Below are 53,764 nucleotides of genomic sequence, written 5' to 3'. Positions count from 1 at the left end.
GCGCTTTCCACCCGCCGCGACCCCTGGGTCTTTCTCAAGCGTTTCACCGACGCGCGCATCGCGCTGGGTCACGCCGGCGGCAGCCTGCCCACCGACGCCGTGCTGGAGTTCCGCCTCGCACACGCCAAGGCGCGCGATGCCGTGCATCGTCCGCTGGACGTCGAAGGCCTGCTGACGCAGCTCGAACCGCTTGGCCTGCCGGTGCACCGCGTGCACAGTCAGGCGCCGGACCGCGCCATCTATCTGCAGCGTCCGGATCTGGGGCGACTGTTGAATGAGGGCGATCAGGCTCGCCTGCAAACTGACCCGGCCTCGGCCGTGGGCTGCGACGTGGCCTTCGTGATCGGCGACGGTCTGTCGGCCCTGTCGGTGGAACGGCACGCCGGCGACCTGCTTGCCACCGTCGTCCCCGAACTGCAGCAACGCGACATCAGCATCGGTCCGCTGGTGGTGGCCGAGCAGGCGCGTGTGGCGCTGGGCGATGAAATCGGCCAGGCGCTGAACGCCGAGCTGCTGGTCCTGTTGATCGGCGAACGCCCCGGTCTCAGTTCGCCGGACAGCCTGGGGGTGTACATGACCTGGGAGCCCAAAACCGGGCGCATGGATTCGGAACGCAACTGCATCAGCAACGTGCGGCCCGAGGGACTGCCCATCAGGGCGGCCGCACACAAGCTGCTTTATCTGATCACGGCCGCACGCCAGAAAGGCCTGACCGGCGTAAACCTCAAGGACGAATCCACCACCCTGCCCGACGACGCCGAGGCGCCCGTCATCCTGCCGCCGTTTTAAGGCGCCGATCAGTACCAGGTGGACAGCGAAACCCCCAGGCCGACGTACAGGGCGCGGTGGTTGTAGTCGATCAGACTCTCGCCGTAACCGTTGAAGACCTGTAAATACCCCTTGAGACTGTTCCTGATCGGAAAGGCCCAGTTGAACTCCATGGCTCCGTGGTTCTTGTCACCGCCACGCAGCGAGTGGCGCAGCATCAGCGAATATTCGTTGCCGTCTGATTCATGCACCAGCAATAGATCACCGCGCCCCATGTAATCGCTGATACCGGGGTTGTCGTCGTCGCTCTTGTCCTGGGGAATCCGCACCCAGGGACGCAGCGTGAGGGTCCAGTCGTTGCGCTCCAGGCCCACGGCGAAGGTCACCCGGTTCCAGCTACGCGAGAACGGATCTGAACGGCCGTTGGACTGGTGCAGGATGCCGACGCTCATCAAACGGCTGCGCCAGCCGAAAATGGGATAGTCGGTGGCGAAGACCATCATCACCTCCGGCGCGTAGTCGGTCTCCCGGAAGGGCCGCGAGGTGGCGCCATTATAGAACTGCCAATGGGAGACCTGGGTATAGCCGAACCAGAGATCGCCGTAACGACCGAACACGTTCTGCCAGAGCTTGTCCTTGAAGCTGAGCTGGAATTTCACCTCCACCGGCTGGATATTCAGCGGGCTGGTCACCGTGCGGTCAGGGTTCGGGGAGGAAGGGGTCTTGTTGACGTTGTCGCTGTAGAACAAAGGCAGGATATAGAGCGGCTTGTAGGCCCGGATATTGAAAATCCCCAGCTTGCTTTGCTGGCTCAGCTCCCAGCGGCTGTCGAGCAGGGACCCGGACATGTCCGCCGCCTGCCCCTCTTCCGTGGGCTCGAAAGGAAACAGGTTGTCGGTGTCGGGTTCGCTTTGCGTCTCCGTCTCCGTCTGTTTCCGGCCGAACACGCGGTCGTAGCACTGGAGCCGTGCCGCCGCACCTTCGATGTGAACACAGGCCCTGGGATGGGGATGATGGTGCGTGCCTTCATCCGTCCGCGCTACCTGCGCCGCCGGTGACGGCGGCTCCTGAGCGGCTACCATCAGTGGCAAGCACGAAAGCAGGGCCAGGGACAGAAGCAGCCAGCGTTGCATGAACATCATGACTCCAGTCGACGATGGGTGCGCATCATACCGGGCAATTCACACGATGTCCCTGTATGAAGTCGACACCATTTATTTGGTCGCGTGTTTTTGAATATGCGCGGGATCCCGGCTAGTTTTGAAACTCATCGGCGAAGCGGCTGAGGCTTCCGCCTCACGGTTTGTTTCCCTTAATTTATCTCTTATTTAACATAAAGTTAAATAACTTAGTTAAAGTTATTTTTATGCGAATGGCACGGATGAAGTGAACGCCGTTTCATCACTCGATATCCCGAGCCGGATCGCATTCGCCTTCATGGTCCTGTTCCGGCAGGATCCGACGGTGGACAGCGCGGTCTACTGGTTCATGATGCAAATCGCCATGGTGGTCGGCTTTGCCACCACCTATCCCGCCAACAGGCGGTCGGGGAAGGCGGACATCAAACATGGCATGTAAACTGGGTCGGGACATGCGACACTGATCGACCGATGCCGCCGTGTTTCGGAAAATCGGCCCGGCCATCTGAAATTCAAGGAAACAATTGTTTAATAACAAGCAGTTAAAAAGACTTATTAAAGCAACTAGTCAGGCAAGGATATGGCTCAGCGACCTACCGGAAACCCTTCTCCCGACCTGCGCATCCAGCGCGTGCTGCAAGGCCTGGATCGCATCATCCTCGGCAAGCACCACCAGCTGAAGCTTGCCTTCGCCTGCCTGCTGGGGCGCGGACACCTGCTGATCGAGGACCTGCCGGGGGTAGGCAAGACCACGCTCGCCCATGCCTTCGCCAAGGTGCTGGGGCTGCAGTTCCAGCGCATCCAGTTCACCAGCGACCTGCTCCCCGCGGACATCCTCGGCGTGTCGGTGTTCGACCGCGAAACGGGCGGCTTTCAGTTTCATCCCGGGCCGATCTTCGCCCAGCTGATCCTGGCCGACGAGGTGAACCGTGCCACCCCCAAGACCCAGAGCGCCCTGCTCGAGGCCATGGAGGAACATCAGGTGACCGTGGAGGGCATGACCCGCCCCTTGCCGGAACCGTTTTTCGTCATCGCCACGCAGAACCCACGCCATCAGATCGGCACCTTCCCGCTGCCCGAATCCCAGCTCGACCGCTTCCTGATGCGCATCGAACTGGGCTTTCCCAATCAGCATGCCGAGCGCGCCCTGCTGATGGGACAGGACCGGCGCGACCTGATCGAGTCCATGGAACCGGCCATGAGCGAGGCCGACCTGCTCGGCCTGCAGGCCCGAGTCCGGCAGATCCACGTGGCGGAACCCATCGTCGACTACGTGCAGGCCCTGCTCGCCGCCTCGCGCGAACCGGGACGCTACCGCGAGGGCCTCTCGCCCCGCGCCGGTCTCGCCCTGCTGCATGGCGCCCAGGCCTGGGCGCTGATCGAAGGTCGCGATTTCGTCCAACCGGAAGACGTGCAGGTCATCCTGCCGGCCGTGGCGGGCCACCGTCTACGCCCGGTCGACGACAGTCAGCCCGTGGAAGCCCTCACCCGCCACCTGATCGAGTCCGTCGCCGTCGCCTGACAATGGCATTAAGCGCCCTGCTCTCCCCGCTGCAGGAGCGGTTCGTCCGCTGGATCACCCGTCACGAACGGACGGCCAGCCAGGCGATCCGCCTGCACCGCCGGCGCATCTACATCCTGCCGACCCGCCACGGGCTGTACTACGGCCTGCTGGTATTCGTCATGCTGCTGGGCTCGATCAACTACAGCAACAGCATGGCCTTCATCCTGACCTTTCTGCTGGCCAGCCTGGGCGCCAACGCGATGTGGCAGACCCATCGCAACCTGCTGGGTTTGAATATCCGCTTCAACGGCGTGGCGCCGGTGTTCGCGGGACAGGAAGCGGTGTTTCACTACCAGATCGAAAACCCCACACGCCGAGTCCGCTACGCACTCGCCCTGCAATGGCAGGAGGGCCCGCTCAGCGTGTTCGACGTGCCGGCAGAAGATAATGAAACCGCCGTGCTGCGTGTCCCCGCGACCCGCCGCGGCCGGCTGGAACCCGGCCGGTTCCGCATCCTGAGCCGCTATCCGCTCGGCCTGTTCCAGGCCTGGAGCTGGCTGAGCTACGACAGCGCCTGCCTGGTCTACCCGCGCCCCATCACCACCGACCGCCCTCTGCCGCGCGCCGCCGGCAGCAAGCCGGGTGAAGGCCAGGCCGGCCAGGGCAGCGAGGATTTCAGCGGCCTGCGCGATTACGCCGAAGGCGACCCGCTGCGCCACGTGGCCTGGAAGGCGGCGGCGCGCAGCGACGACCTGCTGACCAAGCAGTTTCACGGCGCGGGGCGCGAGGAGGTCTGGCTGGACTGGGGCGTGCTGCACGGCATCGAACCCGAGCTGCGCCTGTCCATCCTGTGCCGCTGGGTGCTGGATGCCGAGGCGGAGGGGCTGCGCTACGGCCTGCGCCTGCCCGGTATCGAATACGTACCGGACCACGGCGAGGTGCACCGCGACCACTGCCTGCGTGCCCTGGCATTGCACGACCTCCCACGCGGCAACGCGGCATGAGTCAGGCCGCCGCCAAACCGAGCCTGGAGCTGCGTCCGCTGCCGCCACGCGCGCTGCAGTGGCTCATGCTGGCCGTGGCACTGGCCGTGGTACCGCATTTGTTCTTCACCGCACCGGTATTCGCGATCGGCGCCCTGCTCGGCCTGGGACTGCGCGCGTGGCTGGCCGGCACGCAGCGCGGCCTGCCCGGGCGGGGCCTGCTGATCCTGCTCGGGCTGCTCGCCCTGTTCGGCGTGGTCGCCTATTTCCACAAGCTCACCGGGCGCGATCCCGGCGTTGCGCTGCTGTTGCTGATGGTGGGATTGAAGGCGCTGGAAACCCGCAACCTGCGCGACTGCATGCTGGTCGCCTTTCTCGGCTATTTCATCGTCATCACCGGCTTTTTCTACAGCCAGTCGATCCCCGCCGCCCTGTACATGACACTGGTGGTGGTGGCGCAGACCGCCGCGCTGATCGGCCTGACCCAGAGTGAAAGCGGCAGTCCGAAGGAACGCCTGCGCACCGCGCTGTGGCTGCTGGTGCAGTCCATCCCCATGATGATCGTGCTGTTCCTGCTGTTTCCGCGTCTGCCATCCCCGCTGGCCGGTCTGCAGCAGAACGAGCAGATCGCCAGGACCGGGCTTTCGGACACCATGACGCCGGGCGCCTTCGCACAGCTGGTGCAATCCAATGCGGTGGCATTCCGCGCCACGTTCCGGGGAAACCCGCCGCCCGAAGCGGCACGCTACTGGCGCGGGCCCGTGCTGTGGTTCTACGACGGGCGCACCTGGCACATGACCCACGAGCGCGGCATGACGCCCGAGCGGCTGCAACGCACCGCCGATGCGATCCATTACACGGTGATGATGCAGCCCACGAACAAGCACTGGGTGCTGGCGCTGGACATGCCGGGCGCGACCTCGGACGCGCAGATGACCGCGGACCACATGCTGCTGACGCAGCATCCCATCACCGACGTGCACCAGTACACGGTGACCTCTTATCTCAAATACACCCTCGACCCCAAGCTGACAAAGTATGAACAGCGCCTCGCCCTGCAGCTGCCGCGCAATGCCGCGCCCAGGGCCCGCGCCCTGGCCGGACGCTGGCGTGCGGCCGCGTCCGACGACGCGGCGGTGGTGCGCGATGCACTGAACTACTTCCACACCCAGGGTTTCAGCTACACGCTTTCTCCGCCGCCGCTGCAGGGCGATCCGATAGACGACTTCCTGTTCGGCACCCGCAGCGGGTTCTGCGAATACTATGCCGGCAGTTTCGTGGTGCTGATGCGCGCCGCGGGCATTCCGGCGCGGGTGGTCACCGGCTACCTGGGCGGTGAGTACAATCCGTTGGGCAATTACCTGCTGGTGCGCCAGTCGGATGCGCACGCCTGGGCGGAGGTCTGGCTTAAAGGACGCGGCTGGGTGCGGGTCGATCCGACCGCCGCGGTATCGCCGGAACGCGTTTCGGAAGGCATCGGCGGCGCGCTCGGCAATGCGGCCAACGTGCCCTCTTTCCTGCGTCAGGACTACCGCACCTCGCTGATGAACCGGCTCAGCATGGTGTGGGACAGCGTCAATTTCTACTGGAACGACTGGGTGGTCGCCTTCGGTCCGGAAAAGCAGCGCGAGCTGCTCGAGCGGCTCGGCCTGGCCGGCTACGGCCCGGCCGCGCTGATCGGCGGCATGGTGGCAGGACTCGCGTTGCTGCTAACCCTCTACGCCGGCATCTTCGCCTGGCGCAACCGGCCCGCGCGCCGCACACCACTTGAGCGAGTCTACGCCGGTTTGCTGCAGCGCCTGGCCCGACTGGACATCCAGCGCCAGCCTTACGAGGGCCCGACCGATTTCATCCGGCGGGCCAGCCGGCAACTGCCCGCATCGGCACAGGCGCTGCGTGCCATCAACGACCTGTACGTCCAGGCCCGCTACGGCCATGCCGCCAATGACACGGCCATCGCGGAACTCAAGCGGCGCATCGCCGCCCTGCGGCTCGAGCATTAAGCCGGCCATAAAAAAAGGCGGCCCGATGGCTGGGCCGCCCCCACTGACTCCGGCAGAGACCTGATCCGTCAGGCCGTTTTCTGCTCGGGAGTTGCCTCGTGTTTGCTCTGGTAGTCGTGGATGGCCGCCTTGATGGCGTCCTCCGCCAGTACCGAGCAGTGGATCTTCACCGGCGGCAGCGCCAGCTCTTCCGCGATCTGCGTGTTCTTGATCTCCCCCGCTTCCGTCAGGGTCTTGCCCTTCACCCATTCGGTCAGCAGGGAGCTGGAGGCGCTGCCCACGTTGCGCGGGTTTTCGTAGTGGTCGATGACTTTGTCGCTATAGGCCATGGGGTCCTCCGTTGTTCAGTTGGGGCGGCAGCTCAGTGCGCCACCCATTCGACGCTTTTCAGTCCGTTCGTCCACCGGCGTATCGCCGCATAGTCCAATAAATCATCAGATTGAGGTCACTACCGCTCATAGCCACCTCACGCGGCTGTGCTGTTGAACATCATATAGTGGCGATGGGAATCGTAATCCTGCCGCTCGGCGATCTCACGCACCTCGGGACGGTCCATGAATTCAGCCAGCGTGATGCCGTCGAGGAAGTCGTACAGACGCTGGCTCAGATCGTTCCAGAGCTCGTGCGTCAGGCAACGCTCGCCTTCCTGGCAGTCCTCATTGCCGCCGCAGCGGGTGACGTCCACCTTTTCATCCACGGCATCGATGATCTGGGCGATGGTGATCTGATCGGCAGGTCGGGCCAGCCGGTAGCCGCCGCCAGGACCACGCACGCCCTCGACGAGCTTGTCACGGCGCAGCTTGGCGAACAGCTGCTCCAGATAGGACAGCGAGATGCCCTGGCACTGTGAGATGTCGGCCAGCGTTACCGGCCCGATCCGGTCATGAATCGCCAGATCCAGCATTGCGGTAACGGCATAACGGCCTTTGGTCGATAACTTCATGTCTCTCACCCCGACTTTGACGGTGTACCAAATTACGAGTTGGGTAGATGCTTTATACAATTGTTGACCAAACTAGTCAAGAATAGTTCCAGCCGTAAGACCTACACCGAATACAGGTATTTTTCATTTAATAACAGGTAGTTAAACGATATTCCTGAGAAGGAATATCAGGCTAACTGAGGGAGAAATTGAGAATAATAGTCAGAATTACCAGGCTTCAGGGCGAAGCCGTGATTCTGGCGCAGGCAATAGGACAACCACTTGTAGAGAAAGCGGTTCAGGCGCCATTTGCACAACAGGGCGCTTTGCTCGGGATGGCGGAGCACGTCCTCGGTCGAAACCACCCCGCCCTTGTCATTGCAGTAGCGGCTCATGACTTCAACCTGACGGGCGTCGTGGTAGACCCGCAGGGTCAGGTCCGGGCGGGGCGTGAGCTCGCCCGCCTCCTGAAAGTAATAGGTCAGGTTGAGCGTGGTGGTGTACTTGCAGCGCTCGAGAACGTGCAAGTACAGTGGCAATGCATCCGGCACCGCCGAAACTGACTCGTCCGGCAGGGCATGGATATCGCCGCAGAGACAGCGCAGACGAATATAATTCGCCTCATACATCTCCATGAGCGCCGCGAAACTCTGGGGTCTCGGACTCTCGCAGCTTCGGCAATTGAGTGTAATCTGCATGGCAGAATCTTAGCACGGCCCATTCACAGCCAACATTCATCCAACATGAACATCGTCACCCGCCAGACCACTCCGTTTACAGACCAGCGTCCGGGGACTTCCGGACTGCGCAAATCCGTCACCACCTTCAAACGCACCCACTATCTGGAGAACTTCGTCCAGTCCCTGTTCGATACCCAGACCGGGCTCCGGGGCGGCCTGCTGGTGCTCGGCGGCGATGGCCGATACTACAACCGCGAGGCCATCCAGACCATTTTGCGCATGGCCGCCGCCAACGGCATAGGGCGGGTCATGGTCGGCCAGAGTGGCCTGCTTTCGACGCCGGCCGTCTCGGCATTGATCCGCAAATACCGCGCCCAGGGTGGCATAGTCCTCTCGGCCAGCCACAACCCCGGCGGTCCCCAGGGCGACTTCGGAATCAAGTACAACGTGGCCAACGGCGGCCCGGCACCCGAAGCCGTCACCGAGGCCCTGTACGAATACAGCAAGGGCATCAGCGTCTACCAGACCCTGGACAGCGGCCATATCGACATCGACCACCCCGGGCAGCACCAGTTGGGCGACATGGCGGTCGAGGTGATCGATCCGGTGAACGATTACGCGGAGCTGATGCAGGAACTGTTCGACTTCGACCAGATCCACCAGCTGTTCAACTCGGGACTGTTCGGCATGCGCTACGACGCCATGCACGCCGTCACGGGGCCGTATGCGTTACGGATCATCGAGCAGATCCTGGGTGCCCAGCCGGGAACCGTTCTGCGCGGCCAGCCCCTGCCCGACTTCGGCGGCGGCCACCCCGATCCGAACCTGACCTACGCCAAGGAGCTGGTGGAGATCCTGTTCGGCCGCGATGCCCCGGATTTCGGCGCCGCCTCGGACGGGGACGGGGATCGCAACATGATCCTGGGCCGGCATTTTTTCGTTACCCCCAGCGACAGCCTGGCAATACTGGCCGCCAACGCCCACCTGGTGCCCGGTTACCGCAACGGCATCGCCGGCATCGCCCGCTCCATGCCAACCAGCCAGGCGGCGGATCGGGTCGCCGACAGCCTGGGCATCGAATGCTTCGAAACCCCGACCGGCTGGAAATTCTTCGGCAACCTGCTCGATGCCGGCCGTGTCACGCTGTGCGGCGAGGAAAGCTTCGGCACCAGCTCCAACCACGTGCGCGAAAAGGACGGCCTGTGGGCCGTGCTGTTCTGGCTCAACCTGCTGGCGGTGAAGCAGGAACCGGTGGAAAAGATCGTGCGCGACCACTGGCGGCGCTTCGGCCGAAACTACTACACCCGACACGATTACGAAGGCGTGGAAACGGACGGCGCCAACGCGCTGGTCGAACACGTACGCGCCCAGTTCGGCGAATTGCAGGGCAAACGCTTCGGCGATTACAGCGTGGCCTACGCAGACGACTTCGCCTACACCGACCCCATCGACGGCAGCACCAGCGAACACCAGGGCCTGCGCATCGGTTTCGAGAACGGAGCACGCATCGTCTACCGCCTTTCCGGCACGGGTACCAAGGGCGCAACCCTGCGGGTTTACATCGAGGAATACGAACCGGATGTGGAAAAGCAGAGCCGCGATACCCAGAAGGCATTGGCGGAGCTTATCCACCTGGCAGACCACATCGCCGGTATTCAGCATCATACTGGGCGGGAACATCCGACGGTGATTACCTAACGTGAGGAGTGAAGCGTATGGCGTCAGGAGGGAACGTGAACGACCGTCAGGGATGAGGTGAATAGATACACCTCACGCCTTACCCCTTTACGCCTCACCCTCTAAAACGTATTCACCACCTCGGCCACACCGGGCACCTTGGAGCGGATCAGGCGCTCGACCACATTGCGCAGATCCAGCGTCGCACGCGGACAGCCGACGCAGGCACCCTTGAGGCGCACGTGCACGGTGCGATCGACGATGTCGACGAATTCGATGTCGCCGCCGTCCTGCATGAGGATGCGGCGCGCCTCTTCCACGGCCGCCCTCACCTTCTCCTCGTCGATCGGCTCTTCGGCGGGTGCCTCCCCGGCCTCGCGCGCCGCCAGGGTCTGCGCACGGTCGATACGCAGGGCGAGCTCGACGTCGAGTTCTTCGATGGCGTCGAGTTCGTCTTCCGTATAGAAGTGATCGGGATCCTGGCTGAGAAGCTGATCCAGCTGTTCCTGAACGGTCGGCATGTCGGTATTCACGGGGCAACAACGAACAAGAGCCGATTATACCGCGGGCTCGTAGGTGGCCGCGTTATCCCTCAGGCTGCATGGGGTCTCGCACGGGGCGCCCGGCTTCGCGGCGCAGCCGGATGCGCAGGCGGCGCATGATATCCGCGTCCACCGCATCGCGGAACAGCGGCAGGGTGATGTGCCGCCGTTTGTCACCGAACCTGAAATTCAGGATGACCAGCCATGGGCCCACCCAGGTATCGTCGCACAGGGTTGCCGGCTGCCATGGCAAACCGGGACCCGCAACTTTCCATTGCCCGTCCGCATCCCATGCCGCTTGCGTGATCACGGTCTGGCGGCGACGTCCGACAGTGGCGTACAAGGAGCCGAGCACCAGGCATTCCAGCGGCAGCGTGAGGTAAAGCGTGAATCCGGCAAGCAAGACGGCGAGCGCGGCAAGCAGGTGCAGGCCCAGCGTCCAGCCCAGCAGCCAGCGGGACGGGCGGGGTTCAATGCGCAGCGTGGGCGCGGATGGCCTCAACGACATGTCTCAATACCGGATCGGCCGTCTGCATGCGGCCCATGAGGATTTCCAGCAACGTCTGGTCGGGATAGTCGAGCAGGCGCAGAAAACCGGCCTGCCCCGTTTCGTCGAGTTGATCGTAGCCGCGCTCCAGAAACCCCCGCAGCATCAGATCCAGCTCCAGCATGCCCCGCCGGCAGCGCCAGGCGAGTCGTTCGCGCTCGCCCATTACACCGACTTTTTCAGCATCCGCTTGCGGATATCGCCGATCGCCTTGGTCGGATTGAGGTGCTTGGGGCAGACCTGGGTGCAATTCATGATGGTGTGGCAGCGGTACAGCTTGTAGGCGTCGTCGAGCTGTTCCAGGCGTGCGTCCGTTTGCTGGTCCCTGCTGTCCTTGATAAAGCGTGCCGCCTGCAGCAGCGCCGCCGGGCCGAGGAACTTCTCCGGATTCCACCAGTAGGACGGGCATGCTGCGCTGCAGCAGCCACACAGGATGCACTCGTACAGACCGTCCAGTTCGGCACGATCCTCCGGCGACTGCAGGCGCTCCACCTCGGGTTCCGGGTCTTCGTTGATCAGGTAGGGCTGGGTCGAGCGGTACTGATGGAAGAAATTCTCCATGTCCACCACCAGGTCACGCACCACCGGCATGCCCGGGAACGGACGGATCTCGACCGGTTCCTTGAGCGAGGCGAGCGGCGTGATGCAGGCCAGGCCGTTGCGACCGTTGATGTTCATGCCGTCTGAGCCACACACGCCTTCCTGGCAGGAACGGCGGAAGCTGAGGGTCTCGTCCTGCTCCTTCAGCTTGATCAGGGCGGCCAGCAGCATCATGCCCGGTTTGATTTCCGCGTCCGGCAGCTCGAAGTCCTGCATGTAGGGCTGCGAATCCTTTTCGGGGTCGAATCGGTAAATCGAAAAGCGCATCAGTACACCCTCTCCTTCGGCGGGAAGCTGTCCACGGTAAGCGGCTTGGTCCGCACCGGCTTGTAATCCAGCGAGTCGGTCTGCAGGTTGTAGAGGCTGTGGCGCATCCAGTGGGCGTCGTCGCGCTCCGGATAGTCGATGCGCGAATGGGCACCGCGGCTTTCCTGGCGCGCCAGCGCCGAGGTCGCCGTGGCCAGCGCGCAGTCCATCAGGTTCTCGGTTTCCAGCGCCTCGACCCGGGCGGTGTTGAACACCCGGCTGTGGTCCTGCAGCCGCGCGTCCTTGAGGCGTTCGGCCAGTACCTTCACCTTGTCCAGCCCCTCGTGCATGACATCCTCGCGGCGGAACACGCCGAAGTGTTCCTCCATGGCGGTCTGCAGTTCTCGGCGGATCGCCTCCGGCGCTTCACCCTCGCCCTTGGCGTCCCAGCGCGTCAGGCGCGCCATCGCCCGTTCCACGCCCGCTTCGTTCAGCGGACGGTGATAGCGGTTTTCCGCCAGGTGCTCGATGATGTGATTGGCCGCGGCCCGCCCGAACACCAGGATGTCGAGCAGGGAGTTGCCGCCCAGGCGGTTGGCGCCGTGCACGGACACGCAGGCGCACTCGCCCGCGCCGTACAGTCCGAACACCGGCTCCTCGGGGGTGTCCTTGACCGGCACCACCACCTGCCCATGGCGGTTGGTGGGAATGCCGCCCATGGTGTAGTGGTTGGTCGGATAAACCGGGATCGGCGCATCGATCGGGTCGATGTGCAGGAAGGTCTGGCACATGTCGCGGATGCCGGGCAGGCGCTGCTTGATGACGTCGGCGCCGAGATGGTCGAGCTTGAGCAGGCAATGATCCTTGCGCGGTCCGCAGCCGCGGCCTTCCTTGACCTCCAGATAGATGGCGCGGCTGACCACGTCGCGGCTGGCGAGATCCTTCACGTGCGGAGCGTAGCGTTCCATGAAACGCTCGCCCTCGCCGTTGACCAGATAACCGCCCTCGCCGCGCGCGCCCTCGGTGATCAGCATGCCGCGCCCGGCGATGCCGGTGGGGTGGAACTGGAAGAACTCCATGTCCTGCAGGGGTACGCCGGCCCGCAGCGCCATGCCCATGCCGTCGCCGGTGTTGATCACTGTGCAGGATGGCGTGACCGGTGCGGTCGGCCGCGGCGCAGGTGCGCACGGCCTGGTCGCCGCCGAAGTTCTGGCTCTGGCCGCCGAAGGCGCGCTGGTAGATCTTGCCGTCGTCGAGACGGGAAAACGGCACGCCCGAATGCTCGAGCTCGTAGACGACCTTGGAGGCGGCGCGGCACATGTACTCGATCGCGTCCTGATCACCCAGCCAGTCGCTGCCCTTCACCGTGTCGTACATGTGCCAGTGCCAGTTGTCCGGCAGCACATTGGCCAGGGCGGCATTGACGCCGCCCTGGGCGGCGACGGTATGCGAGCGTGTCGGGAAGACCTTGGAGACGACCGCAACGTTGGCCTCCGCGTGGGCGAGCTGAAGCGCGGCGCGCAGACCGCCGCCGCCGGCACCGATGATCAGGGCGTCGAATTTTCTGCGGGTGATATTCATACGAGCACGACCTTGAGCAAGACGAGTCCGGCCCAGAGTCCGCAGCCGACCAGAAACAGCGCGATGGCGAACAGAACGAAGAGCCTGAGGATGAAGGGATGGATGTAATCGAGAACGACGTCGCGGATGCCGACCCACGCGTGCAGCAACAGCGCGACGTAGGCCAGCGAGACGGCCAGCAGCATGCCGGGCTCGCCGATCCACTGGCGCCAGGCACCGTAATCGCCGGGCGGCGCCAGCAAGGTATGCAACGCGACGTAGATGACGAACAGGGCCAGGTACACCGCGCTCATGCGCTGCACCACCCAGGCCCGCAGACCGCTCAGGACGCGATTCATTTCAGCCACCCCCAGGCCGCCAGCAGCAGCGCGATCGCCACGGCGCTGACGACCACGGTCCAGGCGGTGCGGCGCGCCGTCAGCCGGTCGACGCCGAGGTCAATGTCGATGAAAAGGAAACGGATACCGGCAAGCAGGTGATGAACCAGCGACCAGAGCACAAGAATGGTGAACAGGGCAATCCACGGTTTGTTAAACAGCTCGACCGCCTTGCCGTATCCCGCCGGACCGCTGAGCGAAAGGTCCAGGGCGTAGATCGAGAAAGGGATCGCCAGAAACAGCAGCACGCCGCTCACTCGGTGCAGAAAGGAGGTTATGCCCGTAATTGGCAGCCTGATCTTGAACAGGTTCAGGAATACCGGCCTGCGTGCTGGTGGCATTGCGCTCCTCCGCCCCTAGGGGTTTTTATTATGAATGAATAATATATTAAACACTATAACATGACAGTCGTTTGCTTGGACAGTGCCCGGCTGTCATGGTTTGGCCCTTACTCCAGTCGGTATGATGAACTAACATAGCTGATTGTAAGAAACCATGGCCTTAACTCAATGAAACCGGAATGGAAAACCTTCCTGGCAGATGCGGGCGCGGAATTCGAGGATGACCACGTCGCGAATTTCGGCAACCCGGAGCGCGAAAAGCGCGTCACCACGACCGGTACCGTCATCTGCGATCTGAGCCATCACGGACTGATCGCCGCATACGGCGACGAGGCCCAGGCGTTTCTCCAGGGTCAATTCAGCAACGATGTCCATCAGGTGGGCGATACGCACAGCCAGTTGAGCAGCTATTGCAGCCCCAAGGGGCGCATGCTCGCCCTGTTCCGCCTGTTCATGCTGGACGGGACCTATTATCTGAGGCTGCCGCGCGAGACGCTCGAAACCACGCTCAAGCGGCTGCGCATGTATGTGCTGATGAGCAAGGTCACGCTGGAGGACGCCAGCGATGCGCTGGTGCGCATCGGTGTTTCCGGGCCCGACGCCGAGACGGAGCTGTCCGCGGTGGTCGGTACGCTGCCCCGGACGGTCGACGAGGTCGTCAGCGGCAAAACCTATACGGTTATCCGGATCAACGGGCCGCACCCCCGCTTCGAGGTCTACGGCCAGCTCGAGGCCATGACGCGCCTGTGGGATGCGCTCAACGTACACGGGGCTCCGGTGGGTGCCTCTTCATGGGCACTGCTGGACATCCTGGCCGGCGTCCCGACCGTTCACCCCCAGACCAGCGAGGCCTTCGTCCCGCAAATGGCGAATCTGGAACTGATCGGTGGGGTGAGCTTCAAGAAGGGCTGTTATCCCGGCCAGGAAATCGTGGCACGCATGCAATACCTCGGCAAGAACAAACGCCGTATGTACCGCGTGCATATCGGCGCGGAGACACGCCCCGCGCCGGGAGAGGAAATCTACGCCAAGGATCAGGGGGAGCCCGTCGGCAAACTCGTCGACGCCCAGGCACATCCGGACGGCGGCTACGAGGGGTTGGCCGTATTGCTGATCAGCGCGGCCGAAACCGGGGAACCGCTGCGCCTCGGCACGAAGGGGCCCGCCGTCGAACTCGGCACCCTGCCCTACGACATACCCGCCATCGCCAGCTGACGCTGCCATCACAATCAAATCAACACTAGGCAAGAGAGAGATGACATGAGCGAAAACATCGAATCCGTCCTGCACGAAACCCGCACCTTCGATCCGCCGGAGTCCTTCGCCGAGCAGGCCCGCGTCCAGGGCCCGACCCTGGTGGAGCTGTACCGCAAGGCCGAGGAGGACTACGAAGGTTTCTGGACCGAGCAGGCAAAAAAAGAGATCGACTGGCACAAGCCCTTCACCGTCGGCCTCGATTCGAGTAACGCCCCTCATTACGCCTGGTTCACGGACGGGCTGGTCAACGTTTCCTACAACTGCCTGGACCGCCATCTCGCCGAACGCGGCGACAAGGTCGCCATCCGCTTCGAAGGCGAGCCGGGCGATACCCGCCTCATCACCTATCGCGAACTGCATGCCGAGGTCAGCCAGTTCGCCAATGCCCTCAAGGCGCAGGGCATCGAAAAGGGCGACCGGGTCATCATCTACATGCCCATGGTGCCGGAGGCCGTGGTCGCCATGCAGGGCTGCGCCCGTATCGGCGCCATCCATTCCGTCGTGTTCGGCGGCTTCTCCGCCGAGGCCCTGCGCGACCGGGCTAACGACGCCCGGGCCAAACTGATCATCACCGCCGACGGCGGTCATCGCGGCGGCCGGGTGGTCGAACTCAAGGCCGCAGTCGACAAAGCGCTCGAGCACGGCTGTCCGACGGTCGAAAAAACCATTGTGTTTCGCCGCAGCGGCGAGGACATCCCCATGGTCGAGGGTCGCGACCTGTGGTGGCACGACGTCATCGAGGGGCAGAGCACCGAATGCGAACCTGAATGGGTGGAGGCCGAGCACCCGCTGTTCCTGCTGTACACCTCCGGCTCCACCGGCAAGCCCAAGGGCATTCAGCATTCGACCGCCGGTTACCTGCTGAACGCCATCGTCACCAACAAATGGGTCTTCGACCTGCACGATAAGGATGTCTTCTGGTGCACCGCCGACGTCGGCTGGATCACCGGTCACACCTACATCACTTACGGTCCGCTGGCTGTCGGCGCCACCCAGGTGATGTACGAGGGTGCGCCCACGGTACCGGACGGCGGCCGCTTCTGGAAGGTCGCCCAGGATCACGATGTGAGCGTGTTCTACACCGCGCCGACCGCGATCCGCGCCCTGATGAAGTTGGGCGACGATTTCCCCAATGCCTACGATCTGTCCAAGCTGCGGTTGCTGGGCACCGTGGGCGAGCCGATCAATCCCGAGGCCTGGATGTGGTACCACCGGGTGATCGGTCAGGAGCGCTGCCCCATCGTTGACACCTGGTGGCAGACCGAAACCGGTGCGCACATGATCGCCCCCCTGCCCGGCGCGACCAGCCTCAAACCCGGCTCCTGCACCATGCCCCTGCCCGGCATCGACGCCGACGTGGTCGACGAGCACGGCAATTCCATCACCGAGCCCGACAGAGGCGGTTATCTGGTCATCAAGAAGCCCTGGCCGTCCATGCTGCGCACCGTGTGGGGAGACGACGAGCGTTATCGCAAGACCTACTGGCCGATGTTCGACGGCAAGTACTACCTGGCCGGGGACAGCGCCCGGCGCGACGCCGACGGCTATTTCTGGATCATGGGCCGCATCGACGACGTACTGAACGTCTCCGGCCACCGCCTGGGCACCATGGAGATCGAATCCGCCCTGGTCGCGCATGATGCCGTCGCGGAAGCCGCCGTCGTCGGTCGTCCGCACGACATCAAGGGCGAGGCCATCGTCGCCTACGTTATCCTCAGGGGCGAACGTCCCACCGGCGATGCCGCCACCAAGATGGTTGACGAGCTGCGCGACTGGGTGGCGGAGGAAATCGGCCCCATCGCCAAACCGGACGAGATCCGCTTTGCCGACGGCCTGCCCAAGACACGCTCCGGCAAGATCATGCGCCGTCTGCTGCGCACCATCGCCCGCGGCGAGGAAATCACTTCCGACACCTCCACCCTGGAGAACGAACAGGTGGTACTGCAGCTGCAGGGCAAGGCGTAAGCACGCACCCTATGCCCGCCCCGGCTCCGCCGGGGCGGGTATTTTTATGCCTGACCGGAACCGTCGCGGTGGTCAGGCGGGATCGCGTTCGTCCTTGCGGACGGGGTTACGCAGAGTACCGATACCTTCGATCTCGACCTCCACCTGGTCACCGTCCTGCAGCCACACCGGCGGCTTGCGCGCGAAGCCCACGCCGGCCGGCGTACCCATCACGATCACGTCGCCCGGATACAGGGTGCAGCATTGCGACAGCACCGACACGGTTTCGGCCACCCCGAAGATCATGTCGGCGGTATCGGCATCCTGCATGACCTGGCCGTTCAGACGCGTGGTCAACCGCAACCCGGCCCCGCCGGGCGGCAGCTCGTCGGCGGTGACGAACATCGGGCCGAAGCCGCCGGTGGCATCGAAGTTCTTGCCCAGCGTCCATTGCGTGGTCTTGAACTGGTAATCGCGCGCCGAGGCATCGTTGAAGCAGCTGTAGCCGGCGACATAGTCCAGGGCCCGCGCCTGCGGGACACGACGCGCGGCGCGTCCGATGATCAGCGCCAGCTCGCCTTCGTAATCGAGCTGTTCGGTGCACTGGGGCAGCAGCAGCGGCTGTTCGTGGGCGACCAGGGAACTGGCGCTGCGCACGAACACGGTCGGCGATTCGGGTTTTTCGAAGCCGCCCTCGTCCGCGTGTGCGGCGTAGTTCAGCCCCAGGCAGAAGTACTTGCCGGCATTTTCGCTAACCGGGCGAAACGTCAGCGATTCGAGGGGATGCCTCTGCAGGGTCACGGCGCGTTTGACCGCATGTTCGATATACTCGAACGCCGTACCGTCCGAGTGCAGCAGATCGACCAGGTTGTCAGGCAGGGCGGGGTCGGCCGCCTTGAGCGGAATGACCTCGTCTCCGTCCAGCACGCCGATAGTCGACCTGCCCTGATCCTCAAAAGCAACAAAACGCATGTCGTTTCACCCCCCTCATGTATTGATCGTTATCCTGTTTTATTACGCCCGCACCGGTCTGCCACGGCCGGATGCACCGGGTGGCGGCAAATTCTAAAATTGTTCCTATAGAGCAAGCACAACCAGCCATGGCCAATCACTCCATGAACGCCGTTTCGACCACAGTGGAAATCGAAGGTGCCGACGGGGCATTACAGCATTATCCCGATCCGATGGCCCTCATGGTCGCCTGTGCCGGCGATTACAGTGGCCACAAACCGATGCAGCTCGGCGAACCGCTTGCCGCCAGCCGGCTTTCCGGCCGGCCCGGTTATCTCTATCGCCGCGACGATATCGAAATCGTATTGACGCGCGATGAGCTATTGCGCCTGATTCTCAATGCCCTGACACCGGACGAATTTCGTAAACTCCGTGAGCTGTTCGGGGCACTAAACGAAATCGGCCCTGAATTCTACGATCAGGACAGCGGCAAGGCGCTGCAGCCGAAGGTCAAGGTACCCCAAGACTGACATGGATGCACTCGAACGAAAACTGATCGACTGGTACCGGCGCGACGCAATCCAGGCCAAAGGCTGGGCGCCGCGCCTGTTCTGGCTGCCGGGAACAGACGGCACCCCCTATGGTGCCCTGAAGGTGGACGGTCGCGAATTGGAAGTTCTGTTCGCCACGATTCTCGGGGAACCCTCCGAGTGCAAGGCACTGCTGGACGAACAGGCCGGCGGACGCGGCACCTTCCTCGCCGCGAATGCCCGGCGCCACGAACTGCCCTTGCTGACGCCGCACCCGGCATGATTCGCGAAAGCACCTTTCGGCCGCCGCGCTGGTTCCGCAACCCCCATCTGCAGACACTCTGGCCGGTGCTGTTCAAACCCCGCCCGAAGCTGCCCCTGCAGCGTGAGCGGCTTGAGCTGCCGGACGGAGATTTCCTGGACCTCGATTGGGGACCCGTGCGTCAGGGTCCGCTCGTGCTGGTACTGCACGGACTGGAAGGCTCGATTCGCTCGCACTATGCCAGCGCGATCATGCATGCCCTGATCGAAGCGGGCTATACGGCGGTGCTGATGCATTTCCGCGGCTGTTCGGGCGAGCCCAACCGGCTGCCCCGCGCCTACACCGCCGGCGACACCGTCGATCTGGCGCAAGTGGTCGAGGTGATCAGCTCGCGGTACCCCGGCAAGCCGCTCGCCGCGATCGGCTATTCCCTGGGCGGCAACGCCCTGCTCAAATGGCTGGGCCAGACGCGGGATGCAAACCCGTTGACCACGGCCGTGGCCGTCTCGGTACCCTTCGACCTGAGTGCGGGTGCCCGGCGCATGAAAAAGGGTTTTTCCAGGCTGTACCAACGGCACCTGGTGGGTCGTCTCAAACGAACCATACAGCGCAAACAGCGGCTGGGCCTGATGGGCCGGGATCATCAGCCCTCCCGGCTGCGCAATCTGCACACCTTCCTGGAATTCGACGATGCGATTACCGCGCCCCTGCACGGTTACCGGGACGTGCATCATTATTATGGCGATGCCAGCAGCCGGCAGTATCTCAAAGACATCAGCCGCCCGACGCTGATCCTGCACGCCGAGGACGATCCTTTCATGTTTCCGGATAGTGTACCGAACGCCGAGGAGCTCTCCGCCACGACAGAGCTGGAACTCGCCCGTTACGGCGGACATGTGGGATTCGTCGCCCACCCGCTGCGCATGAAGCAGCACGGCTGGGTGGAAAAAAGCGTCCTGGACTGGCTGCACCGGCATATCTAAAACCGGCGCAGCCGTGGGGATTCCCCGTTGAGGAAGACTCAAAGCATCGAGATCACGGTGCCCTGATACATGACCTTGCCGGTCGGCTGCCCGGTCGGCGAACCGCCCCGCGGTTCCATGCTGACGGCAAGCTCGGCGGTATGGTCCAGGGCCTGCCAGTCTGCACGGGTCAGATGAATCCTGCTTTCCTGGCCGCGGGACAGCACGGCCATGGACACCGCCTTTTTGGTGTTCTTCATGATGCACCAGAGCTGCATGTCCTCGTCCTCGGGCATCTTCGGTTTGTGCATCATCTTCACGGTGAGCATGTTGGTTTTGTGATCGGCGGTCGCGACGATCATCGGCTTGTGGTCCTGCGAGTTCAACACCACCACAAAGGCCGGCGTGGCCCCGCCCGCCGGCGGTCGAACCAGCCAGACACCGCCCAGCACCAACACCAGTGCCAGCGAGGCGAAGGTGGCCGTACGCCAGAATCCCAGGCTGGCCAGCCAGCCGATGCCCGGTGGTTTTCGGACCTCCGGCAGGTCGCGTTGCACGGCATGCCATACGTGCGGCGGGGGTTCGGTCGGCGGCAGGTCTTCCACCAGGGGATGCAGTCGCTGCTCGAGCACCTCCACGGCATGGCGGATATAGGCGCGTTCCTCCATGAGCTGGACAAAGCGCCGCCGGGCCGGGCCGGTCAATGTCCCCAGCACGTACTCGGCGGCCAGCGCCTCGTAAACTTCGGGCTTCTGATAACGCTTCATTCCAGACACTCCCGCAGGCTCTGCATACCGCGGCGTATCCAGGCCTTGATCGTGCCCAGCGGCGTCTGCAGCCTGTCGGCCAGTTCGGAATGGGTAAGCCCATGGTAAAAGGCGAGCAGTATGCTCTGCCGCTGGGATTCGGACAGCGCCTCCAGGCAGCGCATCAGGGCCGCCCGATCGCGTCCGCTGGCGACCGAATCCAGCGGACCCGGCTCCTGGCTTTCGAAGGCCATGTCCTCGAACTCGACGTCGACCTCCGCCGGCGCAGATTTCATGCTGCGCAGCAGATCCAGGCAACGGTTGCGCAGGATGCTGGACATCCAGGTCATCGGGGCGCCCTTGCCGGGGTTGTAACTCGCGGCATGGCTCCATACCTTGACGAACCCTTCCTGCAGGGCGTCCGCAGCCAGGCTTTCATTGCGCAACAGACGCAGGCATACGGTATACAGGCGCGGCGATGCGAGCCGGTAAAGGCGCTCGAATGCGCGCCGGTCGCCCTGGCCGCAACGTGCGAGCAGATCGCTGAGTTCATCTTGCATGAAAGATCCCTTGCTTCGGCCAGCGGAGGCCCGGACCGGGCCCGCTTCGCCCCCGCGTGCGGGCGGCATAGGCCATCGCCTCTTTTTCGCGAACATAACAGAATTTGAGGCTGCAATCCGCATGATGTACCTCAACACTGCCGATCCCGGCACCTCCCGGGCAGTCCGTCACACTAGCCTATACGCAAAAGCCGGGGCACTGGATGCCGGCCGGCGCCTGCAACGGGCACAAAAAAGGCCCCCGCAGGGGCCTTTTCCGCATTCGAAGGTCAGGTTCGCTTACTGAACCGCCTTCATGCTGAGGCGGATCCGCCCCTGCTTGTCGATTTCCAGCACCTTGACCTTGACGATATCGCCTTCGGACAGCTTGTCGCTGACGCTGGCGACGCGCTCTTCGGAGATCTGGGAGATGTGCACCAGGCCGTCGCGTCCGGGCAGGATGGTGACGAAGGCGCCGAAGTCCATGATCTTGGCGACCCGGCCTTCGTAGATCTTGTCGACCTCGACGTCGGCGGTGATCTCCTCGATCCGGCGGCGAGCCTCCTCGCCGGCCGCACTGTCGACCGAGGCGATCTTGACGGTACCGTCGTCCTCGATGTCGATGGTGGTGCCGGTCTCCTCGGTCAGCGCACGAATCGTGGCGCCGCCCTTGCCGATCACGTCGCGGATTTTCTCCGGATTGATGCGCATGGTGATGAAGCGCGGTGCGTAGGCCGACATCTCCTCGCGCGGCGCGCTGATCGCCTCGGCCATCTTGCCCAGGATATGGATACGGCCTTCCTGGGCCTGGGCCAGCGCCGTTTCCATGATCTCGCGGGTGATGCCGTCGATCTTGATGTCCATCTGCAGGGCGGTCACGCCGTCCTGGGTACCGGCCACCTTGAAGTCCATGTCGCCCAGGTGATCCTCGTCGCCGAGAATATCGGACAGCACGGCGAACTGGTCCCCGTCCTTGATCAGGCCCATGGCGATACCGGCCACCGGCGCCTTGAGGGGTACACCGGCATCCATCAACGCCAGACTGGTGCCGCAGACGGAGGCCATGGAGCTGGAACCGTTGGATTCGGTGATCTCGGAAACCACGCGGATCACGTAGGGGAAGTCGTCCCCCTTCGGCATCACGGCCTGCACGCCGCGCTTGGCCAGACGACCATGGCCGATCTCACGGCGCTTGGGCGAACCGACCATGCCCGTCTCCCCGACGCAGTAGGGCGGGAAGTTGTAGTGCAGCATGAAGTGCTCTTTGCGCTCGCCTTCGATGGCATCGATGATCTGCGCGTCACGGGTGGTGCCCAGGGTCGCGACCACGATGGCCTGGGTCTCGCCGCGCGTGAACACGGCGGAGCCGTGGGTGCGCGGCAGAACGCTGGTACGAATGCTGATCGGGCGCACCGTGTTGTTGGCGCGGCCGTCGATGCGCTTTTCGCCGGCCAGTACGCGGCCACGCACGATGCGCTTTTCGAGCTTGCCGAAGGTTTCCTTGACGGCCTCGGCATCGGGACCTTCGCCCTCTTCCACCGCCAGCTTCTCGACCACGGCCTGACGCAGCTCGGCGACGCGGTCCTGGCGCTGCACCTTGTCGGCAATCTGATAGGCGGTGGTCAGATCGGCCTCGCAGGCACCGGCGACGGCCGCAACAAGGGATTCGTCGGCAGGTGCCGGCGTCCAGCCCCAGGAGGGGTTGCCCACCTCGGTCGCCAGCTCGTTGATGACCTTGATGACGGTCTGCATCTGTTCGTGGCCGTACATGACCGCGCCGAGCATGACCTCTTCGGAAAGCTCCTGCGCCTCCGATTCCACCATCAGCACGGCCTTTTCGGTGCCGGCGACGACCAGATCGAGCTGGGAATCGGCCAGTTCCTGCTTGGAGGGGTTGAGCAGATATTCACCATCCCGGTAACCGACGCGGGCGGCGCCGATCGGGCCCATGAAGGGGGAGCCCGTGATGGCCAGTGCGGCGGAGGCGCCGATCATGGCCGGGATGTCGGGATCGACTTCCGGGTTGACCGACATGACCGTGGCGATCACCTGCACCTCGTTGGTGAAGCCCTTGGGGAACAGGGGGCGCAGCGGCCGGTCGATCAGGCGGCAGGTCAGCGTCTCTTTTTCGCTGGGACGCCCTTCGCGCTTAAAAAAACCGCCGGGAATTTTACCGGCGGCATAAGTGCGTTCCTGATAATTGACCGTGAGGGGGAAGAAATCACGGCCCGGATCGGCCTCTTTCTTCGCCACCGCCGTCACCAGGACCACGGTGTCGCTCATGTTGACCATGACCGAACCGGTGGCCTGACGGGCGATCTCGCCAGTCTCCAGGGTCAGCGTATGGGAACCGTATTGGAAAGACTTTTTGATAGCTGTCACGTTGCTCAACCTTACCTCTTTGGATTTATCGACGCAGACCCAGGGAACCGATCAGTTCCTGATAACGGCTGACGTCCTTCTTCTTGAGGTAGTCCAGCAGCTTGCGGCGCTGGTTAACCATCTTCAGCAGGCCACGGCGGGAATGGTGATCCTTCTTGTGGGACGCGAAGTGGCTGGTCAGGTGCTCGATGCGAGCAGACAGCAGGGCCACCTGCACCTCGGGGGATCCGGTGTCACCAGCAGCGCGCTGGTATTTCTTCACGATATCGGTTTTTTGTTCGGCGTTCAGAGACATGCTCTCAATACTCCAAATACGGGTTCCTGAAAAAGGGCCGAATTCTAGCACGGAAGTGGCAATTTTGGTAAGAAAATCTGCCTCATACGCGATGAGACATCAGACGCTGGGGTGCCACCCAGCCGCCGCCCAGGGCGCGACCGATGCCCAGAAAGCGCTCACCCGGGCCGAGCAGGCAGAGCAGCCCCGCCTCGGGGGCATCCGGGTTGCGGATGCGCCGCCCCTGCCGCAGCTCGGTCTCCAGCGCCTGATCCAGGCGCAGGCTCGGCCAATGGGCCAGCGCCGACTGCATGGGGATCAATGCGGAGTCCAGTTCGCCGGCCTCGGCGAGATCGGCCAGTTCCGCCAGGGTGTACATGCGCGGCGCGTCATAAGGCGCGACGCCGACACGGCGCAGCAGTGAGACATGGGCGCCGCAGCCCAGGGCGCGGCCGAGGTCCTCGACCAGGGTACGGATGTAGGTGCCCTTGCTGCAGCGCACGTCGAGCATCAGGCGGTCGTCCGTGCGCGACAGCAGTTCCAGGGCGAGAATGGTCACCCGGCGGGGCTGACGCTCGACCACCTCGCCTTTGCGGGCCAGCTCGTACAGGCGCCGTCCCTGATGCTTGATGGCCGAGTGCATGGGGGGGATTTGCTCGATCTCGCCGCGAAACCCGGCCAACGCGGCCTCGATGCAAGCCTCGTCCAGGGCGGGCACGGCATGGCGCTCGATCACCTCCCCTTCGGCATCGCCGGTATCCGTCACCACGCCGAGCTGGGCCTCGGCCTGATAATGCTTGTCGGCATCCAGCAGGTAGGAGGAGAGCTTGGTGGCCTCACCCAGACAAATCGGCAACAGGCCGGTGGCCAGCGGGTCCAGGCTGCCGGTGTGACCGGCCTTGCGGGCGTTGAACAGGCGTTTGACGCGTTGCAGGGCCTGGTTGGAGGAAAGCCCCCTGGGTTTGTCGAGCAACAACACCCCGTGGACGTCCCGACCCTTGGCTGAGGAACGACGCATACTGGTTTGCGATTCGGTTTCCGGTTGAAGGGGATCAGTCGTCCGGATCGTCGTGCCCGGTGTCCTGCCGATGAAGTTTGGCCAGCAGTGCGTCGATGCGCGCGCCCTTTTCTCCGGTATCGTCGTAGATGAACCGCAGCTCGGGAATCACCCGCAGGTGCAGCTGCCGCCCGAGCAGGCGGCGCAGGAAACCGGCGGCGTGATTCAGCGCCTTGCCGGTCTCCTTGACGTCGCCGTTACCCAGCAGTGTGAAGAACACCTTGGCGTGCGAAAGATCGCGCGACACCTCGACCTCGGTGATGGTCACCATGCCGACCCGGGGGTCCTTGACCTCCTCGCGCAGCAGCTGGGCCAGATCACGGTGGATCTGCTCGCCGATACGCAGGGTGCGCGAATATTCCTGGCTCATTCAGCGCCGTGAATCAGAGGGTACGGGCGACTTCGATGCGCTCGTAGACCTCGATCTGATCACCGGGACGGACATCGTTGTAGTTCTTCACCGCGATACCGCATTCGGTGCCGGTGCGGACCTCGTTCACGTCGTCCTTGTGGCGACGCAGCGATTCCAGCTCGCCCTCGTAGATGACCACGTTGTCGCGCAGTACACGGATGGGATTGCCGCGGCGTACCGAACCCTCGACCACCAGACAGCCCGCGACCGCACCGAACCCGGAGGCCTTGAACACGTCCTTGACCTCGGCGACGCCGATGATCTCTTCGCGCAACTCCGGCGAAAGCAGGCCGCTGAGCGCCTGTTTGACGTCATCGATGACATCGTAGATCACGCTGTAATAGCGGATGTCGACACCGTGCTCCTCCGCGAGGCGGCGTGCGGCGCCGTCGGCACGCACGTTGAAGCCGATGATGAAGGCCTGCGAGGCCACCGCCAGGTTGACGTCGGATTCGGCGATACCACCGACCCCGAGGGACACGATCTTCACCTCGACCTCGTCGGTGCTCAGCTTGGTCAACGAGTCGCGCAACGCTTCGGCACTGCCCTGCACGTCCGCCTTGATCAGCAGGTTGACGGTCTGCTTCTCGCCTTCCTGCATCTGGTTGAACAGGTTCTCGAGCTTGGCGGCCTGTTGCGAAGCGAGCTTCTGCTCGCGCGACTTGGCGCGACGGAAATCGGCGACTTCACGCGCCTTGCGCTCGTTCTCGACCACCATGACGTCGTCACCGGCATTCGGCGTGCCGGACAGGCCCAGCACCAGCACCGGGGTGGAAGGCCCGGCCTTTTTCACTTGGTTGCCGTTCTCGTCGAACATGGCGCGCACGCGACCGAATTCCTCGCCGGTGAGCAGCATGTCGCCCTGATTGAGGACGCCGCGCTGTATCAGCACGGTGGCCACGGGACCGCGTCCCTTGTCCAGTGAGGATTCGACGACCACGCCGCTGGCCGGACCGGTATCAGGCGCCTTCAGCTCCAGCACCTCGGACTGCAGCAGCACCGCATCGAGCAGATCGTCGACACCCTGGCCGGTCTTGGCGGAGACGTTCACGAACATGGTGTCGCCGCCCCAGCCTTCGGGGATGACCTCGTGCTTGGAAAGCTCGGTCATCACGCGTTCCGGATCGGCCTCCGGCTTGTCGATCTTGTTGACCGCCACCACGATCGGCACGCCGGCCGCCTTGGCGTGCTGGATGGCCTCCAGGGTCTGCGGCATGACGCCATCGTCGGCGGCCACGACAAGAATGACCACGTCGGTCACCTTGGCGCCGCGGGCGCGCATCGCCGTAAAGGCGGCGTGGCCCGGCGTATCCAGGAAGGTGATCCCGCCCTTGTCGGTTTCGACGTGATAGGCGCCGATATGCTGGGTAATGCCGCCGGCCTCGCCTTCCACCACCTTGGCGCGGCGAATGTAGTCGAGCAGCGAGGTCTTGCCGTGATCGACGTGCCCCATGATGGTGACCACGGGGGGACGCGCGGACTCGGGGCGTGTCTCTTCTTCCGTTACGGTGATCAGGTCGGCCTCGACATCCGTCGCCTGCGCCGCCTTGGCAATATGCCCCATCTCCTCGACCACCAGCGTCGCGGTGTCCTGATCCAGGGTCTGGTTGATGTTGGCCATCACGCCCATGCCCATCAGGGCCTTGAGCACTTCGCCGGCCTTGACCGCCATGCGCTTGGCCAGATCGCCCACGGAGATGGCCTCGGGGATCTCGACCTCCTGTACCACGGGCGCGGTCGGGCGCTCGAAACCGTGCTTGCCGACCGCAACGGCCGCCGGCGTCACGGCGCGCTTCGGCTTTTTGCGCCGACGCCCGCTCTTGTCCGTGGCCACGTGCAGTTCCTCGCGACCGTAAAGGGTAGGCTCACCGCGTTCGCGCGTCTTGCGGGATTTGCCCCGTCCACCGGCCTTTTCCTTGGCCGCTGCGGGTTCGGCAGCGGCGGCCTTCTCGACACGCGCCTTCTCGGCTTCGGCCTCGCGACGGGCCTTTTCGGCCTCGGCCTTGCGCTGCGCCTCTTCGGCAGCGGCCTTGCGCTCCTCTTCGGCCTTGCGCTGTGCCTCTTCGCGCGCCTTGCGCTCCTTTTCGAGCATTTCGGCCATCTGCGCGGTCTTGCTCTTACGCGCAGCGGGCTTCGGCTCGGGGGCCGGTTCTGGCGCAGCCTCGGGCTCGGGAGCCGGCTCGACGGCAACCGGTTCTTCCTTCGCTACCGGCTCGGCCTTAGGTTCCGGCGCCTTCTCGGCGGCCGGCATTTCGGGTGCCTCGGGCGCCGCCGGGGGTGGCGTTGCTTCGACCTCCGGCTGCTGTTCGGCTTCCGAGGGACGTTTGACGTAAGTACGCTTGCGGCGCACCTCGACGTTGACGGTTTTTGCACGCCCCTGGTTTCCGGAAACCTTGATTTCCGAAGTCGTTTTGCGGCGCAGCGTGATCTTGCGCCCCTCGCCAGCGGCTTTGCCATGCGCTTGACGAAGATGCTCCAGCAGTTGCATCTTCTCCTCTTCACTGACGCTCGCGTCGGGATCATTGATCGCGAGACCAGCCTCTTTCAGCTGCTCAAGCAGGCGGTCGACTGGTGTGCCGACGACGTCCGCAAGTTGTCTGACAGTGACCTTAGACATCTTGGCTGTCCTCCGTCGGTTTATTCATTCTGTGCTTCGCCCTCAAACCAGGGGGCACGGGCAACCATGATCAGGGCCGCGGCTCTTTCCTCGTCCATGCCTTCAAGCTCGAGCAGGTCATCCACTGCAAGCTCGGCAAGATCTTCCTGCGTGCATACGCCGCGCTCTGCCAAGGCATAGGCAAGCTCTTCCGTCATGCCCTCGAGATCGAGCAAATCCTGAGCCGGCTGCTGCTCGCCCAGCGCTTCTTCGCTCGCAATCGCCTTGGTCAGCAAGGCATCGCGTGCACGCTGACGCAGCTCCTCGACGATGTCCTCGTCGAATTCCTCGATCTGCAGCAGCTCGGAGGTCGGCACATAGGCGATTTCCTCGACCGAGGAAAAACCTTCCTGCTGCAGAATGATGGCGACCTCTTCGTCGACGTCCAGCTGTTCCATGAACTGCTGCTGGATGTCCTTGGCCTCGGCTTCGCTTTTCTCTTCCGCCTGCTCGATGCTCATGACGTTGAGATCCCAGCCGGTGAGTTCGCTGGCCAGCTTGACGTTCTGGCCGCCGCGGCCAATGGCCTGTGCCAGCTTTTCATCCTCGACGGCGATATCCATGCTGTGCGAATCCTCGTCGATGACGATGGACTGCACATCGGCGGGCGACATCGCGTTGATGACGAACTGGGCCGGATTGTCGTCCCACAGGATGATATCCACCCGCTCGCCGGCGAGTTCGTTGGAGACCGTCTGTACACGCGAACCGCGCATGCCAACGCAGGCGCCCACGGGGTCGAGGCGCGGGTCGTTCGAACGCACGGCGATCTTGGCGCGCATGCCGGAATCGCGGGCCGCGCCGAGAATATCGATCACGCCCTGCCCCACTTCGGGCACCTCAAGCTTGAACAGCTCGATCAGGAATTCCGGCGCGGTGCGGCTGACGAACAGCTGCGGGCCGCGCGGTTCGGAACGCACCTCGTAGAGGAAGCCGCGCAGTCTGTCGCCGTTACGCACGGATTCACGCGGGATCATCTGCTCGCGCGGGATGAACGCCTCCGCATTGGCGCCCAGGTCGAGATAAATTCCGCTGCGCTCGACACGCTTGACGGAGCCCATGATCAGCTCGCCGACGCGATCCTGATAGGCGTCGACGATCTGCGCACGTTCCGCCTCGCGCACCTTTTGCACGATGACCTGCTTCGCGGTTTGCGCGGCAATGCGGCCGAAGTCCACGGACTCGATCGGTTCCTCGATATAGTCGCCGATCTGGATATCGGGATGATCCTTCGCCGCATAGCTGTACAGGATCTGCCGCTGCGTGCTTTCGAAATCGGGATCTTCGTCGTCCACGACCTGCCAACGGCGGAAGGTGTCGTAATCGCCGCTGGTGCGGTCGATCGCGACGCGCACGTCGACATCTCCACCGTGCTTTTTACGCGTGGCGGAAGCAAGCGCCGCTTCGAGCGCCTCGAAAATGATGCTTTTGTCTACACCCTTTTCGTTGGAGACGGCATCGACGACCAACAGGATTTCTTTGTTCATGTCCAGATTCTCCGCAACGAATGCCTTAGAGCTCCGGTATCAGCCGCGCGCTTTCCACTTCGCTCAAAGGGACCTCATACGTTTGTCCATCAATTTCAAGGGCCACCTGTTCACCGGTAAGACCGAGCAGGCGACCCTTGAAGTTCCTGCGCCCGCCGTGAGCTCTGAGCAGCCTGAGCTTCACCAGCGCACCCGCGAATCGCTCGTAATGCGCCGGCCTGAACAGCTGCCGGTCCAGCCCCGGCGAGGAGACTTCCAGCGTGTAAGCGCCACGGATCGGCTCTTCCACATCCAGCAAACCGCTGAGATGCTCGCTGATCAGGGTGCAGTCATCGAGCGTGATACCGTCGGGCGAGTCGATAAACACCCGCAGCAGGCCCTCACCGGCGCCTGCCCGGTATTCGATACCCCACAGCTCATACCCGAGGTGTTCCACCACGGGTTCGATGAGCGCCTCTAATCTGTCTGTTTCCGGCACGATCCCGTCCGCCACCGGCGGGTTGTCTTCTAAATCAATAAGTTAAAAAGCGGCCTACGGCCGCCAGCTAATAAAAAGGCCCCATGAAGGGGCCGTTTTAATTCTTGGTAGCGGGGGCAGGATTTGAACCTGCGACCTTCGGGTTATGAGCCCGACGAGCTGCCAGACTGCTCCACCCCGCAATCGAGGCTGTGCATTGTACGGATACGCTCGGATAAATTCAAGAAGATGCGGCAATCACTTAGCGTTGATTGCTAGCGGAACTTCTCAAACCGCCTCAACCACCGGTACGCGGCTGGCGATGCTTGAGGTGGTGGCTCAAATCGTAGCGATAGATAAACCCGGGCAGCGCGAAGACGACGAACAGCGAGGCCGTGACCACGTAAAACACCCACCCTTTGTGGTAGATCTCACCGGTGTAACGCTGCTCCAGGCCCAGCCCAAGCCCGCCGATGACGAAGTACAGGACCAGCCATTCCAGCAGGCGCAGCCAGGGAGACTTCGGGTTACGGGGTTTGAAGACGAAAAAGATACGCTCGCTCAGCCAGGGCAGACTGGCCGCCACGAGCGCGATCGCGAGGTAAATCCAGATAACGGCGGTTTCGGTCACGTGTCTCAGCCGGTGAATGCGGATGCGCAAATAGACATCAGGAAGCCGGGAAATATCCCCAGTCCGAGCATCAACAGACCATTGGCGCCCAGCAGGATATTCACATCGACACCTGCCGCCAGCGGCTCCTCGCTCTCGGGCTTGTCGAAGTACATGAACTTGACCACCCGCAGATAGTAGAAGGCGCCGACGATGGAGAAAACCACCGCCACCAGCGCAAGCCAGACCATATTGATCTGCAGGACCGCCTGGATCGCCACCAGCTTGGCATAGAAGCCCACGGTGGGCGGAACGCCCGCCATCGAGAACATCAGCAGCAGCATGATGAACGCGTACCATGGATTGCGGTCGTTCAGGCCCTTGAGGTCGCTCAGCTTTTCGGCCTCGAAGCCCTGGCGGCTCATCAGCAGCAGGACGCCGAAGGCGCCGGTGGTCATGATCGCGTAGATCAGGGTGTAGAACATGGCCGCCGCGTAACCGCTGCTCAGACCGGACAGCACGCCGAGCAGGATGAAGCCGACGTGCGAAATGGTGGAATAGGCCAGCATGCGCTTGATATTGGTCTGCGCGATGGCGACCAGATTACCGATGACCATGGACAGCACGGAAAGGATGATCAGCATTTGCTGCCAGTCGTGAACCAGCGTTCCCAAACCGTCGACCAGCAACCGTATGGCCATGGCAAAGGCGGCGATCTTGGGCGCGGACCCGATATACAGGGTGACCGAAGTCGGCGCACCTTCGTACACGTCCGGCATCCACATATGGAACGGCACGGCGCCCAGTTTGAAGGCCACACCAACCACGATGAACGACAACCCGAAAACGAGCGGCACATTGGCGGCGGTTGCATGCTGCAGCAGGTGGTTGTTGACCGCGAGCAGATCAAGCGTGCCGGTGACGCCGTACAGGATCGACATGCCGTAAAGCAGCATGCCGCTGGCAATGGCGCCAAGCACGAAGTACTTCATCGCCGCCTCCGAGGAGCGCGCCGAATCGCGGTTGAAGGCCACCATGGCGTACAGCGCGAGGGACAGCAATTCGAGCCCCAGGTACAGCGTCAGGAAGCTGTAGGCGGAAATCATGATCATCATGCCGAGCACGCCGAACAGGCCCAGCACGAAATATTCACCCTTGAACAGACCCTTGTCCTTCAGATAGGGCCTGGAATAAACGAAGACCAGGAAGGTGATCGCATACACCGCGACCTTGAGGACCATCGACAGGGTGTCGCTGACGAACATGCCGCTGAAGGTCAGCACACTTTCGCGGCCGGTCAGCCAGATGCTCAGTACCGCCGCGCCGATCAGGGTGGCCTGGGTCAGCAGATAGGTGGCGTCACGCTGCTCGTCTTTAAGGAACAAGTCGACGACCAGGATGAGACATGCCATACCGAGCACGAACATCTCGGGGACGGCGGGAAGGAAATTGGGCAAACTCGGGCTCATGGCTACATCCTTAAAGAGTCGACTGTGCCAGTTGGTGCGTCACGTGCTGGATCAGGTGATTGACCGACACATGCATCACATCCAGCAGCGGCGCGGGCCAGACACCCAGTGCCAGTATCACCAGTGCCAGCAGGCTTAGCATGAAGAATTCGCGGCGATTGATGTCCGACAGCGTGGCCACCCCGTCGCTGGTGACCTCGCCGAAAATCACGCGCTTGACCATCCACAGGGTATAGGCCGCCCCGATAATCAGGGTGGTGCCCGCCAGGAAGGCAAACCAGAAATTGGCCTTGAAACTGGCCAGGATCACCATGAACTCGCCGACGAAGCCGGACGTGCCCGGCAGGCCGGCGTTGGCCATGGCGAACAGCACGAAAAAGCCGGCGAACTTGGGCATGGTGTTCATGACGCCGCCGTAGTCGGAAATCTCGCGCGAATGCAGACGATCGTACAGCACGCCGACCCCGAGGAACATCGCGCCGGAGACGAAACCGTGCGAGATCATCTGCACCATGCCGCCTTCGATTCCCATCGCGGCGCCGCTCAATCCCCCGCTACTGTGCTCGTAGATAAAGAACAGCAGGAAGAAACCCAGGGTGACGAAGCCCATATGGGCGATCGAGGAATACGCGATCAGTTTTTTCATGTCCTGCTGAACCAGGGCCACGAAGCCGATGTAGACCACCGCCACCAGCGACATCAGGGCGATCAGCCAGGCGAGTTCGGCACTGGCGTGCGGCGTGATCGGCAGACTGAATCGCAGGAACCCATAGCCGCCGATCTTGAGCATGATGGCAGCCAGGATCACGGAACCGCCGGTGGGCGCTTCGACGTGGGCGTCCGGCAGCCAGGTATGGACCGGCCACATGGGCACCTTGACCGCAAACGCCAGCAGAAACGAGATAAAGATCAGGATCTGCGCCGTAAGCCCCAGGTTCAGGTTATAGAACTGCAGGATGCCGAAGCTACCGGACTGGGTATACATGTAGATCAGCGAGACCAGCATGAATACCGAGCCCAGGAATGTGTACAGGAAGAACTTGAGCGTCGCGTATACGCGCCGCGGCCCGCCCCATATGCCGATCACCAGGAACATCGGAATCAGCATGCCCTCGAAGAAGATGTAGAACAGGATCGCGTCCAGCGAGGCGAACACGCCGTTCATCAGCCCTTCCATGATCAGGAAGGCGGCCATGTATTGCGCCACGCGATACTTAATCACCTCCCAGCCCGCGATTACCACGATCACGGTGGTGAAGGTGGTCAGCAGAATCAGCGGCATCGAGATACCGTCGACCCCGAGGTGATAGTTGATGTTGAAGCTGCTGATCCAGGGCAGCATCTCCTGGAACTGCATGTGATACGTCGACGAATCAAACGCCGTATACAAAGGGATGCTGAACAGGAAAGTCAGCACGGCGACGCCGAGCGCGAGCCGGCGTGCGCCGTCCGGCGCCTTATCACCTGCCGCCAGGACTATGAAGCCGCCGATGATCGGCGTCCATATCACAAGACTCAATAAGGGCCAGTTGGCAAACATGAGTGTTCCTTAACGCTTAATCTGGGTTTCTTATCGGAATAATCGTCAGCGGCTCAATGCAGGATGACGAACCAGCTGAGCAACAGCAGCAGACCGATGATCATCGAGAACGCATAGTGATACAGGAAGCCGGTCTGAACGTGGCGGACGCGGGCGGCCAGCCAGCCGACCGTGCGTGCAGTACCGTTCACGACCAGCCCGTCGATCACGAAGACATCGCCGATCCGCCACAACAGCCGGCCGAGACCGCGGGCGCCGCCGGCAAAAACGAACTGATTGAACTCGTCCGCGTAATATTTGTTGTCCAGCAGCCGGTACAGCCAGTTGAAGCGCTTCATGGCCATATCCGCCAGTTCCGGGCGGCGCATGTAAACGAACCAGGCCGTGAAGATACCGGCCAGCGCGAGGAAGAACGGCACGCCGAGCACACCGTGCAGAATGAAACCGAAAATACCGTGGTATTCGGCACCGATCTCGCCGAGCACGTTGTGCGCCTCGCTGACGTGGATGGCATTGCCGAAGTAGCCGCCGAACAGGATCGGCCCGATGAAGTAACCGGCGACCACGGAGGGAATGGCCAGCGCCACCAGCGGCACGGTCACCACCCACGGCGACTCGTGCAGGTGTTCACGGGTATGGGCATCCATACGTTCCTCACCGTGGAACACGAGAAAGAACAGGCGGAAGGTATACAGCGCGGTGACGAATACGCCGAGCAGAACCATCCAGTAGGCGAACCCGGCACCCGGGGTATGCGATTCATGCACCGCCTCGATAATCGCGTCCTTGGAGAAGAAACCGGCGAACGGCGGAATGCCGGCCAGGGCCAGCGAACCGATCAGCGTCGTCCAGTAGGTGATCGGCATGTACTTCTTCAGCCCGCCCATCTTGCGGATGTCCTGCTCGTGGTGCATCGCCATGATGACCGAACCCGCGGCCAGGAACAGCAGGGCCTTGAAGAAGGCATGGGTCATCAGGTGGAAGATACCCGCCGCATAAGCGGAGGCACCCAGCGCGGTGGCCATATAGCCCAGCTGGGACAGGGTCGAATAGGCGATGACCCGCTTGATGTCGTTCTGCACGATGCCGACCAGCCCCATGAAAAAGGCGGTGATCGAACCGATGACCAGGATGAAGCCCAGCGCGGTGGTGCTGAGTTCATACAGTGGCGACATGCGTGCCACCATGAAGATGCCGGCGGTCACCATGGTCGCGGCATGGATCAGCGCGGAAATCGGGGTCGGGCCTTCCATGGAATCCGGAAGCCAGACATGCAGCGGCACCTGCGCCGACTTACCCATGGCGCCGATAAACAGCAGAATGCCGATCACGGTCATCACCGGCCATTCGTGGCCGGGGATGATGGTAATGGTTTGCGCGGCCACGCCCGGTGCGCGCTCGAAGACGGTGGCGTAATCGAGGCTGTTCATATAGAGCAGCACACAGGCGATACCGAGCAGGAAGCCGAAATCGCCCACACGGTTGACCAGGAAGGCCTTGAGGTTGGCGAAAATGGCCGATTCGCGGTTCACGTAAAAACCGATCAGCAGGTAGGAAACCAGGCCCACCGCTTCCCAGCCGAAGAACAGCTGCATGAAGTTGTTCGACATCACCAGCATGAGCATGGAGAACGTGAACAGGGAGATGTAGCTGAAGAAGCGCTGGTAGGTGGTCTCGCGCGGCTTGCTGGTCTCGGGCCACAGTTCCTCGTCATGCCCCATGTAGCCGATGGTGTAGAGGTGCACCAGCAGCGAAACGAAGGTAACCACCACCATCATCAGTGCGGTGAGGTGGTCGATCAGGAACCCGACCTCGAAACGGATGCCATCGCTCACCATCCAGGTATAAACAGATGCGTTATAGGTCTGGCCGCCACCGAACACCTGATCGTAGAAGACGTAGGCCGAAAGCAGGAACGAGATTCCCACACCGAGGATGGTCACGGTATGCGCACCGGCGCGGCCGATCTTGCGGCCGAACAGGCCGGCGATGATGGAACCGACCAGTGAGGCCAGCGGTATCGCGAGATAGATGTTCTCCATGCCCCCTTACCCCTGCAGTTCGTCCAGGTCCTGAACGTTGATCGTCTGACGATTGCGGAACAACACGACCAGAATGGCCAGACCGATGGCGGCCTCCGCAGCTGCAACGGTCAGAATGAAGAACACGAACACCTGTCCCGCAAGGTCGCCGCTGTAATGGGAAAAGGCGATGAAGTTGATATTCACCGCCAGCAGCATCAGTTCGATCGACATCAACAGAATGATGACGTTCTTCCGGTTCAGGAAGATGCCGGCCACACTGAGCGAGAACAGAATCGCGCCGAGAATGAGGTAATGAGAAAGTGGAATCATTGCCGTATCGATCTTGTCGTTGTTTGGGGTCCGGGTCAGGATTTCTTTTCGGACTTCATGCGGACCAGGCGTACCCGGTCCTTGCGTGAAATGCGCACCTGCTCGCCCGGATTCTGGTACTTGGTCTCGGGTCGGCGGCGGAGGGTCAACGCGATCGCGGCGATGATTGCGACCAGGAGAATCACCGCTGCGATCTCGAAGGGATAAACGTAATCGGTGTACAACACGCCGCCCAGCGCCTGCGTATTGCTGTAATCCGCCGCACCCGGCGCCGGCGCGGCCACGTCGAAATACTTCGCGCCGACGACGGCGACCATTTCGGCCACCATCAGCGCCGCCACCAGCACACCGACCGGCAGGAAGCGAATAAAACCTTCGCGCATCCGGCTTATATTGATGTCGAGCATCATCACCACGAACAGGAACAGCACCATTACCGCGCCGACGTAGACCAGCACCAGCACGACGCCGAGGAATTCGGCCTCCATCAGCAGCCACAGGGCGGCCGCCGTGAAGAAGGTCAGCACCAGAAACAACGCGGCATGGACGGGATTGCGCACGGTGATCATCCGCAGGGCGGAGAACACCATGATCGCCGAGAAGAAGTAGAAAACGATTTCTTGGAAACTCATCGCAGAGGCAGTCCGTCGGTCCGGTTTATCGGTAGGCGGCATCGGCGGCACGATCTGCCGCGAGCTGCTGTTCGTATTTGTCGCCGATGGCCAGCAGCTTGTCCTTGGTCATGATCTGCTCGCCCCGGTTCTCGAAGTGGTATTCGAAAATTCGCGTTTCGACGATGGAATCGACCGGGCAGGCCTCCTCACAGAAGCCGCAGTAAATGCACTTGAACAGGTCAATGTCATAACGCGTGGTGCGACGGGTGCCATCCGCGCGCTCTTCGGAGTCGATGGTAATGGCCAGCGCCGGGCATACCGCTTCACACAGCTTGCAGGCAATACAGCGCTCCTCGCCGTTGGGGTAGCGGCGCAGCGCGTGCAGACCGCGGAAACGCGACGATTGCGGCGTTTTCTCTTCCGGGTACTGCACCGTGATCTTGTTCGTGAACAAATGCCGGCCGGTCAACGCCATACCGCGCAGCAGCTCCAGCAGCATGAAGCTCTTGAAGAAGTTGCGAACTGCATTCATGTCTCGATACTCCTCAGGCGAACCAGGGGCCGATATGGAAAGCCACGGCCAGCCCCTCGACCACCAGCCAGACGATCGTTACCGGGATCAGCACCTTCCATCCCAACCGCATGATCTGGTCATAGCGATAACGGGGGAACGTGGCGCGGAACCACAGGAACAGGAACATGAAGAAGAATGTCTTGACGATGAACCAGTGGACGCCCGGTCCCAGCAAGGCACCGATGACCGGCACCTTGAAGGCAGCCGCCGGCAGAATGCCCTCGAAAGGCGACAGCCAGCCGCCCAGGAACATCACCACCGTCAAGGCCGAGATAAGAATGATGTTGGCGTATTCCGCCAGGAAGAAGATCGCAAACGCCATACCGGAATATTCGACATGAAAACCGGCCACGATCTCGGACTCCCCTTCCGCGACATCGAACGGCGCGCGGTTGGTCTCGGCCACCCCGGAAATCAGATAGACCAGGAACAACGGCAACAGCGGCAACAGGAACCAGTGATACACGCTGCCCTGCTGGGCGCGCACGATGTCTCCCAGATTCAGGCTGCCCGCGGCCATCAACACGCCGACCAGCGCGAAGCCCATGGCGATTTCGTATGCGACGATCTGGGCCGCCGAACGCATGGCGCCCAGCAAGGCGTATTTCGAATTCGACGCCCAGCCGGCGATGATGACGCCGTAGACGCCCAGCGAGGTGATCGCCAGCAGATACAGCAACCCCGCGTTGACGTTCGCCAGCACCAGATGCGCATCGAACGGGATGACCGCCCAGGCGGCCAGCGCCGTGCCGAAGGCGAGAACCGGCGCCATGTAAAACAGGAATCGGTTCGCGTTAGTTGGAAGAATGATCTCCTTGAACAGCAGCTTGACCGCGTCGGCGATCGGCTGCAACCAGCCGCGCGGACCCACCCGGTTGGGTCCGATACGCACCTGGATATAACCGATGATCTTGCGTTCGGCGAAGGTCAGATAGGCGACGACCAGCAGCAGGGGCGCAATGATCGCCACGATCTCGAGCAGGATCTGGAGCGCGAGCGGGACCTCGCCCCACAGGGCTACCAGTTGCGATCCGAAGCTGTTCACGGTTTCCATCGTGTCTACCTCAAGCCCTGCTCAATTCGATAAGACCGAAGCTGGCGCCCAGCTGACGCCCCGCCTCGGTCGCCATGGGGATCCACGCACAACCATCCGGTATCGACTCGTCCAGATGCAGTTCCAGTTCGGCCTCTGCCCCACCCTGCCGCACGTTGACCCGGCCGGCATCGCCCAGTCCCTGACGATCCGCTTCGGCAGGATTGATCCAGACGCCATCTTTCCGCCCGTCGACGGTCTGCTGCAGTGGGCTGGAGCGTCTCACCAGCATGTCCTGTGCATAGATACCGACACCGGAAATCCTCATCAGGCCGCTGCCGCTGATCTCGGGCAGCGCATACGATTTACCGAGCTCCAGGGCGTTGTCGAACACGAGGTCTTCGGCGAAGCGGGCCTTGAGTTCGTCGCGCACCTGTTCGGTACTGGTCTGGTCGAACCCGCCGAGACCGAGCAGATTGCCCAGCACACGCAGCACCTTCCAGCCGGGACGTGCCTCACCCGGCGGCGTGGTGGCGCCGTTGAAGCTCTGCCAACGCCCCTCCAGGTTGACGAAGGTGCCGGAGGTTTCCGCAAAGGTGGCGACGGGCAGGATCATATCCGCATGGCGGCGCAATTCTTCACCGGCAAACGGCGTGATCGCGAGCACGAATTCCGCGGCAGCCATCGCCTCGGCAGCCTGCGCCGGATCGGCCGAATCGGACTCCGGCTCCACGCCCAGCAACAGGTAGGCCTTGCGCGGCTGCGCCAGCATGGCCTGGGCGTGAAGCCCGCCCTGTGCCAACATCCCACCGCCAGGCAGGCGATGCGGAACCGCACCGGCCAGCCAGGCGCCGGCCGTGTTGGCGGCCTCGGGCAGATAACCGAAACTGGCGCCGGATTGTTCGGCGATGGCGGCCACCAGTGCACGCAGCGCTGCGGCAGCCGGATGCTGCGCCGCGATGGTGCCCAGGAACACCGCCGCCTTGCCGCCCGCCTTCAGGCGATCGGCCATAGCCTGTTCCGCCTCGCCGACGGTGGCCGAATCCAACAGGGCGGTCGGCTGCTTGGCACCCAGGACCTTGGCCACACCGGCCAACGAACGGATCATTGCCAGCGGATCGACGATGCGCTCGGCGGCGAGGTCGAAACGGAACGCGAAATCGCGCGGGTTGATCGCCATCATCGCGGCGCCCTTCAGGGCGGCCTTGCGCAGACGGTGACCGATAATCGGGTGGTCCTTGCGCACGTCCGCACCGACCAGCAGCACGGCATCCAGCGCATCGAGGTCCTGCAGCGCCATTCCCAGCCAGGGGAACAGCGGGCGCTGAGCCTGATCCGAGAAATCGTTCTCCCGCAGGCGGTGGTCGATGGCCGTCACGCCCAGCCCACGCATCAGTTTCTGCGCCAGGTACTGTTCTTCCAGCGTGGCGGACGCTGAAAGCAACGCGCCGATGTCATCGGCCGGGAACGAACGCAGGCGCTCGGCGGCGGTTTCCAGCGCCGATTCCCAGTCCGTTTCCTGCCACTGGCCATTGGTCTTGACCAGCGGGCGGGTGACGCGATCAGTATGGGACAGCGCTTCGTAGCTGAAGCGATCGCGGTCGGAGATCCAGCATTCGTTGATGCCTTCGTTATCGCGCGGTACGGCGCGGATCACTTCGCCGCGCAGGGTATGCAGATACAGATTGGAGCCGACGCTGTCGTGCGGCGCGATGCTGGCATGCTGGATAACCTCCCAGGCGCGCGCGCGGAAACGCGAAGGCTTGGCGGTCAGCGCACCGACCGGGCACAGGTCGATCACGTTGCCCGACATCTCGGAGCTGACGCTTTTTTCGACGTAAGTGCCGATCTTCATGAACTCTCCGCGCCCGGTGGCACCCAGTTCGCGCAAACCGGCGACCTCCTCGCCGAAACGCACGCAACGCGTGCAATGGATGCAACGGGTCATCTCGGTCTCGATCAACGGACCGATGTCCTTGTCTTTGACCACACGCTTGTTTTCGGTATAGCGCGAAATATCCTCGCCATAGCCCATGGCCACGTCCTGCAGCTCGCACTCACCGCCCTGGTCGCAGATCGGGCAATCCAGCGGATGATTGATGAGCAGGAATTCCATGGTTCCCTTCTGGGCGCCAAGCGCCTTCGGAGACTGGGTAAACACCTTCATGCCCTCGGACACCGGCGTGGCGCAGGCCGGCAGCGGCTTCGGGGCCTTTTCAACCTCAACCAGACACATGCGGCAATTGGCCGCCACCGACAGTTTCTCGTGATAACAAAAACGCGGCACCTTGATGCCCGCATTGTCGGTGGCTTCAATCAGCATCGACCCCTTGCGTGCCTTGAGGGGAATGCCGTTGACCTCAATATTGACCAGATCTTCGCTCATCGGTGATGTATCCGCCGTATTCAGGCTGCAGCAGCACTGGTGCCTGCGACCATGCTGCGTCCATGCTGGATGTAGTACTCGAATTCGTGCCGGTAATGCTTGATGAAGCTGCGCACCGGCATCGCCGCGGCATCGCCCAGGGCGCAGATGGTGCGCCCCTCGATCTTGCTGGCGACGTCGTCGAGGCGTTCCAGGTCCTCGGGACGGCCGCGGCCTTCCACAATGCGGGTCAGCATGCGGTACAGCCAGCCCGTGCCTTCCCGGCAGGGGGTGCACTGTCCGCAGGATTCGGAGAAATAAAAGCGCGAGACCCGTTGCAGCACCTTCACCATGTCGGCGGTCTCGTCCATGACGATGACCGCACCGGAACCCAGCATGGAGCCCGCCTTGGTGATGGAGTCGTAGTCCATGTTGGTTTTGAGCATGATGTCGCCGGGCACCACGGGCACGGACGAACCGCCGGGAATGACCGCCTTGAGCTTGCGGCCGTGGCGAATCCCGCCGGCCATCTCGAGCAGGTCGGCGAAAGGCATGCCCAGGGGCACCTCATAGTTGCCGGGTCTGGCGACATGCCCCGACACCGAGAACAGCTTCTCGCCGCCGGAGTTTTCCACGCCGAGATCTGCGAACCACTTGCCGCCCTTGCGCATGATCGCCGGGATGGAGGACAGCGACTCGGTGTTGTTGATCGTGGTGGGTCGACCGTACAGCCCGAAGTTGGCCGGGAACGGCGGTTTGAAACGCGGCTGTCCCTTCTTGCCTTCCAGGGACTCGAGCAACGCAGTCTCCTCGCCGCAGATATACGCCCCGGCACCGAGGCTGCCGTGCAGATCGAAGTCGACCCCCGAACCCAGGATGTTCCTGCCGAGCAGCCCCTGGGCGTAGGCCTCCTTGAGGGCCTGCTCGAAGCGGATGAAAGGCTCGTCCATGAACTCGCCGCGCATGTAGTTGTAACCGACGGTCGCGCCGATGGCGTAGCCGGCGATTGCCATGCCCTCGACCAGCGCGTGGGGATTGAAACGCAGAATGTCGCGGTCCTTGCAGGTGCCGGGCTCGGATTCGTCGGAGTTGCAGACGATGTATTTCTGTCCCTCGGTATTGCGGGGCATGAAGCTCCACTTGAGACCGGTCGGGAAACCAGCGCCGCCACGGCCGCGCAGGTTGGACTTCTTGATCTCGTCGATGACGTCCTCGGGCGGAATCTTTTCGCGCAGAATCTTCTTCCACGCCTCGTAGCCCCCAAGCTTGAGATAGTTCTCGTAGCTGTAAGGCTCGTCCGCGAATTGCAGCGTTGTGAAGCAGACCTGATTGACCATCGCTTACTCCAAGCCGTCCAGGATCTGATCGATCTTTTCGGGCGTGAGATTTTCGTAATACACGTGATCCACCTGCATCATGGGCGCACCACAGCAGGCGGCCAGGCACTCCTCTTCCTGCTTGAGATAGAACTTCCCGTCCGGCGTGCTTTCTCCGGTCTTGATGCCCAGCTTGTTCTCGATATGTTCGACGACGTTGTCGGCGCCGCAGAGCATGCACGACACGTTGGTGCACACGGAGATCGTGTGGCGGCCGACCGGCTCCAGTTCGTACATGGAATAGAAGCTGCCGACCTCGTAGACCGCGATCTCGGGCAGGCCGAGATAATCCGCCACCGCGTCCATCTTTTCGGTGGACAGGTAACCGTCCTCATGCATCACGGCGCGCAGGGCGGCCAGCAACGCGGACTGCTTCCGGTCTTCCGGGTATTTTTTCAACCAGTGATCGATCTCTTCGCGCTCGTGGGCGGTCAGCAGATCGCGCTTGTGCTTGAGTTCGGTCATCAGCGGTCGACCTCCCCGAATACGATGTCCTGGGTGCCGATGATGGCAACCACATCGGCCAGCATGTGCCCGCGCGACATCTCGTCCAGGGCGGACAGATGTGCGAAACCGGGCGCGCGGACCTTGAGGCGGTAAGGCTTGTTGGCACCGTCGGAAACGAGATACACACCGAATTCGCCCTTCGGATGCTCCACGGCCGCATAGGCCTCGCCCTCGGGCAGACAATAGCCTTCGGTGAAGAGCTTGAAGTGGTGAATCAGCGATTCCATGTCCGCCTTCATTTCCTCGCGCGGCGGCGGGGAAACCTTATGATCGTCCAGCATCACCGGGCCGGGATGATTGCGCAGCCATTCGACACACTGCTTGATGATGCGATTGGACTGGCGCATTTCTTCGATACGCACCAGATAACGGTCGTAGCAGTCGCCGTTGACGCCCACCGGGATATCGAAATCCATGGCGGGATAGACTTCATAGGGCTGCTTCTTGCGCAGGTCCCACTCGACACCCGAACCGCGCAGCATGGGACCGGTGAAGCCGAGCTGCATGGCCCGCTCGGGGCTGACGACACCGATGCCTACGGTGCGTTGTTTCCAGATGCGATTATCGGTCAACAGCGTTTCGTAGTCGTCCACGCAGCCAGGGAAGCGTTCGGTGAAGGCCTCGATGAAATCGAGCATGCTGCCGCTGCGTTCCTCGTTGAGCTTTTGCACTTCCCGCTCGGAACGCCAGCGCGAGGCCTGATATTTCGGCATGACGTTGGGCAGGTCGCGATATACCCCGCCCGGGCGGTAATAGGTGGCATGCAGACGCGCACCGGAAACCGCTTCGTAGCAGTCCATCAGGTCTTCGCGTTCACGGAATGCGTACAGGAAGACGGTCATGGCGCCGATATCGAGCGCATGCGCACCGAGCCACAACAGGTGGTTCAGGATTCGGGTGATCTCGTCGAACATGACGCGGATGTACTGCGCCCGGATCGGCGCCTCGATTCCGAGCAGCTTTTCGATGGCAAGCACGTAGCCGTGTTCGTTGCTCATCATGGACACGTAGTCGAGCCGGTCCATATAGCCGATGCTCTGGTTGTACGGCTTGCTCTCGGCAAGCTTTTCGGTGCCCCGGTGCAACAGGCCGATGTGCGGGTCGGCGCGCTGGATAACCTCGCCATCCAACTCCAGCACCAGACGCAACACGCCGTGCGCGGACGGATGCTGCGGTCCGAAATTCAGGGTGTAGTTACGAATCTCAGGCATTGGACTTGCCCTCCTCCGTTTCGGGATGGAGGTAGCGATGATCGTGTCGGATCACCTTGGGAACGAGAACGCGCGGCTCGATGGAGACAGGCTGGTACACCACGCGCTGCTGTTCGGGGTCGTAGCGCATCTCGACATGACCGACCAACGGGAAGTCCTTGCGGAACGGATGACCGACGAAGCCGTAGTCGGTCAGCAGTCGACGCAGGTCCGGGTGGCCGTTGAAAACAATGCCGTACAGATCGAACGCCTCGCGCTCGTACCAGTTGGCGCTGCTCCAAACGTCGACGACGGAATCCACCATTGGCATCTCGTCGTCCGGACAAAAGACCTTGAGCCGGAGCCGGCGGTTTTCGGCCAGCGACAACAGATGATAGACGGCCGCGAAACGCGGCCCTTCGTGCTTGCCGAGCGGCGGCGCATCTTGAAAAGTGAAACGCCCGAACGTGGCCTTTTCGACCCCGCGCGAGAAACCCTCGCTGGTGGCGCCGTCGGTGGACCATTCCGTCACACCGTAGGTGAAATAATCGACACCGGCGACATCGATCAGAATCTCAAAGGCGAACTCGTCGCGCAGCGCGGTTGCGACCTCGTGCAGATTCTGCGCGGGCACTGTCAGCGTGACTTCGCCCACGGCCAGCGTCGCACCGCTGATACGATCGCCAAAGTGTTTTTCAAGCTGCGCGGCAAAGGATTGCAGATCCGACATCTTCAGCCCTCACTGCCTCAACGGGCGATGGTGTTGGTACGACGGATCTTGTTCTGCAATTGCAGAATGCCGTAAAGCAGAGCCTCCGCCGTCGGGGGACAACCCGGGACGTAGACGTCCACCGGGACAATACGGTCGCAGCCGCGCACCACCGCATAGGAATAGTGGTAGTAACCGCCGCCGTTCGCACAAGAACCCATGGAGATCACCCAGCGGGGCTCGGCCATCTGGTCGTAAACCTTGCGCAGCGCGGGCGCCATCTTGTTGACCAGGGTGCCGGCCACGATCATCACATCGGACTGGCGGGGGCTGGGCCGGAACATGATCCCGAAACGGTCGAGGTCATAACGGGCGGCGCCGGCGTGCATCATCTCGACCGCGCAACAGGCAAGCCCGAACGTCATGGGCCACATCGAGCCGGTACGCGCCCAATTAATGAGCTTATCGGCCGTGGTGGTGACGAACCCCTTGTCGAATTTGCCTTCTATTCCCATTCCAGCGCCCCCTTCTTCCATTCGTAGATAAAGCCAATCACGAGGATGCCGAGGAACATGGCCATGGCGAGCAGACCGAACAAACCGATCTTGTCGAGCACGACGGCCCAGGGGAACAGAAAGGCGATCTCGAGATCAAAGATGATAAACAGAATGGCGACGAGGTAATAACGCACGTCGAACTTCATGCGCGAATCCTCGAAGGCCTCGAAGCCGCATTCGTAAGGAGAGTCCTTGGCGGCGTCGGGTCGGCGCGGCCCCAGAATGGAACCCAGCGTCAAAATGGCAATGCCGGCGATTAGACCAATGGCGACAAATACCAGGATTGGCAGATAACCTTGCAGCATTCTCTGTTACTCCCCGCGCCCAAACTGCAGGACGCGAATTGCAGCGTATAGCCACAGTCAGATTCTTATCGCTCTACCCGAGTCTCCGCCGGCAAGCCGGCCGGACTTGAATAGGCCCTTTCCCTTATATTCATCAGACGGACATGCCGTCTTGACCGGATACCTACCTGGTTCCGGATAAGTATGGTGCCGACGGACGGAGTCGAACCGTCACGGCTTTCGCCACTACCCCCTCAAGATAGCGTGTCTACCAATTCCACCACGTCGGCGATTTCATGCTGTACCTTACTGAGGCACATCGCCCGGCGCTGTCGGCGCCGGTTTGGCGGGCGCCTGCTTCTTCTGCTCGGCACCCACAGGCTGTTTCTTGTCGGACTGCTGCGCGGCCTCTTTGACCACCACGCTGCTGTCGCTGGGCTGCGAGGCGTGTCCGGCGATATAAGTCAGTACAAGACTGTTAATAAAGAATACGGCCGCCAGAACAGCCGTCGCACGGCTCAGGAAATTCGCCGAACCCTGCGAGCCGAACACCGTGCCAGAAGCCCCGCTTCCGAAGGCTGCGCCGGCATCGGCGCCCTTGCCGTGCTGCAAAAGCACGAGCACGATCAGCGCCGCAGCGACGACCACCTGAACCACAATCAATATGCTGTAAAGCAACATAAAAGATATCCGTATTTAACTCGCGGCCTTGCAGATCGCGAGGAATTCGTCGGCCTGCAGCGACGCGCCACCGATCAGGCCGCCATCGATATCAGGCATGGCAAACAACTCGGCAGCGTTCGCCGCCTTCACGCTGCCGCCGTACTGGATGCAGATATTCTCGGCCACCGCGGCATCCAGCGCGGCGATACGGCCCCGGATAAAGGCGTGAACCTCCTGAGCCTGCTCAGGCGTCGCGGTCTTGCCGGTACCGATCGCCCATACCGGTTCGTAGGCGATCACCGCATCGCGGAAGGCCTCCGCACCGGCGGCTTCCAGCACCGCATCCAGCTGGCGTCCCACGACCTCCTCAGTTTTTCCGACTTCACGCTCTTCCAGCAGTTCACCAACGCAGAGAATCGGCGTGAGGCCGTTACGCTGTGCCGCGAGGAACTTGCGCGCCACGAGGTGGTCATCTTCCCCGTACAGGCTGCGGCGCTCGGAATGCCCCACAATCGCATATGTGGAACCGAACTCCTTGAGCATCGGTCCGGAAACCTCGCCGGTGAAGGCGCCGCCGTCCTCGGCACAGAGATCCTGGGCACCAAGACCGACCGGGCTGTCCGCCAGCATGTCCTGGACCATGGGCAGGTAAACAAAAGGCGGGCAGACCGCTACACCTGCGTCACCGACCTCTGGCATTCCGGACAGGATTCCCTCGATGAGGGTGCTGATACTCGTTTTCGAGCCATTCAGTTTCCAGTTTCCGGCAACCAGAGATTGACGCATGCCTTACCTGCCTCGTTGTGAAACAAAGCGCGCAAGCTTACAGCCCGGTTTCAGATAAATCAATTTGCAATTTCCGCCTCAGACACCGCTGGCCGAAGCCTGAACAGCCTCGGCAATCTGGCGGGCGTACCCCTTGACCGCCTCGGTGTCATCGCCTTCCACCATGACGCGAACCAGGGGTTCCGTTCCCGAAGCGCGCAACAGGACGCGGCCGCTGCCGTTCAGGCTGCGTTCCACGTCGGCCACGGCCTGGCGGATCAGGGGCGAACCCTCGAGATCGACGGTCTGCTCGACGGGTACGTTGACGAGGGTTTGCGGATATTTATGCATGGCCTTCTTGAGGGAGTGCAGGCTCTGCTCACTGGCCAGGATAGCCTGTAACACCAGGAGCGCCGAAATGACCCCGTCGCCGGTGGTAGTACGATCCAGGCAGATGATGTGCCCCGAAGACTCCCCACCCAGGCGCCAGCCCTCCGCCTGCAGCAACTCCATGACGTAGCGGTCCCCCACGGCGGCGCGGCAAAACGGAATACCGAGCCGCCCGAGCAGCTGCTCCAGGCCGAGATTGGTCATCTGGGTGCCGACCACCCCGCCCTCCAGCGTCCCCTCGGCATGGCGATGGCGGGCGATAATGCCCAGGAGTTCGTCACCGTCCACCACCTCGCCCCGGTGATCGACCATGATCAGCCGGTCGCCGTCGCCGTCCAGGGCGATGCCCAGATCGGCCTGATGGCGCAATACGGCGTCACACAACGCCTGAGGCGCGGTGGCCCCGCACCCGTCGTTGATGTTCAGACCGTTGGGCTCGTCGCCCATGCGCAGCACTTCGGCGCCCAGCTCCTCGAACACGTCCGGTGCCACGTGGTAGGTGGCGCCGTGTGCGCAATCGACCACGATGCGCAGTCCGTGCAGGACGGTCCCGGAGGGAAGACTGGCCTTGCAGTACTCGATATAACGGCCTGCGGCATCGACCACGCGCTCCGCCTTGCCGAGTTCGGCCGAATCGACGGTTTCCATCGGCTGCGCCATTTCCGCTTCGATGGAGCGCTCCACGTCGTCCGGGAGCTTGGTCCCCGCGGCGGAGAAGAACTTGATGCCGTTGTCGTAATAAGGGTTGTGCGAGGCGCTGATCACGATACCCACCGAGGCGCGCAGCGTGCGGGTCAGATAGGCCACGGCCGGGGTGGGCATGGGCCCCAGCAGGCGCACGTCGACGCCCGCGGCGGACAGCCCCGCCTGCAGGGCCGACTCGAACATATAGCCGGAAATCCGCGTGTCCTTGCCGATCACGGCCAGAGGATGGCCGTCCGCGGACAATACCCTGCCCGCGGCCCAACCCAGCTTGAGCACGAAATCCGCCGTCATCGGCGCCCTGCCGGTGCGTCCTCTGACCCCGTCGGTTCCGAAATAGCGTCTACTCATGTATTACTCCGCTGCCTGGACGGCCTGCAGGACCTGCAATGCCTCGACGGTGGGCCTCACATCGTGCACGCGCAGAATGGCCGCCCCTTTTTCCGCCGCGAACAGCGCCGCGGCGATACTGCCGGTCTGCCGTTCCTCCACCGGGAGGTCCAGGATCTGGCCGATCATGGTCTTGCGGGACATGCCGACCAGCAACGGCGCTCCCAGGTCGCCCAGGCGATCCAGGTGTTTCAAAAGGGAGAGATTATGCGCCAGGGTCTTGCCGAATCCGAACCCCGGATCGACCAGCAGGCGCTCGGTCGGCAGGCCGGCATCCAGGCAGGCCTGCATCTGAACGGCCAGAAAATCCCGGACTTCGCCCACCACGTCGCCGTAGTGCGGCGCCTGCTGCATGGTGCGGGGTTCACCGAGCATGTGCATGAGACAGACGGCCGCCCCGCTGGCGAGCGCCGCTTCCAGGGCCCCCGGCTCGCGCAGGGCGCGCACATCGTTGATCAGGTCCGCCCCCGCAGCCACGGCCTCGCGCATCACTTCCGGCTTGCTGGTATCGACGGAGATGGGCACATCAAACGCCTCGCGCAGCGCCTGAACGACGGGTATCACCCGTTGCACCTCGCTTGCCGCGTCCACGGCCGCGGCACCGGGCCGGGTGGATTCACCGCCCACATCCAGCATATCCGCCCCCTCCTCGACCAGGCGGCGGGCCTGGGCCAGGGCGGCATCCGGATCGAGGTAACGTCCGCCGTCCGAGAAGGAATCGGGCGTCACGTTCAGAATCCCCATCACCAGGGGGCGATCAAGCGGAATCGTTCGATGGGCACAGACAAGCGCAGTCACGGAACGGGGCACCTCTTCGAAAACGGTCGGGAATCATACGCCGGAACCGGATTTTACCCGTCGCAAACAAAAAGGGCGCGGGCCATTAAGGCCCGCGCCCGGTTGAAGCCGACAACCGCTCAGTGCTGGCTGGCCGGTCCGCCGATCGGCTTATCGCCCGGCTTGACGTCGCCGCTGCCGATCACCGGATTGCCGCCCTGGCTGGATGAATCATCATCATGCCAGTCGGCCGGCGGACGCGGCTGCTTGCCGGCCATGATGTCGTCGATCTGATCGGAATCGATGGTCTCGTACTTCATCAGGGCCTGCGCCATGGTATGAAGCTTTTCCATGTTATCCGTGAGGATTTTCTCCGCCCGCTGGTAGTTGCGGTCGATCACGTGGCGGATCTCCTCGTCGATCGCGTGAGCGGTTTCATCCGACATGTGCTTGTGCTGGGTCACGGAGCGGCCGAGAAACACCTCGCCCTCGTCTTCGCTGTAGGCCAGCGGGCCCAGGCGATCTGACAGGCCCCAGCGGGTCACCATGTTGCGGGCGATGTCGGTGGCGCGTTCGATGTCGTTCGAGGCCCCGGTAGTGACCTTGTCGGGACCGAAGATCAGCACCTCGGCGATACGCCCGCCGAACAGCGAGGAGACCTGGCTTTCCAGGCGCTGCTTGCTGTGGCTGTAACGGTCGTCCTCAGGCAGGAACATGGTCACGCCCAAGGCGCGTCCGCGCGGGATGATGCTGACCTTGTAGACCGGATCGTGATCGGGCACCAGGCGGCCGACGATGGCGTGGCCCGCCTCGTGATAGGCGGTGAGCTTCTTTTCCTCTTCGCTCATCACCATGGACTTGCGCTCGGCGCCCATCATGATCTTGTCCTTGGCGCGCTCGAAATCCTCCATGGTCACGGTGCGCTTGTTGGCGCGTGCCGCGAACAGGGCGGCCTCGTTGACCAGGTTGGCCAGATCGGCCCCCGAAAAGCCGGGGGTGCCGCGCGCGATCAGGTCGGGACGCACATTGTCGCCGATCGGGACCTTGCGCATGTGCACCTTGAGGATCTGCTCGCGGCCGCGCACGTCGGGCAGCGGCACGACCACCTGCCGGTCGAAGCGGCCGGGGCGCAGCAGCGCGGGGTCGAGCACGTCCGGACGGTTGGTCGCGGCGATCACGATAATGCCCTCGGAACCTTCGAAGCCGTCCATCTCGACCAGCAGCTGGTTCAGGGTCTGCTCGCGCTCGTCATGCCCGCCACCGAGACCGGCGCCGCGCTGACGGCCCACCGCATCGATCTCGTCGATGAAGATGATGCAGGGAGCGTGTTTCTTCGCGGTCTCGAACATGTCGCGCACGCGCGAGGCGCCGACGCCGACAAACATCTCGACGAAGTCGGAACCGGAAATGCTGAAGAACGGCACCTTGGCCTCACCCGCAATGGCCTTGGCGAGCAGGGTCTTACCGGTACCGGGGGAGCCCACCATGAGAACACCGCGCGGGATCTTGCCGCCAAGTTTCTGGAACTTGCCTGGATCACGCAGGAATTCGACCAATTCGGCCACTTCGTCCTTGGCTTCGTCGCAGCCGGCCACGTCGGTGAAGTTCACCTTGACCTGGTCCTCGCTCATCATCCGGGCGCGGCTCTTGCCGAAGGACATGGCGCCCCGGCCGCCTCCGCCGCCCTGCATCTGGCGCATGATGTAGATCCACAGGCCGATGATGAGGATGAAGGGGAACCAGCTGATGACCAGATCCCAGAAGATGGAACGTTTCTTGGGCGGCGCCGCGTGGATGGTCACGTTGTTCTTGAGCAGATCACCGATCAGCCCGGGATCGTTGGGGCTGTAGGTGGTGAACTTCTCGCCGTTGACCGTCACGCCGTCGATGCTGTTGCCTTCGATGTAGACGCTCTTGACGTTGCCGTTACGGACATCGCTGATGAACGTCGAATATGACATTCCCTGAGGCGACGAATGTTGCGGGCTGAAGTTGTTGAAGACAGTCATCAGCACGATGGCGATGACCGCCCAGAGAATAAGGTTTTTTGCCAAATCGTTCACAGCTACCTCTCGTCGCCTCTTTGTCAGGCGCCATACAGCACACGTATAGTGGCCACGTTACAATACTTTCAAACCCTGCGCTAGGACGTAGACCTCGCGCGACCGCGGCCTGGAAGCCTTGGGTTTGCGGATCTTCACCTGCTCGAACAACCGCCGGATCTCGGCCAGCAGCGCCTCCGAACCCTCGCCCTGAAAAAGCTTGAGCAGCAGACCGCCACCGGGCTTGAGTACCTCACGCGCCATCTCCACCGCCAATTCGGCCAGATACATGGCCCGCGGCTGATCCACCGCCTCCATCCCACTCATATTGGGGGCCATGTCCGAGATTACAAGGTCCGCCTTGCCGTCGCCGATCACGGCCAGGAGGCGGTCCAGCACCGCCTGTTCACGGAAATCCCCCTGCACGAACTCGACGCCCGGCAACGAATCCATGGGCAGGATGTCGGTGGCAATGACGGTGCCGTTGCGCCCCACCCAGCGCGCCGCCAGCTGACTCCAGCCGCCCGGCGCGGCGCCGAGGTCCACCACCGTCATGCCCGGCCGGATCAGATGATCCCGTGCCTGGATCTCCTCGAGTTTGAAGGCCGCACGCGAGCGAAGCCCTTCACGCTGCGCGCGTTTGACGAACTCGTCTTTGAAGTGTTCGTCAAGCCAACGGCGACTACTCTTACTCCTAGCCATGATCAATAATGTGCGCCCCCTCGGGGACAAGCACTTTCACACACTGTTTATGGGGAATCCGAATCGATGAAACTGGATGAAAAGCGCCGTAAGCACCTGCGCACCCTCGGCCACGACCTTCGGCCCGTGGTCATGGTCGCCGGACAGGGACTCAAGGACAGCGTACGGCAGGAACTCGAACAGGCGCTGGCGCATCATGAACTGATCAAGGTGAAGGTGAGCGTGGGCGACCGCAAGGTGCGCGACGCCCTGCTACAGGAAATCGCGGCATCCACCGGCGCCGAGCTCATCCAGCGGGTCGGCAACATGGGGCTGTTCTTCCGCCGCAATCCCGAGAAACCGGTGGTGCAGTTCCCTTGAACGGCTTCAATAACGCCCCTTTTAACAGGCTTTAGACGTAGCGCACCTCGACGATCTCGTAGTTCCTTTCACCGCCGGGGGCGACGACGGTGGCCACATCGCCTTCCTCCTTGCCGATCAGCGCACGGGCGATCGGGGAGGTAATCGAAATCAGGCCGGCCTTGATGTCCGCCTCGTCCTCGCCCACGATCTGGTAGGTCACCTCGTTTCCGCCCTCTTCGTCCGCAAGCAGCACGGTCGCTCCGAAGATGACCTTGCCGTTGGGGTTCATGGTGGTGACGTCGATGATCTGGGCGTTGGACAGCTTGGCTTCGATCTCCTTGATGCGGCCTTCGATGAAGCCCTGCTGTTCACGCGCAGCGTGGTATTCGGCATTTTCCTTCAGGTCGCCGTGCGCACGCGCCTCGGCGATGGCCTCGATCACGCGCGGACGATCGACGGTCTTCAGTTTGTGCAGCTCCGCCTTCAGTTTTTCCGCACCGCGGACAGTCAATGGCACCTTGTTCATCCAAGCACCTCCTGATGCAGGTCCTGCAGGCGATACACGTTTTCCGATTCAAGGAAACGAATCGCCTGGGCCATGGCGCTCGCGCCCGCAAGCGTCGTGGTATAGGCGACCGAGTGCTGTACGGCCTCTCTGCGGATGGTGAACGAATCCGCAATCGCCTGTTTGCCTTCCGTCGTATTGATGATGAGATCGATCTCGTCGTTCTTGATCATATCCACGATATGGGGACGGCCTTCGGTCACCTTGTTGACACTCTGGCAGGTCACGCCGCCGGCCTCCAGAACCGCGGCGGTCCCCCGCGTCGCGACGATGTCGAAACCGAGATCTTCCAGTATGCGCACCACCTCGACGATGCCGGATTTGTCGACGTCGCGCACGCTGATGAACGCGCGGCCGCTGCTGGGCAGTTTGACCCCGGCCGCGACCTGGGACTTGGCATAGGCCTCGGCGAACTCCCGGCCGACGCCCATCACCTCGCCCGTGGACTTCATTTCCGGACCGAGCAAAGGATCGACGCCCGGGAACTTGATAAACGGGAATACCGCCTCCTTGACCGAATAATAGTCACGGGGATGCGGTTCGGAAATTGCCTGTTCGGCAAGCGTCTTGCCGACCATGCAGCGGGCCGCGACCTTGGCCAGCGGAATGCCGACGCTCTTGGAGACGAACGGCACCGTGCGTGAGGCGCGTGGATTAACCTCCAGCACGTAGATGTCCTCACCCTGAATGGCGAACTGGGTGTTCATCAGCCCCACCACGCCCAGCCCCTTGGCGAGCTTGCGCATCTGTTCGCCGAGTTCCTGCTGCACCGGTTCGCTGAGGGAATACGGCGGCAGGGAGCAGGCCGAGTCGCCCGAATGCACGCCCGCCTGTTCGATGTGCTGCATGATACCGCCGATCATGACCGCCTCACCGTCGCATATCGCATCGACATCGACCTCGACGGCGTCGTCCAGGAACCGGTCGAGCAGCACCGGGGCGTCGTTGGAAACCTGAACCGCCTCGTGCATGTAGCGGCGCAGGTCGTCGACGTTGTAGACGATCTCCATCGCGCGCCCGCCGAGCACGTAGGAGGGACGCACCACCACCGGATAGCCGATCTCCTCGGCGGCCAGGATGGCCTGGTCCTCGGTGCGCGCGGTGCGGTTGGGCGGCTGCTTCAGGCCGAGCTTGTTGATCAGAGTCTGGAAGCGCTCGCGGTCCTCCGCCAGATCGATGGAATCCGGTGTGGTGCCGATGATCGGCACGCCGGCCTTTTCCAGATCGCGTGCCAGCTTGAGCGGAGTCTGACCGCCGTACTGCACGATCACGCCGGTCGGTTTTTCGACCCGCACGACCTCGAGCACGTCCTCCAGGGTGAGCGGCTCGAAGTACAGCCGGTCCGAGGTGTCGTAGTCGGTGGATACGGTCTCGGGGTTGCAGTTGACCATGATGGTCTCGTACCCGTCTTCGCGCAT

Annotated in this window: 54 protein-coding genes, 2 tRNA genes and 2 pseudogenes; 12 read left to right on the top strand and 46 right to left on the bottom strand. The window is 62.7% G+C overall.

Translation table 11 applies throughout. The features are described from left to right. Window positions 1-789, top strand: a 789-nt coding sequence (gene eutC / locus P8Y64_04115; protein ID MEJ2059655.1) for an ethanolamine ammonia-lyase subunit EutC, incomplete at its 5' end; no start/stop codon positions are given. An 8-nt stretch (window positions 790-797) separates the two neighbouring features. Here eutC and P8Y64_04110 read toward each other — a convergent pair. After that, a complete protein-coding gene (locus P8Y64_04110) occupies window positions 798-1,901 on the bottom strand; it encodes a phospholipase A (GenBank protein MEJ2059654.1) in 1,104 nt (367 codons plus the stop codon). 253 nt (window positions 1,902-2,154) lie between these two features. On the opposite strand from P8Y64_04110, the gene P8Y64_04105 reads away from it, so the two are divergent. The 4 genes from P8Y64_04105 (at window position 2,155) to P8Y64_04090 (ending at window position 6,397) form a co-directional block, all read left to right on the top strand. Then, entirely contained in the window at window positions 2,155-2,346 is a 192-nt protein-coding gene (locus P8Y64_04105) for a DUF4396 domain-containing protein (protein MEJ2059653.1), read from the top strand. A gap of 141 nt (window positions 2,347-2,487) precedes the next feature. Further along, window positions 2,488-3,429: a MoxR family ATPase gene (locus P8Y64_04100; protein MEJ2059652.1), complete on the top strand. Its 942-nt coding sequence runs from the start codon at window positions 2,488-2,490 to the stop codon at window positions 3,427-3,429. A 2-nt stretch (window positions 3,430-3,431) separates the two neighbouring features. Beyond that, on the top strand, window positions 3,432-4,415 hold the full coding sequence (locus tag P8Y64_04095) for a DUF58 domain-containing protein (protein ID MEJ2059651.1): 984 nt from the start codon (window positions 3,432-3,434) through the stop codon (window positions 4,413-4,415). Continuing rightward, complete coding sequence (locus tag P8Y64_04090) at window positions 4,412-6,397, top strand: DUF3488 and transglutaminase-like domain-containing protein (GenBank protein MEJ2059650.1); 1,986 nt, start codon at window positions 4,412-4,414, stop codon at window positions 6,395-6,397. Before P8Y64_04095 ends, P8Y64_04090 begins: the two co-directional genes overlap by 4 nt. A 68-nt stretch (window positions 6,398-6,465) precedes the next feature. Here the strand turns inward: P8Y64_04090 and P8Y64_04085 are convergent, their stop codons facing one another. The 3 genes from P8Y64_04085 to P8Y64_04075 form a co-directional block, all read right to left on the bottom strand. Beyond that, window positions 6,466-6,726, bottom strand: a complete 261-nt coding sequence (locus tag P8Y64_04085; protein ID MEJ2059649.1) for an iron-sulfur cluster assembly scaffold protein — start codon at window positions 6,724-6,726, stop codon at window positions 6,466-6,468. 137 nt (window positions 6,727-6,863) lie between these two features. After that, window positions 6,864-7,340 (bottom strand): Fe-S cluster assembly transcriptional regulator IscR, encoded by a 477-nt coding sequence (gene iscR / locus P8Y64_04080; GenBank protein ID MEJ2059648.1) that lies wholly within the window; start codon window positions 7,338-7,340, stop codon window positions 6,864-6,866. 167 nt (window positions 7,341-7,507) lie between these two features. Beyond that, entirely contained in the window at window positions 7,508-8,017 is a 510-nt protein-coding gene (locus P8Y64_04075) for a DUF1249 domain-containing protein (protein MEJ2059647.1), read from the bottom strand. A gap of 45 nt (window positions 8,018-8,062) precedes the next feature. Here P8Y64_04075 and P8Y64_04070 point away from each other — a divergent pair, with 45 nt between their 5' ends. Next, window positions 8,063-9,697: an alpha-D-glucose phosphate-specific phosphoglucomutase gene (locus P8Y64_04070; GenBank protein MEJ2059646.1), complete on the top strand. Its 1,635-nt coding sequence runs from the start codon at window positions 8,063-8,065 to the stop codon at window positions 9,695-9,697. Window positions 9,698-9,798: 101 nt separating this feature from the next. On the opposite strand, the pseudogene P8Y64_04065 reads toward P8Y64_04070, so the two are convergent. The 7 genes and pseudogenes from P8Y64_04065 to sdhC form a co-directional block, all read right to left on the bottom strand. Then, window positions 9,799-10,167 (bottom strand): annotated as a pseudogene (locus tag P8Y64_04065) (NifU family protein). A 94-nt stretch (window positions 10,168-10,261) separates the two neighbouring features. Continuing rightward, window positions 10,262-10,726: a hypothetical protein gene (locus P8Y64_04060; GenBank protein ID MEJ2059645.1), complete on the bottom strand. Its 465-nt coding sequence runs from the start codon at window positions 10,724-10,726 to the stop codon at window positions 10,262-10,264. Beyond that, complete coding sequence (locus tag P8Y64_04055; GenBank protein MEJ2059644.1) at window positions 10,689-10,931, bottom strand: succinate dehydrogenase assembly factor 2; 243 nt, start codon at window positions 10,929-10,931, stop codon at window positions 10,689-10,691. The genes P8Y64_04060 and P8Y64_04055 overlap by 38 nt, the downstream gene beginning before the upstream one ends. Beyond that, window positions 10,931-11,632, bottom strand: a complete 702-nt coding sequence (locus tag P8Y64_04050; GenBank protein ID MEJ2059643.1) for a succinate dehydrogenase iron-sulfur subunit — start codon at window positions 11,630-11,632, stop codon at window positions 10,931-10,933. The genes P8Y64_04055 and P8Y64_04050 overlap by 1 nt, the downstream gene beginning before the upstream one ends. Continuing rightward, window positions 11,632-13,192: pseudogene (locus tag P8Y64_04045) on the bottom strand (FAD-binding protein). The gene P8Y64_04050 and the pseudogene P8Y64_04045 overlap by 1 nt, the downstream one beginning before the upstream one ends. Next, window positions 13,189-13,530 carry a succinate dehydrogenase, hydrophobic membrane anchor protein gene (gene sdhD / locus P8Y64_04040; GenBank protein ID MEJ2059642.1) on the bottom strand — a complete coding sequence of 114 codons (342 nt, stop codon included), beginning with the start codon at window positions 13,528-13,530 and terminating at the stop codon, window positions 13,189-13,191. The pseudogene P8Y64_04045 and the gene sdhD overlap by 4 nt, the downstream one beginning before the upstream one ends. Next, window positions 13,527-13,910 (bottom strand): succinate dehydrogenase, cytochrome b556 subunit, encoded by a 384-nt coding sequence (gene sdhC / locus P8Y64_04035; protein MEJ2059641.1) that lies wholly within the window; start codon window positions 13,908-13,910, stop codon window positions 13,527-13,529. The genes sdhD and sdhC overlap by 4 nt, the downstream gene beginning before the upstream one ends. A gap of 168 nt (window positions 13,911-14,078) precedes the next feature. Here sdhC and P8Y64_04030 point away from each other — a divergent pair, with 168 nt between their 5' ends. Next, window positions 14,079-15,125: a folate-binding protein YgfZ gene (locus P8Y64_04030; protein MEJ2059640.1), complete on the top strand. Its 1,047-nt coding sequence runs from the start codon at window positions 14,079-14,081 to the stop codon at window positions 15,123-15,125. 45 nt (window positions 15,126-15,170) lie between these two features. Continuing rightward, window positions 15,171-17,132: an acetate--CoA ligase gene (acs, locus tag P8Y64_04025; protein ID MEJ2059639.1), complete on the top strand. Its 1,962-nt coding sequence runs from the start codon at window positions 15,171-15,173 to the stop codon at window positions 17,130-17,132. A 72-nt stretch (window positions 17,133-17,204) separates the two neighbouring features. On the opposite strand, the gene P8Y64_04020 is transcribed toward acs, so the two are convergent. Further along, complete coding sequence (locus P8Y64_04020; protein ID MEJ2059638.1) at window positions 17,205-18,083, bottom strand: fumarylacetoacetate hydrolase family protein; 879 nt, start codon at window positions 18,081-18,083, stop codon at window positions 17,205-17,207. 80 nt (window positions 18,084-18,163) lie between these two features. Between P8Y64_04020 and P8Y64_04015 the strand changes: the two genes are divergently transcribed. The 3 genes from P8Y64_04015 to P8Y64_04005 are packed head-to-tail and all read left to right on the top strand — an operon-like array spanning window position 18,164 to window position 19,837. After that, window positions 18,164-18,592 (top strand): hypothetical protein, encoded by a 429-nt coding sequence (locus tag P8Y64_04015; protein ID MEJ2059637.1) that lies wholly within the window; start codon window positions 18,164-18,166, stop codon window positions 18,590-18,592. A 1-nt stretch (window position 18,593) separates the two neighbouring features. Further along, on the top strand, window positions 18,594-18,875 hold the full coding sequence (locus tag P8Y64_04010) for a hypothetical protein (protein ID MEJ2059636.1): 282 nt from the start codon (window positions 18,594-18,596) through the stop codon (window positions 18,873-18,875). Further along, entirely contained in the window at window positions 18,872-19,837 is a 966-nt protein-coding gene (locus tag P8Y64_04005) for a hydrolase (protein MEJ2059635.1), read from the top strand. The genes P8Y64_04010 and P8Y64_04005 overlap by 4 nt, the downstream gene beginning before the upstream one ends. Window positions 19,838-19,875: 38 nt before the next feature. Here the strand turns inward: P8Y64_04005 and P8Y64_04000 are convergent, their stop codons facing one another. The 32 genes from P8Y64_04000 to rlmE form a co-directional block, all read right to left on the bottom strand. Then, complete coding sequence (locus P8Y64_04000) at window positions 19,876-20,583, bottom strand: anti-sigma factor (GenBank protein ID MEJ2059634.1); 708 nt, start codon at window positions 20,581-20,583, stop codon at window positions 19,876-19,878. Beyond that, on the bottom strand, window positions 20,580-21,122 hold the full coding sequence (locus P8Y64_03995; protein MEJ2059633.1) for a sigma-70 family RNA polymerase sigma factor: 543 nt from the start codon (window positions 21,120-21,122) through the stop codon (window positions 20,580-20,582). Before P8Y64_03995 ends, P8Y64_04000 begins: the two co-directional genes overlap by 4 nt. 279 nt (window positions 21,123-21,401) lie before the next feature. Continuing rightward, a complete protein-coding gene (gene pnp / locus P8Y64_03990) occupies window positions 21,402-23,483 on the bottom strand; it encodes a polyribonucleotide nucleotidyltransferase (GenBank protein ID MEJ2059632.1) in 2,082 nt (693 codons plus the stop codon). 25 nt (window positions 23,484-23,508) lie between these two features. Continuing rightward, window positions 23,509-23,778, bottom strand: a complete 270-nt coding sequence (gene rpsO / locus P8Y64_03985; protein MEJ2059631.1) for a 30S ribosomal protein S15 — start codon at window positions 23,776-23,778, stop codon at window positions 23,509-23,511. An 82-nt stretch (window positions 23,779-23,860) separates the two neighbouring features. Next, window positions 23,861-24,775, bottom strand: a complete 915-nt coding sequence (gene truB / locus P8Y64_03980; GenBank protein ID MEJ2059630.1) for a tRNA pseudouridine(55) synthase TruB — start codon at window positions 24,773-24,775, stop codon at window positions 23,861-23,863. 34 nt (window positions 24,776-24,809) lie between these two features. Next, the gene (rbfA, locus tag P8Y64_03975) at window positions 24,810-25,184 is read right to left on the bottom strand and encodes a 30S ribosome-binding factor RbfA (protein ID MEJ2059629.1); all 375 of its coding nucleotides are present in this window, start codon (window positions 25,182-25,184) and stop codon (window positions 24,810-24,812) included. A 13-nt stretch (window positions 25,185-25,197) separates the two neighbouring features. Further along, window positions 25,198-27,843, bottom strand: a complete 2,646-nt coding sequence (infB, locus tag P8Y64_03970) for a translation initiation factor IF-2 (protein MEJ2059628.1) — start codon at window positions 27,841-27,843, stop codon at window positions 25,198-25,200. A gap of 20 nt (window positions 27,844-27,863) precedes the next feature. Further along, entirely contained in the window at window positions 27,864-29,369 is a 1,506-nt protein-coding gene (gene nusA, locus P8Y64_03965) for a transcription termination factor NusA (GenBank protein MEJ2059627.1), read from the bottom strand. A gap of 25 nt (window positions 29,370-29,394) precedes the next feature. After that, a complete protein-coding gene (gene rimP / locus P8Y64_03960) occupies window positions 29,395-29,847 on the bottom strand; it encodes a ribosome maturation factor RimP (protein MEJ2059626.1) in 453 nt (150 codons plus the stop codon). A gap of 105 nt (window positions 29,848-29,952) precedes the next feature. Beyond that, a tRNA-Met gene (locus tag P8Y64_03955) sits at window positions 29,953-30,029 on the bottom strand. A 95-nt stretch (window positions 30,030-30,124) separates the two neighbouring features. After that, window positions 30,125-30,457 (bottom strand): DUF2818 family protein, encoded by a 333-nt coding sequence (locus P8Y64_03950; GenBank protein ID MEJ2059625.1) that lies wholly within the window; start codon window positions 30,455-30,457, stop codon window positions 30,125-30,127. Window positions 30,458-30,462: 5 nt separating this feature from the next. Further along, a complete protein-coding gene (gene nuoN / locus P8Y64_03945) occupies window positions 30,463-31,905 on the bottom strand; it encodes an NADH-quinone oxidoreductase subunit NuoN (protein ID MEJ2059624.1) in 1,443 nt (480 codons plus the stop codon). 10 nt (window positions 31,906-31,915) lie between these two features. Continuing rightward, window positions 31,916-33,445 carry an NADH-quinone oxidoreductase subunit M gene (locus P8Y64_03940; GenBank protein ID MEJ2059623.1) on the bottom strand — a complete coding sequence of 510 codons (1,530 nt, stop codon included), beginning with the start codon at window positions 33,443-33,445 and terminating at the stop codon, window positions 31,916-31,918. Between the two features lie 53 nt (window positions 33,446-33,498). Then, a complete protein-coding gene (nuoL, locus tag P8Y64_03935) occupies window positions 33,499-35,487 on the bottom strand; it encodes an NADH-quinone oxidoreductase subunit L (GenBank protein ID MEJ2059622.1) in 1,989 nt (662 codons plus the stop codon). Between the two features lie 6 nt (window positions 35,488-35,493). Then, the gene (gene nuoK / locus P8Y64_03930) at window positions 35,494-35,799 is read right to left on the bottom strand and encodes an NADH-quinone oxidoreductase subunit NuoK (GenBank protein MEJ2059621.1); all 306 of its coding nucleotides are present in this window, start codon (window positions 35,797-35,799) and stop codon (window positions 35,494-35,496) included. Between the two features lie 35 nt (window positions 35,800-35,834). Next, window positions 35,835-36,431, bottom strand: coding sequence for an NADH-quinone oxidoreductase subunit J (locus tag P8Y64_03925; GenBank protein ID MEJ2059620.1), 597 nt, complete (start codon window positions 36,429-36,431; stop codon window positions 35,835-35,837). Window positions 36,432-36,456: 25 nt separating this feature from the next. Then, the gene (gene nuoI, locus P8Y64_03920) at window positions 36,457-36,945 is read right to left on the bottom strand and encodes an NADH-quinone oxidoreductase subunit NuoI (protein ID MEJ2059619.1); all 489 of its coding nucleotides are present in this window, start codon (window positions 36,943-36,945) and stop codon (window positions 36,457-36,459) included. 13 nt (window positions 36,946-36,958) lie between these two features. Beyond that, complete coding sequence (nuoH, locus tag P8Y64_03915; GenBank protein ID MEJ2059618.1) at window positions 36,959-38,011, bottom strand: NADH-quinone oxidoreductase subunit NuoH; 1,053 nt, start codon at window positions 38,009-38,011, stop codon at window positions 36,959-36,961. A gap of 40 nt (window positions 38,012-38,051) precedes the next feature. Next, complete coding sequence (nuoG, locus tag P8Y64_03910; GenBank protein MEJ2059617.1) at window positions 38,052-40,406, bottom strand: NADH-quinone oxidoreductase subunit NuoG; 2,355 nt, start codon at window positions 40,404-40,406, stop codon at window positions 38,052-38,054. A 20-nt stretch (window positions 40,407-40,426) separates the two neighbouring features. Beyond that, window positions 40,427-41,722, bottom strand: a complete 1,296-nt coding sequence (gene nuoF / locus P8Y64_03905; GenBank protein MEJ2059616.1) for an NADH-quinone oxidoreductase subunit NuoF — start codon at window positions 41,720-41,722, stop codon at window positions 40,427-40,429. 3 nt (window positions 41,723-41,725) lie between these two features. Then, window positions 41,726-42,226, bottom strand: a complete 501-nt coding sequence (locus P8Y64_03900; protein MEJ2059615.1) for an NAD(P)H-dependent oxidoreductase subunit E — start codon at window positions 42,224-42,226, stop codon at window positions 41,726-41,728. Beyond that, window positions 42,226-43,479 (bottom strand): NADH-quinone oxidoreductase subunit D, encoded by a 1,254-nt coding sequence (locus P8Y64_03895; protein ID MEJ2059614.1) that lies wholly within the window; start codon window positions 43,477-43,479, stop codon window positions 42,226-42,228. Before P8Y64_03895 ends, P8Y64_03900 begins: the two co-directional genes overlap by 1 nt. After that, entirely contained in the window at window positions 43,472-44,188 is a 717-nt protein-coding gene (locus tag P8Y64_03890; GenBank protein ID MEJ2059613.1) for an NADH-quinone oxidoreductase subunit C, read from the bottom strand. Before P8Y64_03890 ends, P8Y64_03895 begins: the two co-directional genes overlap by 8 nt. Window positions 44,189-44,205: 17 nt before the next feature. Continuing rightward, the gene (locus tag P8Y64_03885) at window positions 44,206-44,682 is read right to left on the bottom strand and encodes an NADH-quinone oxidoreductase subunit B (GenBank protein MEJ2059612.1); all 477 of its coding nucleotides are present in this window, start codon (window positions 44,680-44,682) and stop codon (window positions 44,206-44,208) included. Then, window positions 44,673-45,029 carry an NADH-quinone oxidoreductase subunit A gene (locus tag P8Y64_03880; protein MEJ2059611.1) on the bottom strand — a complete coding sequence of 119 codons (357 nt, stop codon included), beginning with the start codon at window positions 45,027-45,029 and terminating at the stop codon, window positions 44,673-44,675. Before P8Y64_03880 ends, P8Y64_03885 begins: the two co-directional genes overlap by 10 nt. A gap of 184 nt (window positions 45,030-45,213) precedes the next feature. After that, window positions 45,214-45,298, bottom strand: a tRNA-Leu gene (locus P8Y64_03875). Window positions 45,299-45,314: 16 nt separating this feature from the next. Then, complete coding sequence (secG, locus tag P8Y64_03870; GenBank protein MEJ2059610.1) at window positions 45,315-45,686, bottom strand: preprotein translocase subunit SecG; 372 nt, start codon at window positions 45,684-45,686, stop codon at window positions 45,315-45,317. Window positions 45,687-45,704: 18 nt separating this feature from the next. After that, window positions 45,705-46,457: a triose-phosphate isomerase gene (gene tpiA, locus P8Y64_03865; GenBank protein MEJ2059609.1), complete on the bottom strand. Its 753-nt coding sequence runs from the start codon at window positions 46,455-46,457 to the stop codon at window positions 45,705-45,707. 78 nt (window positions 46,458-46,535) lie between these two features. After that, the gene (gene glmM, locus P8Y64_03860; GenBank protein MEJ2059608.1) at window positions 46,536-47,879 is read right to left on the bottom strand and encodes a phosphoglucosamine mutase; all 1,344 of its coding nucleotides are present in this window, start codon (window positions 47,877-47,879) and stop codon (window positions 46,536-46,538) included. A gap of 3 nt (window positions 47,880-47,882) precedes the next feature. Then, a complete protein-coding gene (gene folP / locus P8Y64_03855) occupies window positions 47,883-48,662 on the bottom strand; it encodes a dihydropteroate synthase (GenBank protein ID MEJ2059607.1) in 780 nt (259 codons plus the stop codon). A gap of 173 nt (window positions 48,663-48,835) precedes the next feature. Next, the gene (gene ftsH / locus P8Y64_03850; GenBank protein ID MEJ2059606.1) at window positions 48,836-50,758 is read right to left on the bottom strand and encodes an ATP-dependent zinc metalloprotease FtsH; all 1,923 of its coding nucleotides are present in this window, start codon (window positions 50,756-50,758) and stop codon (window positions 48,836-48,838) included. A gap of 57 nt (window positions 50,759-50,815) precedes the next feature. Beyond that, entirely contained in the window at window positions 50,816-51,439 is a 624-nt protein-coding gene (gene rlmE / locus P8Y64_03845; GenBank protein MEJ2059605.1) for a 23S rRNA (uridine(2552)-2'-O)-methyltransferase RlmE, read from the bottom strand. A gap of 66 nt (window positions 51,440-51,505) precedes the next feature. Between rlmE and P8Y64_03840 the strand changes: the two genes are divergently transcribed. Then, window positions 51,506-51,799: a YhbY family RNA-binding protein gene (locus P8Y64_03840; protein ID MEJ2059604.1), complete on the top strand. Its 294-nt coding sequence runs from the start codon at window positions 51,506-51,508 to the stop codon at window positions 51,797-51,799. 31 nt (window positions 51,800-51,830) lie between these two features. On the opposite strand, the gene greA is transcribed toward P8Y64_03840, so the two are convergent. Together greA and carB are read right to left on the bottom strand one after the other, a co-directional pair. Then, window positions 51,831-52,307 (bottom strand): transcription elongation factor GreA, encoded by a 477-nt coding sequence (gene greA / locus P8Y64_03835; protein MEJ2059603.1) that lies wholly within the window; start codon window positions 52,305-52,307, stop codon window positions 51,831-51,833. After that, window positions 52,304-53,764, bottom strand: a 1,461-nt coding sequence (carB, locus tag P8Y64_03830; GenBank protein MEJ2059602.1) for a carbamoyl-phosphate synthase large subunit, incomplete at its 5' end; no start/stop codon positions are given. The genes greA and carB, both read right to left, overlap by 4 nt.

Source organism: Gammaproteobacteria bacterium (genome assembly GCA_037388465.1).
Lineage (GTDB): Bacteria > Pseudomonadota > Gammaproteobacteria > SpSt-1174 > SpSt-1174 > JARRKE01.
Note: the sequence above shows the minus strand (reverse complement) of the source record. Positions and strands in the feature narration are given on the sequence as shown.

Excerpts from the sequence above, each read along its gene's own strand:
- P8Y64_04110 (MEJ2059654.1), bottom strand. The coding sequence starts at position 1,901 with ATGCAACGCTGGCTGCTTCTGTCCCTGGCCCTGCTTTCGTGCTTGCCA.
- P8Y64_04100 (MEJ2059652.1), top strand. The coding sequence starts at position 2,488 with ATGGCTCAGCGACCTACCGGAAACCCTTCTCCCGACCTGCGCATCCAG.
- P8Y64_04095 (MEJ2059651.1), top strand. The coding sequence starts at position 3,432 with ATGGCATTAAGCGCCCTGCTCTCCCCGCTGCAGGAGCGGTTCGTCCGC.
- P8Y64_04090 (MEJ2059650.1), top strand. The coding sequence starts at position 4,412 with ATGAGTCAGGCCGCCGCCAAACCGAGCCTGGAGCTGCGTCCGCTGCCG.
- P8Y64_04085 (MEJ2059649.1), bottom strand. The coding sequence starts at position 6,726 with ATGGCCTATAGCGACAAAGTCATCGACCACTACGAAAACCCGCGCAAC.
- iscR (MEJ2059648.1), bottom strand. The coding sequence starts at position 7,340 with ATGAAGTTATCGACCAAAGGCCGTTATGCCGTTACCGCAATGCTGGAT.
- P8Y64_04075 (MEJ2059647.1), bottom strand. The coding sequence starts at position 8,017 with ATGCAGATTACACTCAATTGCCGAAGCTGCGAGAGTCCGAGACCCCAG.
- P8Y64_04070 (MEJ2059646.1), top strand. The coding sequence starts at position 8,063 with ATGAACATCGTCACCCGCCAGACCACTCCGTTTACAGACCAGCGTCCG.
- P8Y64_04060 (MEJ2059645.1), bottom strand. The coding sequence starts at position 10,726 with ATGTCGTTGAGGCCATCCGCGCCCACGCTGCGCATTGAACCCCGCCCG.
- P8Y64_04055 (MEJ2059644.1), bottom strand. The coding sequence starts at position 10,931 with ATGGGCGAGCGCGAACGACTCGCCTGGCGCTGCCGGCGGGGCATGCTG.
- P8Y64_04050 (MEJ2059643.1), bottom strand. The coding sequence starts at position 11,632 with ATGCGCTTTTCGATTTACCGATTCGACCCCGAAAAGGATTCGCAGCCC.
- sdhD (MEJ2059642.1), bottom strand. The coding sequence starts at position 13,530 with ATGAATCGCGTCCTGAGCGGTCTGCGGGCCTGGGTGGTGCAGCGCATG.
- sdhC (MEJ2059641.1), bottom strand. The coding sequence starts at position 13,910 with ATGCCACCAGCACGCAGGCCGGTATTCCTGAACCTGTTCAAGATCAGG.
- P8Y64_04030 (MEJ2059640.1), top strand. The coding sequence starts at position 14,079 with ATGAAACCGGAATGGAAAACCTTCCTGGCAGATGCGGGCGCGGAATTC.
- acs (MEJ2059639.1), top strand. The coding sequence starts at position 15,171 with ATGAGCGAAAACATCGAATCCGTCCTGCACGAAACCCGCACCTTCGAT.
- P8Y64_04020 (MEJ2059638.1), bottom strand. The coding sequence starts at position 18,083 with ATGCGTTTTGTTGCTTTTGAGGATCAGGGCAGGTCGACTATCGGCGTG.
- P8Y64_04010 (MEJ2059636.1), top strand. The coding sequence starts at position 18,594 with ATGGATGCACTCGAACGAAAACTGATCGACTGGTACCGGCGCGACGCA.
- P8Y64_04005 (MEJ2059635.1), top strand. The coding sequence starts at position 18,872 with ATGATTCGCGAAAGCACCTTTCGGCCGCCGCGCTGGTTCCGCAACCCC.
- P8Y64_04000 (MEJ2059634.1), bottom strand. The coding sequence starts at position 20,583 with ATGAAGCGTTATCAGAAGCCCGAAGTTTACGAGGCGCTGGCCGCCGAG.
- P8Y64_03995 (MEJ2059633.1), bottom strand. The coding sequence starts at position 21,122 with ATGCAAGATGAACTCAGCGATCTGCTCGCACGTTGCGGCCAGGGCGAC.
- rpsO (MEJ2059631.1), bottom strand. The coding sequence starts at position 23,778 with ATGTCTCTGAACGCCGAACAAAAAACCGATATCGTGAAGAAATACCAG.
- truB (MEJ2059630.1), bottom strand. The coding sequence starts at position 24,775 with ATGCGTCGTTCCTCAGCCAAGGGTCGGGACGTCCACGGGGTGTTGTTG.
- rbfA (MEJ2059629.1), bottom strand. The coding sequence starts at position 25,184 with ATGAGCCAGGAATATTCGCGCACCCTGCGTATCGGCGAGCAGATCCAC.
- infB (MEJ2059628.1), bottom strand. The coding sequence starts at position 27,843 with ATGTCTAAGGTCACTGTCAGACAACTTGCGGACGTCGTCGGCACACCA.
- nusA (MEJ2059627.1), bottom strand. The coding sequence starts at position 29,369 with ATGAACAAAGAAATCCTGTTGGTCGTCGATGCCGTCTCCAACGAAAAG.
- nuoN (MEJ2059624.1), bottom strand. The coding sequence starts at position 31,905 with ATGAGCCCGAGTTTGCCCAATTTCCTTCCCGCCGTCCCCGAGATGTTC.
- P8Y64_03940 (MEJ2059623.1), bottom strand. The coding sequence starts at position 33,445 with ATGTTTGCCAACTGGCCCTTATTGAGTCTTGTGATATGGACGCCGATC.
- nuoL (MEJ2059622.1), bottom strand. The coding sequence starts at position 35,487 with ATGGAGAACATCTATCTCGCGATACCGCTGGCCTCACTGGTCGGTTCC.
- nuoK (MEJ2059621.1), bottom strand. The coding sequence starts at position 35,799 with ATGATTCCACTTTCTCATTACCTCATTCTCGGCGCGATTCTGTTCTCG.
- P8Y64_03925 (MEJ2059620.1), bottom strand. The coding sequence starts at position 36,431 with ATGAGTTTCCAAGAAATCGTTTTCTACTTCTTCTCGGCGATCATGGTG.
- nuoI (MEJ2059619.1), bottom strand. The coding sequence starts at position 36,945 with ATGAATGCAGTTCGCAACTTCTTCAAGAGCTTCATGCTGCTGGAGCTG.
- nuoG (MEJ2059617.1), bottom strand. The coding sequence starts at position 40,406 with ATGAGCGAAGATCTGGTCAATATTGAGGTCAACGGCATTCCCCTCAAG.
- nuoF (MEJ2059616.1), bottom strand. The coding sequence starts at position 41,722 with ATGGTCAATCAGGTCTGCTTCACAACGCTGCAATTCGCGGACGAGCCT.
- P8Y64_03900 (MEJ2059615.1), bottom strand. The coding sequence starts at position 42,226 with ATGACCGAACTCAAGCACAAGCGCGATCTGCTGACCGCCCACGAGCGC.
- P8Y64_03895 (MEJ2059614.1), bottom strand. The coding sequence starts at position 43,479 with ATGCCTGAGATTCGTAACTACACCCTGAATTTCGGACCGCAGCATCCG.
- P8Y64_03890 (MEJ2059613.1), bottom strand. The coding sequence starts at position 44,188 with ATGTCGGATCTGCAATCCTTTGCCGCGCAGCTTGAAAAACACTTTGGC.
- P8Y64_03885 (MEJ2059612.1), bottom strand. The coding sequence starts at position 44,682 with ATGGGAATAGAAGGCAAATTCGACAAGGGGTTCGTCACCACCACGGCC.
- P8Y64_03880 (MEJ2059611.1), bottom strand. The coding sequence starts at position 45,029 with ATGCTGCAAGGTTATCTGCCAATCCTGGTATTTGTCGCCATTGGTCTA.
- tpiA (MEJ2059609.1), bottom strand. The coding sequence starts at position 46,457 with ATGCGTCAATCTCTGGTTGCCGGAAACTGGAAACTGAATGGCTCGAAA.
- glmM (MEJ2059608.1), bottom strand. The coding sequence starts at position 47,879 with ATGAGTAGACGCTATTTCGGAACCGACGGGGTCAGAGGACGCACCGGC.
- folP (MEJ2059607.1), bottom strand. The coding sequence starts at position 48,662 with ATGGGGATTCTGAACGTGACGCCCGATTCCTTCTCGGACGGCGGACGT.
- rlmE (MEJ2059605.1), bottom strand. The coding sequence starts at position 51,439 with ATGGCTAGGAGTAAGAGTAGTCGCCGTTGGCTTGACGAACACTTCAAA.
- P8Y64_03840 (MEJ2059604.1), top strand. The coding sequence starts at position 51,506 with ATGAAACTGGATGAAAAGCGCCGTAAGCACCTGCGCACCCTCGGCCAC.
- greA (MEJ2059603.1), bottom strand. The coding sequence starts at position 52,307 with ATGAACAAGGTGCCATTGACTGTCCGCGGTGCGGAAAAACTGAAGGCG.